General features: G+C 64.6%; 42 protein-coding genes and 1 riboswitch. Of the genes, 18 read left to right on the top strand and 24 right to left on the bottom strand.

Features of this window, described 5'->3' with window-relative positions; all coding sequences use genetic code 11:
• Nucleotides 1–120: 120 nt before the first annotated feature.
• From ACTHJ1_RS11065 to ACTHJ1_RS11025, 9 genes are all read right to left on the bottom strand, one after another.
• Complete coding sequence (locus ACTHJ1_RS11065; RefSeq protein WP_440192042.1) at nt 121–894, bottom strand: helix-turn-helix domain-containing protein; 774 nt, start codon at nt 892–894, stop codon at nt 121–123.
• Nucleotides 895–921: 27 nt separating this feature from the next.
• Nucleotides 922–2,211 (bottom strand): FAD-dependent oxidoreductase, encoded by a 1,290-nt coding sequence (locus ACTHJ1_RS11060; protein ID WP_440192039.1) that lies wholly within the window; start codon nt 2,209–2,211, stop codon nt 922–924.
• Nucleotides 2,211–2,498, bottom strand: coding sequence for a 2Fe-2S iron-sulfur cluster-binding protein (locus ACTHJ1_RS11055; protein WP_440192037.1), 288 nt, complete (start codon nt 2,496–2,498; stop codon nt 2,211–2,213). Before ACTHJ1_RS11055 ends, ACTHJ1_RS11060 begins: the two co-directional genes overlap by 1 nt.
• Nucleotides 2,491–3,654, bottom strand: a complete 1,164-nt coding sequence (locus ACTHJ1_RS11050) for an NAD(P)/FAD-dependent oxidoreductase (protein WP_440192034.1) — start codon at nt 3,652–3,654, stop codon at nt 2,491–2,493. The genes ACTHJ1_RS11055 and ACTHJ1_RS11050 overlap by 8 nt, the downstream gene beginning before the upstream one ends.
• Entirely contained in the window at nt 3,651–4,604 is a 954-nt protein-coding gene (locus ACTHJ1_RS11045) for a 4-hydroxyproline epimerase (RefSeq protein WP_440192031.1), read from the bottom strand. The genes ACTHJ1_RS11050 and ACTHJ1_RS11045 overlap by 4 nt, the downstream gene beginning before the upstream one ends.
• A gap of 120 nt (nt 4,605–4,724) precedes the next feature.
• Nucleotides 4,725–5,402 carry a GntR family transcriptional regulator gene (locus tag ACTHJ1_RS11040; protein ID WP_440192028.1) on the bottom strand — a complete coding sequence of 226 codons (678 nt, stop codon included), beginning with the start codon at nt 5,400–5,402 and terminating at the stop codon, nt 4,725–4,727.
• Between the two features lie 180 nt (nt 5,403–5,582).
• Nucleotides 5,583–6,524: a dihydrodipicolinate synthase family protein gene (locus tag ACTHJ1_RS11035; protein ID WP_440192025.1), complete on the bottom strand. Its 942-nt coding sequence runs from the start codon at nt 6,522–6,524 to the stop codon at nt 5,583–5,585.
• A 195-nt stretch (nt 6,525–6,719) separates the two neighbouring features.
• On the bottom strand, nt 6,720–7,856 hold the full coding sequence (locus ACTHJ1_RS11030) for an anhydro-N-acetylmuramic acid kinase (protein ID WP_440192023.1): 1,137 nt from the start codon (nt 7,854–7,856) through the stop codon (nt 6,720–6,722).
• Between the two features lie 115 nt (nt 7,857–7,971).
• Nucleotides 7,972–8,898, bottom strand: coding sequence for a LysR family transcriptional regulator (locus ACTHJ1_RS11025; protein ID WP_440192020.1), 927 nt, complete (start codon nt 8,896–8,898; stop codon nt 7,972–7,974).
• A gap of 142 nt (nt 8,899–9,040) precedes the next feature.
• Here ACTHJ1_RS11025 and ACTHJ1_RS11020 point away from each other — a divergent pair, with 142 nt between their 5' ends.
• Nucleotides 9,041–9,382 (top strand): CzcE family metal-binding protein, encoded by a 342-nt coding sequence (locus ACTHJ1_RS11020; RefSeq protein WP_440192017.1) that lies wholly within the window; start codon nt 9,041–9,043, stop codon nt 9,380–9,382.
• A gap of 198 nt (nt 9,383–9,580) precedes the next feature.
• Here ACTHJ1_RS11020 and ACTHJ1_RS11015 read toward each other — a convergent pair whose 3' ends face one another.
• A complete protein-coding gene (locus ACTHJ1_RS11015; RefSeq protein ID WP_440192014.1) occupies nt 9,581–10,957 on the bottom strand; it encodes a peptidoglycan DD-metalloendopeptidase family protein in 1,377 nt (458 codons plus the stop codon).
• Between the two features lie 237 nt (nt 10,958–11,194).
• Between ACTHJ1_RS11015 and tyrS the strand changes: the two genes are divergently transcribed.
• The 4 genes from tyrS to nrdR all read left to right on the top strand — a co-directional run bounded on the left by tyrS (nt 11,195) and on the right by nrdR (nt 15,334).
• The gene (gene tyrS, locus ACTHJ1_RS11010; RefSeq protein WP_440192011.1) at nt 11,195–12,448 is read left to right on the top strand and encodes a tyrosine--tRNA ligase; all 1,254 of its coding nucleotides are present in this window, start codon (nt 11,195–11,197) and stop codon (nt 12,446–12,448) included.
• A 115-nt stretch (nt 12,449–12,563) separates the two neighbouring features.
• Complete coding sequence (locus ACTHJ1_RS11005) at nt 12,564–13,220, top strand: YbhB/YbcL family Raf kinase inhibitor-like protein (RefSeq protein WP_440192008.1); 657 nt, start codon at nt 12,564–12,566, stop codon at nt 13,218–13,220.
• 75 nt (nt 13,221–13,295) lie between these two features.
• A riboswitch (ZMP/ZTP riboswitch) is annotated at nt 13,296–13,420 on the top strand.
• Between the two features lie 64 nt (nt 13,421–13,484).
• The gene (glyA, locus tag ACTHJ1_RS11000; RefSeq protein WP_440192005.1) at nt 13,485–14,732 is read left to right on the top strand and encodes a serine hydroxymethyltransferase; all 1,248 of its coding nucleotides are present in this window, start codon (nt 13,485–13,487) and stop codon (nt 14,730–14,732) included.
• A 122-nt stretch (nt 14,733–14,854) separates the two neighbouring features.
• A complete protein-coding gene (gene nrdR, locus ACTHJ1_RS10995; RefSeq protein WP_440192002.1) occupies nt 14,855–15,334 on the top strand; it encodes a transcriptional regulator NrdR in 480 nt (159 codons plus the stop codon).
• An 11-nt stretch (nt 15,335–15,345) separates the two neighbouring features.
• Here the strand turns inward: nrdR and ACTHJ1_RS10990 are convergent, their stop codons facing one another.
• From ACTHJ1_RS10990 to ACTHJ1_RS10980, 3 genes are read right to left on the bottom strand one after another with little or no spacing between them, the layout of a single operon-like run.
• Nucleotides 15,346–16,305, bottom strand: coding sequence for a GlxA family transcriptional regulator (locus tag ACTHJ1_RS10990; protein WP_440191999.1), 960 nt, complete (start codon nt 16,303–16,305; stop codon nt 15,346–15,348).
• Nucleotides 16,306–16,349: 44 nt separating this feature from the next.
• Complete coding sequence (locus tag ACTHJ1_RS10985) at nt 16,350–16,916, bottom strand: cysteine hydrolase family protein (RefSeq protein WP_440191996.1); 567 nt, start codon at nt 16,914–16,916, stop codon at nt 16,350–16,352.
• On the bottom strand, nt 16,913–17,188 hold the full coding sequence (locus ACTHJ1_RS10980; protein ID WP_440191993.1) for a DUF1272 domain-containing protein: 276 nt from the start codon (nt 17,186–17,188) through the stop codon (nt 16,913–16,915). Before ACTHJ1_RS10980 ends, ACTHJ1_RS10985 begins: the two co-directional genes overlap by 4 nt.
• A 97-nt stretch (nt 17,189–17,285) precedes the next feature.
• On the opposite strand from ACTHJ1_RS10980, the gene ACTHJ1_RS10975 reads away from it, so the two are divergent.
• From ACTHJ1_RS10975 to ACTHJ1_RS10960, 4 genes are read left to right on the top strand one after another with little or no spacing between them, the layout of a single operon-like run.
• On the top strand, nt 17,286–19,028 hold the full coding sequence (locus ACTHJ1_RS10975; protein WP_440192045.1) for a peptidase M14: 1,743 nt from the start codon (nt 17,286–17,288) through the stop codon (nt 19,026–19,028).
• Nucleotides 19,029–19,072: 44 nt separating this feature from the next.
• On the top strand, nt 19,073–20,224 hold the full coding sequence (gene ribD / locus ACTHJ1_RS10970; protein WP_440191990.1) for a bifunctional diaminohydroxyphosphoribosylaminopyrimidine deaminase/5-amino-6-(5-phosphoribosylamino)uracil reductase RibD: 1,152 nt from the start codon (nt 19,073–19,075) through the stop codon (nt 20,222–20,224).
• Between the two features lie 49 nt (nt 20,225–20,273).
• On the top strand, nt 20,274–20,891 hold the full coding sequence (locus ACTHJ1_RS10965) for a riboflavin synthase (RefSeq protein ID WP_440191987.1): 618 nt from the start codon (nt 20,274–20,276) through the stop codon (nt 20,889–20,891).
• Between the two features lie 52 nt (nt 20,892–20,943).
• The gene (locus tag ACTHJ1_RS10960; RefSeq protein WP_440191984.1) at nt 20,944–21,510 is read left to right on the top strand and encodes a carboxymuconolactone decarboxylase family protein; all 567 of its coding nucleotides are present in this window, start codon (nt 20,944–20,946) and stop codon (nt 21,508–21,510) included.
• Nucleotides 21,511–21,527: 17 nt separating this feature from the next.
• Here the strand turns inward: ACTHJ1_RS10960 and ACTHJ1_RS10955 are convergent, their stop codons facing one another.
• Nucleotides 21,528–21,719, bottom strand: coding sequence for a hypothetical protein (locus tag ACTHJ1_RS10955; protein WP_440191981.1), 192 nt, complete (start codon nt 21,717–21,719; stop codon nt 21,528–21,530).
• Between the two features lie 24 nt (nt 21,720–21,743).
• Nucleotides 21,744–22,631: an NmrA family NAD(P)-binding protein gene (locus ACTHJ1_RS10950; protein WP_440191978.1), complete on the bottom strand. Its 888-nt coding sequence runs from the start codon at nt 22,629–22,631 to the stop codon at nt 21,744–21,746.
• 174 nt (nt 22,632–22,805) lie between these two features.
• Here ACTHJ1_RS10950 and ACTHJ1_RS10945 point away from each other — a divergent pair, with 174 nt between their 5' ends.
• Nucleotides 22,806–23,672: a helix-turn-helix domain-containing protein gene (locus ACTHJ1_RS10945; protein WP_440191975.1), complete on the top strand. Its 867-nt coding sequence runs from the start codon at nt 22,806–22,808 to the stop codon at nt 23,670–23,672.
• Between the two features lie 10 nt (nt 23,673–23,682).
• Here the strand turns inward: ACTHJ1_RS10945 and bluB are convergent, their stop codons facing one another.
• Nucleotides 23,683–24,324: a 5,6-dimethylbenzimidazole synthase gene (gene bluB / locus ACTHJ1_RS10940; protein WP_440191972.1), complete on the bottom strand. Its 642-nt coding sequence runs from the start codon at nt 24,322–24,324 to the stop codon at nt 23,683–23,685.
• 118 nt (nt 24,325–24,442) lie between these two features.
• The gene (locus ACTHJ1_RS10935) at nt 24,443–25,162 is read right to left on the bottom strand and encodes a FadR/GntR family transcriptional regulator (protein ID WP_440191969.1); all 720 of its coding nucleotides are present in this window, start codon (nt 25,160–25,162) and stop codon (nt 24,443–24,445) included.
• A 156-nt stretch (nt 25,163–25,318) separates the two neighbouring features.
• Between ACTHJ1_RS10935 and ACTHJ1_RS10930 the strand changes: the two genes are divergently transcribed.
• From ACTHJ1_RS10930 to ACTHJ1_RS10920, 3 genes are all read left to right on the top strand, one after another.
• Nucleotides 25,319–26,197 carry a fumarylacetoacetate hydrolase family protein gene (locus ACTHJ1_RS10930; protein ID WP_440191966.1) on the top strand — a complete coding sequence of 293 codons (879 nt, stop codon included), beginning with the start codon at nt 25,319–25,321 and terminating at the stop codon, nt 26,195–26,197.
• Between the two features lie 65 nt (nt 26,198–26,262).
• Nucleotides 26,263–27,237, top strand: a complete 975-nt coding sequence (locus ACTHJ1_RS10925; RefSeq protein ID WP_440191963.1) for a Bug family tripartite tricarboxylate transporter substrate binding protein — start codon at nt 26,263–26,265, stop codon at nt 27,235–27,237.
• Between the two features lie 30 nt (nt 27,238–27,267).
• Nucleotides 27,268–27,969, top strand: coding sequence for a molybdate ABC transporter substrate-binding protein (locus ACTHJ1_RS10920; protein ID WP_440191960.1), 702 nt, complete (start codon nt 27,268–27,270; stop codon nt 27,967–27,969).
• A gap of 36 nt (nt 27,970–28,005) precedes the next feature.
• Here the strand turns inward: ACTHJ1_RS10920 and ACTHJ1_RS10915 are convergent, their stop codons facing one another.
• The 4 genes from ACTHJ1_RS10915 to ACTHJ1_RS10900 all read right to left on the bottom strand — a co-directional run bounded on the left by ACTHJ1_RS10915 (nt 28,006) and on the right by ACTHJ1_RS10900 (nt 32,444).
• Complete coding sequence (locus tag ACTHJ1_RS10915; protein ID WP_440191957.1) at nt 28,006–29,334, bottom strand: MFS transporter; 1,329 nt, start codon at nt 29,332–29,334, stop codon at nt 28,006–28,008.
• Nucleotides 29,335–29,425: 91 nt separating this feature from the next.
• On the bottom strand, nt 29,426–30,073 hold the full coding sequence (leuD, locus tag ACTHJ1_RS10910; protein ID WP_440191954.1) for a 3-isopropylmalate dehydratase small subunit: 648 nt from the start codon (nt 30,071–30,073) through the stop codon (nt 29,426–29,428).
• Entirely contained in the window at nt 30,066–31,484 is a 1,419-nt protein-coding gene (gene leuC, locus ACTHJ1_RS10905) for a 3-isopropylmalate dehydratase large subunit (protein WP_440191951.1), read from the bottom strand. Before leuC ends, leuD begins: the two co-directional genes overlap by 8 nt.
• A gap of 81 nt (nt 31,485–31,565) precedes the next feature.
• The gene (locus ACTHJ1_RS10900; protein ID WP_440191948.1) at nt 31,566–32,444 is read right to left on the bottom strand and encodes an alpha/beta fold hydrolase; all 879 of its coding nucleotides are present in this window, start codon (nt 32,442–32,444) and stop codon (nt 31,566–31,568) included.
• Nucleotides 32,445–32,555: 111 nt separating this feature from the next.
• Between ACTHJ1_RS10900 and ACTHJ1_RS10895 the strand changes: the two genes are divergently transcribed.
• The 5 genes from ACTHJ1_RS10895 to ACTHJ1_RS10875 all read left to right on the top strand — a co-directional run bounded on the left by ACTHJ1_RS10895 (nt 32,556) and on the right by ACTHJ1_RS10875 (nt 39,393).
• Complete coding sequence (locus tag ACTHJ1_RS10895; protein ID WP_440191945.1) at nt 32,556–33,440, top strand: LysR family transcriptional regulator; 885 nt, start codon at nt 32,556–32,558, stop codon at nt 33,438–33,440.
• 355 nt (nt 33,441–33,795) lie between these two features.
• Nucleotides 33,796–35,721 carry a PrkA family serine protein kinase gene (locus tag ACTHJ1_RS10890; RefSeq protein ID WP_440191942.1) on the top strand — a complete coding sequence of 642 codons (1,926 nt, stop codon included), beginning with the start codon at nt 33,796–33,798 and terminating at the stop codon, nt 35,719–35,721.
• 15 nt (nt 35,722–35,736) lie between these two features.
• A complete protein-coding gene (locus ACTHJ1_RS10885) occupies nt 35,737–37,002 on the top strand; it encodes a YeaH/YhbH family protein (RefSeq protein WP_440191939.1) in 1,266 nt (421 codons plus the stop codon).
• Nucleotides 36,999–38,546, top strand: coding sequence for a SpoVR family protein (locus tag ACTHJ1_RS10880; protein WP_440191936.1), 1,548 nt, complete (start codon nt 36,999–37,001; stop codon nt 38,544–38,546). The genes ACTHJ1_RS10885 and ACTHJ1_RS10880 overlap by 4 nt, the downstream gene beginning before the upstream one ends.
• A 31-nt stretch (nt 38,547–38,577) precedes the next feature.
• Nucleotides 38,578–39,393 carry a ferritin-like domain-containing protein gene (locus tag ACTHJ1_RS10875; protein ID WP_440191933.1) on the top strand — a complete coding sequence of 272 codons (816 nt, stop codon included), beginning with the start codon at nt 38,578–38,580 and terminating at the stop codon, nt 39,391–39,393.
• Nucleotides 39,394–39,414: 21 nt separating this feature from the next.
• Here ACTHJ1_RS10875 and ACTHJ1_RS10870 read toward each other — a convergent pair whose 3' ends face one another.
• From ACTHJ1_RS10870 to ACTHJ1_RS10860, 3 genes are all read right to left on the bottom strand, one after another.
• Nucleotides 39,415–40,524: an NAD(P)H-dependent flavin oxidoreductase gene (locus ACTHJ1_RS10870; protein WP_440191930.1), complete on the bottom strand. Its 1,110-nt coding sequence runs from the start codon at nt 40,522–40,524 to the stop codon at nt 39,415–39,417.
• 1 nt (nt 40,525) lies between these two features.
• The gene (locus ACTHJ1_RS10865) at nt 40,526–41,494 is read right to left on the bottom strand and encodes a tripartite tricarboxylate transporter substrate binding protein (protein WP_440191927.1); all 969 of its coding nucleotides are present in this window, start codon (nt 41,492–41,494) and stop codon (nt 40,526–40,528) included.
• Nucleotides 41,495–41,531: 37 nt separating this feature from the next.
• Nucleotides 41,532–42,370: acyl-CoA dehydrogenase family protein (locus ACTHJ1_RS10860; RefSeq protein WP_440191924.1), on the bottom strand; the 839-nt coding region annotated here is incomplete at its 5' end.

The following is a 42,370-nucleotide window of genomic DNA, read 5'->3' as shown; positions in this document are numbered from 1 at the left end:
GGCGGGCGCGTCGCCGGGGCTCTCGCTCCCCGCCCGCCCGCCCCCCCACCCCGCCCCCCCCTGCCCCCCCCCCCCCCCCCCCCCCGGGCCGCAGGACGGATCAAGAACCAAACATACGTACTAAGAACCCGGCGAAGACTGCAGCAGCATCCGGTACTGGCTAGGCGTCATCCCCACCGTCGCCTTGAATTGCCGCGTAAAGGCGCTGTGATCGTTATAGCCGCACAACGTGGCGATATCGGTGATGCTGGCATCTCCCGCCAGCAACCCCGACGCCGCGTCCAGCCGCGCCTTGATCAGCATCTGCCGCGGCGTCAAATGAAAGATCTTGTGGAAATACCGCTCGATCTGCGCCACCGACATATGCGCCTGCCTGGCCAGCAGCGGCAACTGCAGCGGCCCGGCGTAATTTTCCTGGATATGGCGCGCCACCACCGCCAGACGCTGATACGCGGGATGGCTGCCCTCGGGTGCCTGCAGATCGCGCGAAATGCCGGCCACGCCCACCACCACGCCATGCGTATCACGCAGCGGCAGCTTGGTCGTCATGCACCAGCCGGGCTGACGTCCCGGGTAGAGATGCAGTTCAAGCTGTTCGATCAGCTTGTTGCCGCTCGCGATAATGGCCTTGTCCTGCGCCGTATAAATGCGGCCGAAACGGGTCGGAAAAACCTGCTCCGCCGTCTTGCCCAATAGGCCGCGCGAATCTTTGAATCCGCAGCGCGCGGCCAGCGTGCGGTTGGCCAGCACATAGCGCGCTTCGTTGTCCTTTACGAAGAACACCACGTCGAGCATGGTGTCGAACACCGGTTCGAGCAAGGTGAAATGCGCAACCATGCGAGCCAGATCGCTCGCGGGAACGGCGGCCAGCGAAGCGGAATCGGTTGAGTTCATGCCGCGCTCATCCGCCTGGGGCCCGCTTTAGGCCGCGTCCGTGCCGGCCAGATCGGCCAGTGTGCCGATCCGCGTCGGAGACAGGGGCGGGCGTGTGTTCACGGGCTGCCAGCCGAAGCAGAACGCCGCTGCGCCGCCGCAGATGCGGCCTTGGCAAGGGCCCATGCCGCAGCGCGTGTGCAGCTTGGCCATGCGCCACGAGTCGTGCGCGGCGATCTGTCCGTGAGTCACATCTTCGCAGCGGCAGAAGAGGGTGTCGTCTTTGGGCAGCGTGCGCAGCGACGGGTTCAGCGCGAAGGCCGCATGCAAGCGCCTGGAAAAATTGCGATATCGTTCGCGCTCGGCGAAGAGCTGGCGCGCGGCGTCCTGCTGCCCCAGCGCGGCGTGCGCGGCGATGCGGCCCTCGAGCGCCGACAGCTCCATGCCGCCCACGCCCGTGCATTCTCCAGCGGCATAGACGTCGGGCTGCGACGTGCGCTGCCAGACATCGACCTGAACTGCCGTGGCGTCGGCATAAGGGGCCGACGCGCAGTCCAGCGCCGCCGCGAGTTCGACGTTCGGCAGCAGACCGTAAGCGCAGGCCAGCCGATCGCAACTTAGGTCGATGCTACCTCCGGGGCGTTGAACGGTTACGCCGCGCAGCAGGTCGTCGCCATGGGCTGCGACGACCTGCGCGTCGCACCAATAGGGCGTGTGGCGCAAATCCAGTCGCAGACGGATGGCCTGCACAAGCTTGGCCGGGGTGAAAGCCAGCGAGCGCGCGAAGCGCGCAACGGATTGGTGCGAAGCCTGTTCGACGATCGCTATGATCTGCGCGCCTTGCTCTTGCGCCGTTTTGGCGCTGGCCCACAGCAGCGGGCCGCTGCCGGCCAGCACGATGCGTTGGCCCGCGACCGGCGTGCCGCCCTTGATGAGCGCCTGCAGGCCGCCCGCGCCGGTCACGCCGGGCAGGGTCCAGCCGGGATAGGGCAGAAAGCGTTCGCGCGCGCCGGTGGCGAGGATCAGGCGGTCGTAGCCCAGCACATGGCCTTGCTCGGCGTCTTCCACTTGCAGGCGCTTGCGCTCCAGAGGCTGCGTCACACGTGTGCCGGGCAGGCGCGTGAGGTTCGGATGGCGCGACAGCGCGTCCAGCAGCTCGCGCGCCGCGCCCTTGGGCGGATGAGAAGGTCCTTGCCGCCAGATCTGGCCGCCAGGCAGAATGTTGTCGTCGACCAGGCCGACGCGTGCGCCGGACTGCACGGCGACTTGCGCTGCCGACAAGCCAGCCGGGCCGGCGCCAATGACCAGGATATCGAATTGCATGGTGTGCGTGTTCATCACATGCGCGCTCCGCCGTCTGCCGCGGCCGTCTCGACCCGCATGCCCGCTGCGCAGAGCGTCTGGCAGGCCAGTCGGTGTGCGTTGCCGTCGATGGTCACGCGGCATTCCTGGCACACGCCCATGCCGCACAGCGGTCCGCGCAAGGCGCCCGAGACAGAGCGCCGCGTGATCACGCCGCTGCCTTCGGTGTCGACCACGGCGCACGCGATCGCGGCGGCTACCGTGCTGCCGGCCGGCACCGCGATGCAGCGGCCGTCGATGTCGAGTTCGATGCGTTCAGCCATGAGCAGCGCTTCCTTTGTTAAGCCGTGCCGGCAGGTAGGGCGTGACGTCGATGGGAGAGGTCTGCTCGAGCATTTGCGCCGCGATCAGTTTCGCGGTGCCCAGGGCCGTGGTGACGCCCAGGCCTTCGTGCCCCACGGCCAACCAGGTGTTCGGATGCGCCGAGCTTTCGGGCAAGGCAGGGCCGATCAGCGGCAGGCCGTCCAGGGTCGAGGGCCGAAAACCCGTCCAGGCGCGCAGCGCGTTCAAGGCGGGCAAGCCGGGCATGAACTCGGCGGCGCGGCGCAGCATGCGCGCCAGCACGGCCGGCTCGACGGCCGGATCGGTCGTATCGAACTGGCGCGAGGAGCCGATCAGCAACTGGCCTGTGGGACGGGGCTGAACATTGAAGGCGACCGATGTGCCGCTGGTCTGGTGCGCGCTCTTGATGTAGCCGAGTTCAAGAATCTGGTGCCGCACGACGCCGGGATAGCGATCGGTGATCAGCAGGTGGCCTTTCTTGGGAACCAGCGGCAGGCCCGGCATCAAGGCCGGCGCTGCCAGGCCGTTGGCCAGCAGAACCGCGCCGGCGGCCACGATTGCGCCGTCGGCGAGCCGCACGCCGTTGCGTTCGATGGCGACCACATCGGCGTCGCCGCGCACGTCGATGCGCCCGGCCAGCGGTTGTTCGAGCAGCCAGGCAGAGGCGGTCGGCGCATAGACCACGGCGTCATCGGGCACGATCATGCCGCCCGCCAGGCCTTCGCGCAGCGCCGGCTCGGCTTCGCGCAATTGCGCCGCGTCCAGCATCGAGCAGGCGATGCCCCGAGCTTGCAACACCTGCTGACGGGCGCGGGCTGCCGCCATTTCTTCTTCGTCGGCCGCCGCCCAGACCGTGCCGCAGCGCACGAAGGCCTGCCTGGCCTCGAGTCTGGGCGCGAGCGCCAGCCATAAGTCGCGCGACCAGGCGCTCAGGGCGAATTCGGCGGGCGGGTCGTCCATGACGACCAGATGACCCATGCCGGCCGCTGTCGTGCCGGTGCCGATGCCGGCGCGATCCAGCACAAGCACCCACAAGCCCTGTGCGGCCAGTTCGTGCGCGCAGGCCGCGCCGACGATGCCTGCGCCGACGATGACGACGTCAGGTCGGGCCGCGCCGGACAGCGGGCCTTGCGTCATAGCGCCTGTAGACCGTAGGCAAACGGGTCGTCCGCGCCGAACAGCAGCGTGCCTTGCCCGCTCACATGGGCATGGCCGCGTATGCTGGGCACCACTTGGTCGGTGGGCAGGCTGGCGTCGCGCTCGTAGCTGGCTTCGAACACGCTGCCGACAATGCTTTCCTGGCGCCAGACGTTGCCGGGTTCCAGCTCGCCGGCCGCGGCCAGGCAGGCCACCTTGGCGCTGGTGCCGGTGCCGCAGGGCGAACGGTCATAGGCCTTGCCGGGGCACAGCACGAAGTTGCGGCTGTCGATGCCGGGCTTGGGCGATTCGGCGAAGAGTTCGATGTGATCGATTTCGGCGCCGTCTTTGCCCGTGATGCCTTGTTCGCCGAGCGCACGGCGCATGGCCCAGGTGAATTCGGTCAGCGCGTCCACGCGCGAGAAATCGAGCTGCTGGCCGTGATCGGCCACCAGGAAGAACCAGTTGCCGCCCCAGCCGATGTCGCCGTGTACGCGGCCGTGGCCGGGAACGTCGAGCGCCACGGCGTGCTTGTAGCGATAGGCCGGGACGTTGCGCACGGTGACGCTGCCGTCGTCGTGCAGTTGGGCTTCGACCACGCCGACCGGGGTTTCGATGCGGTGCCTGCCCGGCTCGATGCGTCCCATGTGCGCGAGCGAAGCGACCAGGCCGATAGTGCCGTGGCCGCACATGCCCAGAAAGCCGACGTTGTTGAAGAAGATCACGCCGGCCGAACAGGTCGGGTCCGATGGTTCGCATAGCAGCGCGCCCACCAGCACGTCGGAGCCGCGCGGCTCGTTGACGATGCCGGCGCGCAGGCCGTCGTGCTCGTGCTTGAAGCGGGCCAGGCGTTCGCTCAGCGAACCTTTGCCCAGGTCCGGGCCGCCGTCGATCACCAGGCGGGTCGGTTCGCCGCCGGTGTGGGAGTCGATGATGTGTACGGTTTTCATGAGAATAATCGTATGTCGGCCGCGGCCATGGCGTCTTGCGCAACTGGCGCGGGTTGCATGACGATTTTTGCATAATGCCCGCAGGCCGGTCGCGCCGGATCGCATGCCCGCGGCATGCCGTCATGCCCGCCGGCGTGACAGGAGAAATTCGCGCAATTCGTCGCTGACGTGTCCGATGTGGCGCTTCAGAAGCGCGGCCGCCTCCTGGGCCTGGCCTTTGCGGCACAGGTTCACCAGCTCGGCGTGCTCGGTCTCGGCCTGCGCCGCGCTTTGCCGCGACAGCGAAAGCTGCAGGCGCGTGTAGCGGTCCGTCTGCTGCAGCAGCGAGTTGACGATGCTCGCGGTTTTGGGTTGGTCGGCCCGCGACATCAGGCGCTGATGCAACTGCGTGTTCAGCTCGCCCCAGCGCGCCGGGGAATTCGCATGCAGCTCCTCGCTGTATTCCGCCAGGATGCGGTCGAGCTCGGCGAAGTCGGATTCGGTCAGACGCGGCGCCGATTTGCTCAGCAGCATGGGTTCGAGCAGGGCGCGCAGTTCGAAAAGTTCCTCGATCTCGGCGACGGAAAGTTCGGAGACGATCGCGCCTTTATGCGGCAGGATTTGGATCAGTCCCTCGCTTTCCAATTGCACGAAGGCTTCGCGCAAGGGGATGCGGCTGATGCCGAATTCGGCCGCCAGGGCGTCCTGCCGCAACTGGAAACCCTCGGCCAGCTCGCCTTCGATGATTCTGCGCCGCAGTTCATCGGCGGCCGCCTGCGCCCGGGTGGCGTGGCCCAATGCGGAGCGCGTCGTGTTCATGTTGTCGCTCGAAAATGGATTTGTCTTGGGCGGGCCCAGCGGCAAGACCTCCGCGCTGCGCCTCTGGCTTGCGGCCCTTGAGGGGGGGTTATCTTGGTGCGGTCCGACGGCAAAAAACAAGCGGCCAGTTTTTCGACGGCCGCTTGTTCGACTCCGGATCGATGTCCCGATCGGCAGATTTTACTTCTTGTTGTCCTTGGACCAGTTGGCATACCAGCTGCGGAACAGGGCGTACTGCGTCTCGGCGTAACGGCGCTGCGAGTCGCTCAAAGCATCCGTTTCGTTGAAGTGCAGCGTGTATTCCTTGTCGCCGTTGAGCACCATCAGGTACTTGTAGTAGAGGACCAGGTCGGTGCCTTCGTCGAAGGACGACAGCACGGCCAGAGCGCCTTCGAGCTCCTGCGCCTGGCGGCGGGCGACGGCGTCGCCCTGATAGGCTTTTTTGCACAGATCGACCAGCTGCAGCACTTCGCGCGGCAGGGCGTTGCCGATGCCGGTGATGGCGCCGGTCGCGCCGCAGTTCACGAAACCGTGGAACACCTGGGTGTCGACGCCGGCCATCAGGGTCACGGTGTCGTCTTTGGACGTGATGTGCTCGGCGGCATAGCGCATGTCGGCGGCGCCGCCGAATTCCTTGAAGCCGATCAGATTCGAATACTTGGCGCGCAGTTCGAAGAACAGATCGGCGCGCGTGGCGAAACCGTAGTAGGGGCTGTTGTAGATGACGGCGGGCAGCTTGGGCGCCGCTTCGAGGATGGCTGCAAAGTGCGCCTTCTGCGCGGCGGCGGACGAGCCGCGCGACAGCACGCGCGGGATGACCATCAAGCCCTGGGCGCCAACCTTGGCGGCGTGGGCGGCATGCGACACCGCTTCCCTGGTGTTCACGGCGCCGGTGCCGACGATGGTGGGGATGCCGGCAGCGACCAGCCGGGCCACGCCTTCCTGGCGCTGGGCTTCGGTCAGCAGAGGCCAATCGCCCATCGAGCCGCAGTAGACGACCGCGCTCATGCCGATCTCGACCAGCTCGCGGCCCTTGCGCACGAGGGCGTCGAAATCGGGCTGGCGGTCGGCGGTGCAGGGCGTCATCAGGGCGGGGATGGTGCCGGTGAAGATATTGCTCATGGTCGTTCCTCGAAACAGGCTGGGGTGGGTTTGGAGCTTTAGCCAGCTCGGTGCCGGCCACGCGCAAGACGAAGCATATCCCGATTTGAATATTTTATACAATATCCAAAATGTAAAAATAGATCGTACGCGGGGCGGTTATGCGCCACCCGGCAAGGGCGATAAAAAAGCGCCCGCTTAGGGCGCCGTTGGGGGTTACGCCGGGTACAGGGCCCCTAGCACTCGGGGGCCGCGCGCGCCGGTCACCTCGGGCACGCCGGCCGCGAGGCCGTCCACGTGCATCTGCGCCAGCCAGGCGAAGGCCAGCGCCTCCATCCATTGCGCGGCCACGCCGGCCTCGTCCGTCGCGTGCACCGGACGCTGGAGGGCGTCGGCCAGGTCGCGCATCAGCCCGGCATTGCGCACGCCGCCGCCGCAAACCAGCAGCTCGGCGGCCTGGGGCAGAGCGGCGTTCAGCGCGTCGGCCACCGTTTGCGCCGTGAAGCGCTGCAAGGTGGCCTGCACGTCGGCCGGCGTCTTGTGCTGCCAGCCCGCCAGCCGAGCATCCAGCCAGGCCGCGTTGAACAGATCGCGGCCCGTGGATTTGGGCGGGGGCAATTGCAACCAGGGCTCGCTGGCGATCAGAGCCTGCAAAAGTGCGGCATCGACGCAGCCGCTTGCCGCCCAGCGGCCGTCCGCGTCATAGGTTTGCCCGGTATGGCGCTGGCACCAGACATCGAGCAGCACGTTTGCCGGGCCGGTGTCGAAGCCGCGCGGCGCCTGACCGGGAGCCAGCAGCGTCAGGTTGGCGATCCCGCCCAGATTGAGCACGGCGCGAGGCGCATTGCCGCCGAACACGGCGGCATGAAAGGGCGGCACCAGCGGCGCGCCTTGTCCGCCTGCGGCCACATCGCGGCTGCGGAAATCGGCCACCACGTCGATGCCGGTGAGTTCTGCCAGCAGCGCGGGCGCATTGAGCTGAATGGTGTAGCCCTTTTCGGGACGATGCCGCACGGTCTGCCCGTGTGCGCCGATGGCGGTCACGTCCGCGGCGGACAGGCTCGTATCGGCCAGCAGGCGCTCCACAGCCTGCGCGTAGAGCTTCGCCAGCGCATTGGCCGCGCCTGCCGCGCGTTCCAGTTCGTCGTGCCCCGCGGCGTTGAGCGCCAGCAGTTCGGCGCGCAGAGCTTGCGGCATGGCCAAGGCCACGCCGGACAGGGTTTGCGGGCGGCCGTCGGCGGTCAGACGCATCAGCACGCCGTCCACGCCGTCCAGGCTGGTGCCCGACATCAGGCCGATGAAAAGACGGTCGGCATCCCGGGGAGCATGTCGATGAGGGGTTGGTGCCGGCATTCGAGGGCTCGCTTGGCTGCGGACAGCTCATTGGATGGAAAGACCGTCCATCGTAGCAAGAGATCCGCCGTGCCTTGTCTGCCTGTCGGGGCCGGCACGTCGCAGATGTCTGCTTTCAAGCGGCCGGCGTTTCCGTCGTCTGCTCGGTCAGCACGCTTGCGATCTGCTCGCGTATCCAGCGATGCAGCGGGCTTTGATGGGTTCGCTCGTGCCAGGCCATGGCGATTTCTATGGTCGGGGCGGATAGCGGCAGCGGCAAGGACTTGAGCACATGCGACCGTGCGTGTGCCAGCGTTGCCGGGAAGACCGCGATGAGATCGCTATCGCACAGGATCTGCTCGGCCGCCAAAAAGCTGGGCACCGACACCGTGCCGCGGCGCGATAGATTCAGCTTGTGCAGCACGCCGTCGGTGACGCCGGAAAAATCTCCGCCCATCGGCGACACGATCAGGTGCTTCATGGAGGCAAACTCTTCCGGGCTTAGCATGTCGCCGCGAAACGGATGATCGCGTCGCATGACGCACACCAGATGTTCCCGAAAGAGCGGGCGCATGTGCAGGCGGTCGTGGTGGATCAGCGTGCTGCACCCGACGAGCAGGTCCACTTGACCCGACGCCATATGGCTGTCCAGGGCCGGAATCATGGCGCGTGTGCCCGGCACGAATCCCAGCTGTATGCCCGGCGCGGCATCGGCCATGGACGCGAACCATTTCCCGATGCGGCATTGGACGGCATCGCTGGCGCTGATCATGATTACGGCTTGGGCGGTGCTCAGGTCGAAGTCTTCGCGCTGCACGATGGCGCGAAAGCCGTCGACCAGCTCCGACAGGCGCGGAGCGATGCCCAGCGCCCGCGGCGTGGGTGTCATGGCGCGTGCACCCGGGATCAGCAAAGGGTCGTCGAACATGCGGCGCAGGCGCGCAAGCTGCGCAGAAACCGCCGGCTGGCTGCTGCGCAGCTTGGCTGCGGCGCGTGTCACGCTGCGTTCGGCCAGCAGCGTCTCCAGGGTCAGGAGCAAATTGAGGTCAAGACGATTTTCCATAATTAAAATCTTATATTAAGAATATATGAAATCTATTTGAATTATAGAACGACCGGGCGCACTATTCGTTCAAGCAAGGATTAAGCGTTAACCCTTAATCGTTAACCCTTGTTTAACACCTTATTCGTCTAGGAGCATCACCATGAAAAAGACCCAAATTCTCTCCGCCCTTACCATTTCGGCTGCCCTGGGCCTGGCCGGCATTTCCACCGGCGCCGTGGCCGCCACGTCCGGCAATCTGCTGGGCAGTGTCGTCGCCTCGGCCCCGGCCGATCGCACGGTCTCGCTGGCCGGCAACACCAGCAAGGTCTTCGTCAATTGGGGTGAAACGGTGAACTTCGTGGCCGCCAACGGCCAGAAATTCGCGGTCAAGTTCGACGGCGCGCGCAACGCCTTCAACCTGCAGGATCTGGTCCCGGCCGGCGCGCTGAGCCACCCGGTCAATGTCTACGTACAGAGCGATTTCACGAACCTCGGCTCGTGATACCCCGGTGTGACTTCTCCCTGCGGCGCTCGTCGCCGGCGTCAGGGAGAAAGCCGCCTGGCGGCGTACGCGACATGCGATTTTCGAGCCTGCGGCGGGGTAGTCCGCCCGGGGTCGATGACAGACGCAGACCAGCCCCGCGAAGCGATGTGCCGAGCGGGGATTTTTTTATATCTTCGTCAAAGTGCGCGCGTCCTGCTAGAGCGAGGCGACGCTGTCGTTTCCGGACACGTCCTGCTCTGGCATCCTGGCCAGCATGCGGATCTCGTCGCGGTAGGGCGCCAGCGTCTTGGCGAAAGCCGCCCGCTCGCCGGGCTCGAGCGAGCGCGCCACCGGCAGGTCGACCGACAGCGGATCCACGGGCCGGTTGTCGACGCGGAACTCATAATGCAGGTGCGGACCGGTGGCCCAGCCCGTGGCGCCCACATAGCCGATGACCTGGCCCTGAGATACGGTGTCGCCCTTGCTCAGGCCGTCGGCGATATGGCTTTGATGCGCGTAAACGGTGGAGTATTTGCCGTAGTGCTTGAGGATGACCACATTGCCGTAGCCGTTCTGCCAGCCGGCGTACTCGACCACGCCGTCGGCCGTGGCATGGATGGGCGTGCCCGACGGGGCGGCGTAGTCCACGCCCATGTGGCCCGTCCAGGTCTTGTGCAGCGGATGCAGGCGCATGCCGAAGGTCGAGCTGATACGGGTGAATTTGAGGGCGGTGCGAAGAAAAGCGCCGCGCAGGCTGTTGCCGTCGAAATCGTAATAGGCTCCGGAGGCGGCATCGGGATCGAACCACACGGCGCTGTATGACTTGCCGTCGTTGACGAACTCAACGGCCAGCACCCTGCCTGCGCCGACATAGCGACCGTCATGCGTGCGGGTCTCGTACACCACGCGGAAGCGATCGCCCTGACGCAGATCGTGCAGAAAATCGATCTTGGCGCCCAGAATGTCGGCGATCTGCAGTGTGACCGCGTCGGGAATGCCGGCCTCGTCCGTGGCCGCAAAGAGCGACGAGCGGATCACGCCCTCGGCCAGATTGGTTTGCGTCGAGGTGCTCTCGGCGCGCTCCCGGGCGGTGTAGCCGCCCTGTCCGTCCGCCTCGACGACCAGCACGCGGGCCGTGTCGGCCTGTTCCGGGTTCTCGTCTTTTGCGTTGGGTGTATGCACATAGCGCAGCCAGGCCAGATTGCCCTGATCATCGGTGGCGGCGCGCACGGTGCGGCCCGGATAGAGTTTGTAGATGCTGCGCGCGCCGCTGTCCTGAGTGAGAAAGGCCAGCAGCCCGGGATCGTAGGCGTCCAGCCGCTGCAGCACAGCGGCGAGCGTGTCGCCGCGACGGATGCGCGTTTCGCTGACGAAGGGCGCGGATCCGGCTTCCCCGACTTGAATGTCGCCCGGCTTGAGCGGCAGGGGGCGGGTGATGAGATGCTGAACAGGGGGCGCCGGTTCGTTCCTGGGAACCATGCCCAGGGCGGCTGCCGCAGCGAAAAAACCGACGGCGCAGGCAATCAGGGTTCGGCGAAACAACGTGGCGCTGCGGCTGCTCGTCTTCGGGGCGATAAAAAAGCGTCGAATCACGGGGAAATGGATCTATGGGGATGTTTTGATTTGTTGTGAAAATGCTACAATTTTGCGAGCAGCGTGGCCGGGGGCGGGTCTTCGCTATTGCATGGCGCAAGCGCTGCATGCTAATCGAATTGCCGCGAAATTTCGACCGCCGATACGCTCGAATATCACTGCGCCGGCCCTGACGGGCGGTGTGTTTACAATTTTTATTGCATCCTTCTCATTTATCTCTCGGTTTCTTCGCACTTCATGTCCCACTTCCAAGCCCAAGAATCGACCGGCGCAGCCGCTCTCGCCATGACTCACGAAGTCGAAGCCGACATGCGCATAGCCAAGCGCGGCTGCGACGAACTGCTGGTCGAAAGCGAATTCGCCCGCAAACTGGCGCGCAGCCGCGCCACGGGCGTGCCGCTGCGCATCAAGCTCGGACTGGATCCCACCGCGCCCGACATCCACCTGGGCCACACGGTGGTGCTCAACAAGATGCGCCAGCTGCAGGATCTGGGCCACACCGTCATTTTTCTTATTGGCGACTTCACCTCGATGATCGGCGATCCCAGCGGCCGCAACTCCACGCGCCCGCCGCTCACGCGCGAGCAGATCGAAGCCAACGCCAAGACCTACTATGCCCAGGCCAGCCTGGTGCTCGATCCCGAGCGCACCGAGATCCGCTATAACTCCGAGTGGTCCGACCCGCTGGGCGCGCGCGGCATGATCCAGCTCGCCTCGCGCTACACCGTGGCTCGCATGATGGAGCGCGACGACTTCACCAAGCGATTCAAGGGCGGCGTGCCCATTTCGGTGCACGAATTTCTCTATCCGCTGATGCAGGGCTACGACTCGGTGGCGCTCAAATCCGACCTGGAGCTGGGCGGCACCGACCAGAAGTTCAATCTGCTGGTGGGCCGCGAACTGCAGAAGGAATACGGTCAGGAGCCGCAGTGCATCCTGACCATGCCGTTGCTCGAAGGCCTGGACGGCGTCGAGAAGATGTCCAAGTCCAAAAACAACTACATCGGCATTTCCGACGCGCCCGAATCGATGTTCGGCAAGATCATGTCGATCTCCGACACGCTCATGTGGCGCTACTACGAGCTGCTGTCCTTCCGCTCGCTTGACGAAATCGCCGCGCTGCGCACCGAGATCGAGGCCGGACGCAATCCGCGCGACGCCAAGGTGCAGCTGGGCCTGGAGATCGTCGGTCGATTTCACTCCAAGGCCGCGGCAGACGGCGCGCTGGCGGCTTTCGAAGCGCGTTTTCGCGATGGCGCCATGCCGGAAGATATGCCCGACGTCTCGGTGGCCGGCGCGCCCATCGGTATCCTCAAGTTGCTGCGCGAAGCCGGCTTGGTTGCCTCGGGCGCCGAAGCGCAGCGCAATATCGAGCAGGGCGGCGTGCGCATCGATGGCGCGCGCGTCGAAGACAAATCGTTGCAATTGTCTGCCGGCTCCTATGTGCTGCAGGTGGGCAAACGCAAATTCGCTCGTGTTACTTTGAGTTAACCGGCCTGGCGCGAGCCTCAGGGTGCCGCGCGGGTTCCCGCGTTGCGGGAACCGGGCCAGGGTCGGCCCGCACTGGGCTGCGCCGACCCGATACCCGCCAGTAGGAGATGTCATCATGAAGCTATCGAGTCTTTCTTTTGCCGACCAGGAGCGGATCCCGGAACGCTACGCCTTTTGCAAGATCGATCCGCAGTCGCATGTCGTGCTGGCCGACAACTTCAACCCCCAGTTCTCCTGGCACGACGTTCCGGCCGGCGTGCGCTCGTTCGTGCTGATCTGCCACGATCCCGACGTGCCCTCCAAGCCCGACGACGTCAACCAGGAGGGCCGTATCGTGCCGGCCGACCTGCCGCGTATCGATTTCTTCCACTGGCTGCTGGTGGATCTGCCGGCCGACCTGCGCGAGATCGACGAAGGCGCCTTTTCCAACGGCATCACGCCGCGCGGCAAGGGCGGGCCGCTGGCGCCGATGAATGCGCGCCAGGGTGTAAACGACTACACGGCCTGGTTCGCCAGCGACCGCGACATGAGCGGCGACTACTTTGGCTACGACGGTCCCTGCCCGCCCTGGAACGACGCCCTCATGCACCATTACGTCTTCACGCTTTATGCGCTGGATATCGAAGAGCTGCCGGTCCAGGGCAGTTTCAAGGGCGCCGACGTTCTGAGCGCCATGCAGGGACACGTGCTGGACCAGGCCTCGGTCACGGGCATCTACACCCTCAATCCCGAGCTTGCGCCCACGCGCATCGGCGCCGCTGCCAGCAGCTGAAGCGGCGGCACTGCCGTCGCTCGCGGCCCGCCATGCTGGCGGGCTTTTTCATGGGTTAAAATCCTTTCGATTGCCTTCACCCTGCGTAACTGGCGAATCCGTGGGTCACCACAAGGAAGCGCAGGGGTCTTCAGCGCCGGGGGCGGCGTACGTGTATTTGCGCTGCGCCTGGTCGCCTGCCGTTCGCCTGGGCTGATAGTTGGGCATTTCGTAGCAGTAGCAACGATCCCCATCAACCATCCAGAACGACAAGGACCTCACGCTATGTTCGATCGCAACCTCACCGTCGACAAGGTCGACCCCGAAGTCTGGGCCGCCATCCAGCAGGAAAACACCCGGCAGGAACAGCACATCGAGCTGATCGCCTCCGAAAATTACGCCAGTCCCGCCGTCATGCAGGCGCAGGGCACGCAGCTCACCAACAAATACGCCGAAGGCTATCCGGGCAAGCGCTATTACGGCGGCTGCGAATTCGTCGACATTGTCGAAGCGCTGGCTATCGAGCGCCTGAAAAAGCTCTTTGGCGCCGAAGCCGCCAACGTGCAGCCCAACTCGGGCTCGCAGGCCAATCAGGGTGTCTACAACGCCGTGCTAAAGCCCGGCGACACCGTGCTGGGCATGAGCCTGGCCGAAGGCGGCCACCTCACGCACGGCGCGTCGGTCAACCAGTCGGGCAAGCTGTACAACTTCATCCAGTACGGCCTGGACGCCAACGAAGTGCTCGACTATGCCAAGGTCGAAGCCCTGGCCCGCGAGCACAAGCCCAAGATGATCGTGGGCGGCGCTTCGGCCTATTCGCTGCACATCGACTTCGAACGCCTGGCCCGCATTGCGCACGACAACGGCGCGTTGTTCATGGTCGACATCGCCCACTACGCGGGTCTGGTGGCCGGCGGCGTCTATCCCAACCCCGTGCCGCATGCCGACTTTGTCACTTCCACTACGCACAAATCCCTGCGCGGCCCGCGCGGCGGCGTCATCATGATGAAGGCCGAGTTCGAAAAGGCCGTCAATTCCGCGATCTTCCCCGGCATCCAGGGCGGCCCGCTGATGCACGTCATCGCCGCCAAGGCCGTAGCCTTCCAGGAGGCCCTCTCGCCCGATTTCAAGGTCTACGCGCAGCAAGTGGCCAAGAACGCCAAGTTGCTGGCCGACACGTTGGTCAAGCGCGGCCTGCGCATCGTCTCGGGCAAGACCGAAAGCCACCTCATGCTGGTCGATCTGCGCGCCAAGGGCATTACGGGCAAAGAGGCCGAAGCGGTGCTGGGTCAGGCCCACATCACGGTCAACAAGAACGCCATTCCCAACGATCCGGAAAAGCCCTTCGTCACCAGCGGCATTCGCGTGGGCACTCCGGCCATGACCACGCGCGGCTTCAAGGAAGCCGAAGCCGAACTCACCGGCAACCTCATCGCCGACGTGCTCGACAACCCGCGCGACGAAGCCAACATCGCCGCCGTGCGTGCCCGCGTGAACGAGCTCACCGCGCGTCTGCCGGTCTACCGAGGCTAAAACGGCTGCTTTGCGCCACACACGGCTGCTTTCGGGCAGCCGTTGTCGCATGCGCGCTGTCCAAGCGATCCCGTCCCCATTACAATCGCCGTAATAACCGGGTCATCCTCGAGGGTATGCGCATGAAGTGTCCTTTCTGCGACAACGGCGATACGCAGGTCGTGGATAGCCGCGTCTCCGAAGAAGGCGACACGATTCGCCGCCGCCGCCGCTGCCTGGCTTGCGACAAGCGTTTCACCACTTACGAGCGCGTCGAACTCGTCATGCCGTCGGTGGTCAAGCGCAACGGCATCCGCGTCGAATACGACGCGGCCAAATTGCGGGCCAGCCTTGCTCTGGCGTTGCGCAAACGCGCCATCAGCACTGCCGACGTCGATGCCGCCGTCGCGCGCATCGAAGAAAAGCTTCTGGCCAGCGGCATGCGCGAGGTGCCCAGCGAACGCATCGGCGAATTGGTCATGGGCGAATTGAAGAAGCTCGACAAGGTGGCCTACGTGCGTTTTGCCTCGGTTTACAAGAGCTTCGAAGATATCGGCGAATTCATCGATGCCATCCGCGAAATGCAAGGCCCGCCTGCGCCGGGCAAGCTGCGCAAAGAATAAATCGGTTGACGCTAATGTGCGCCGGCGCGCAGCGCGCCGGGCGTGTTTGGCGCATGACGCCGCCAAACCCTCCTCAGATGATGCGCCGAGCCGAAGCCCGCGCGCTCGGCCACCTGCTCCAGGCTAAGCCGCGTTTCGCGTATCAGCTCGCCCGCCAGGGTGAGTCGTATGCGATAGAGATAGTCCATGGGCGTGCAGCCGGCGTGTTCGGTGAACAGCCGGTTGAGGTGGCGCGCACTGGTGTGCGCCATGTCCGCCAGGTTGGCGGCCGACCAGTCCGCCGCAGGCTCGCGCAGAATGGCGTCCTGCACCCGATGCACCGCTGGGTGCACATGGTTGCGGCCTTCCAACCAGGGCGAGAGTGCCGGATCCTGGCCGGCACGGCGCAGGTACACCACCATATGCCGCGCCGTTGCGCTGGCGATCTGCGGTCCGCAGACGCGCGCCACGAGATGCAGAGCCAGATCGATGCCGGCCGTGATGCCCGCGCTGGTGTAGAGATTGCCGTCTTCCACGAAGATGCGATTGTCCAGGACGCGGACAGTGGGGTCGAGCTCGGCCAACTTGGCCAGACAGGTGTGATGGCTGGTGCATTCGCGCCCGTACAGCAGGCCTGCCCTGGCCGCCAGCAGCGCGCCGGCGCATACCGAGATGAGCGTGCAGCCCTCGGGCAGGCCACGTGCGAGCCAGTCCACCACGGCGCAGATCTGCGGATCCTGCCAATCCGGGCCCGAGCCGATCTGGCCCGCCAGGACCACCAGCGCGTTCGCGGGCAGTCGGGCGGGCAGGGGCTCCAGCCGACTCAGATACAGGCCGGCAAAGCCGGTTTCCAGTTCGTCGGCCGGTCCGCAGTAGTGCTGCGCGAAGGTCCCCGGCGCAAACAGGTTGGCCGAGCGGAACACCTCGCTCGGTCCGGCCAGATCCAGCAGGACGATATCGCGCGTGACGATGAAATAAACCGGGATGGTCATGTGGTCCGCTCGCTGCTGGCTGCGCGCTTGCTCGTCCCGGGCGATCAGTCGGCCAAGGCCTGCGCGGCCGGCAGGATTTTGGCGAAGCGGTTCACCAGTACCAGCTCGGTGTGGTCCTTGATCTCTTGCGGCGTATAGACGCGGCCCGAAGGACTGGTCATCGCGAAGGTCAGCGTGGCGTCCATGGCGTATTTCACTTTGAAGCCGTCGTCCGAGGCATGGCGTGCCGTGGTTTCGCAGCATTGTTCCGTGCGGATGCCGCAGACGATCACTTCTTCGATGCCGTGTTCGCGCAGCCAGGTCTGCAGGCTGGTGCCTTCGTCGTCGAGCCCGTAGAAAGACGAATGCACCTTCTTGTAGAACACGTCGGTCGTGCGCGGCATTTTCAACTCGGCCAGCGTCTTTACATAGCCCGAGTCGCGGCTGAAGACGCTCGCGGGCTTTTCGGGCCCGTGAATATGGAACACCTGCAGGATGGGAACGCCGCGCGCCGCGGCGGTGTCGAGCAGGTCTTGCGTGGCCTGGATGAAGGCGGGCAGGTCCGCGTCGCTCCAGAAGGGCAACTGGCGGAAGGATTCCTGGATGTCGATGGCGATGACGGCTTGTTTCATGATGACCTGTGAGTGACGGAAACAGACATGGAAGAGGAGGCGCAATCGGGATTGTGCACCCTGCGGGTGGAAGCCGGGTTGGCGGCAAGCTCGCCGGAAGGTCGCCGGGGCCGGGGCACGAATTCGCCGCCGCAGTTAGGGCAGCGCCCGCCCAGCACCGTTTCCACGCAATCTTGGCAGAAAGTGCATTCGAACGAGCAGATGCGCGCGCTCGGGTCGTTCGGCGGCAGGTCCCGGTCGCAGCATTCGCAGCTAGGTCGCAGTTCCAGCATAAGGCTCTCCTGGTGGGGAATGTTGGTATTCTGTCCGCAAAGACGGCCCCGCGCGAGATAGGCGGCGGACTTTCACCAGACCAAAACGGACATGACGATGAGCGTGCTGCTGGAACAAAATTTCGAACGCACCCTGGACGCCTGGGTACGCGAGTTTTCCGACCCGTCATACGAGGGCGCCCAAATCGAAGCCTGGCTCTTCGAAGACGAGGCCGCTCGCCGAGACGCCGAGCGCCGACTGGCCGATGCCGGCGTGACCGCGAAGTTTCGCAGCGCCTACAAGCCGCTGGTGCACTATTTTCTGGAAGACGCGGACCGTGACGGATTGCAGGCCGTGTCCATCCGCTATCCGGTGCACGAGGCCGCGCTGGCCACGCGTTTTACGCTGGAGGCGTATCCGCTGGCCGGCATGCTGGAAGGCGTCGAACTGTCGTTCGCGGCCGGCGACGACGCGCTGTATTACGGGGTCGAGCTGCGCTATGAGGATGGCCGCACCAAGCGCGCATGGGTCTACGCGCCCAACCGTCTGGGCAAAGACTACGCCGGGCAGGATGCCTTGTCTCCCACCGGCTGGGTGCGCGCCGTCGATGCCGGCGGCGTGCGACTGGACGAGGCGCGCGACACCGAGTTGTCGCTGGTCTACGAAGCCGCCATGGATGCTGTGAGCGGGCATCCCTGGGGCGATAGCGAACCCTATTTCGAACGCCTGGAAATCCGCATCGACATACCCGCCATCGAACGAGCCCTGGGCTATGGCGACGAGGTGATGAGCACCGTCGAGGCGCTGCACGAAGACATCTACTTCGGTCTGCTGGAAGTGTTCCAGCGGCATTCGGGACGGCCGCTGGGCAGCCGCGGCCTGCAGCCGGGGCAGATCATTCCCGACGTGCGCCGCGCCGCGCAGGGCGGCGGCGCATCGGTGCGCGTTTCGACCGAGGCATACGACGCTGTGACGGACGTCGCGCCCGACGCGCCCGGGCTGCCGCTGGAGCAGATCGACGCGCCGCTGACGCCCGCGCGCATTGCCCACGAAATGCGGCAGATCGGCGGCGAACCCTACGCCGTTCGCACGCGCCAGGGTCGACCCGTGCTGTGCACCTACGTCCAAGGCAGCGGCCCGGCCGTACTGATTTCCGGCGGTCAGCACGCCAATGAGGCCTCGGGCGTCGTGGGCGCGCTGCGTGCCGCGCATACGCTAAAAAAGCGCCCCGGCGCGCATTTTGCGTTGATCGCCTCCGAGAACCCGGACGGCTACGCCATGTATGCGCGTCTGCGCGAGCACAACCCGCGGCACATGCTGCACGCCGCGCGCTACTCGGCCCTGGGCGACGACCTGGCCTATCGCGAGCGCGAGCCCGCCTACGAGTCGGCCGCACGCCGCCAGGCCTTGGACGTCAGCGGAGCGCAGCTGCACGTCAATCTGCACGGCTACCCTGCGCATGAATGGACGCGCCCTTTGGCCGGCTATCTGCCGCGCGGCTTCGAATCGTGGACCCTGCCCAAGGGCTTCTTTTTGCTGCTCAGGCATCACCCCGGCTGGGGCGACAAGGCGCGTGCCCTGATGGCCGAAGCGACCCGCCGACTGGCCGAGCGCATGCCCGAGCTGGCCGCCTTCAATGCGCGCCAGCTCGCGGTTTTCCGAGCCCATGCCCTGGAGCAGGGTTTCGAAACGATGCACGGCATTCCCGTGCTGGTTGCCCAGAGCGAGGCCGAGGCCGCGCCGCTGGCGCTCATCGCCGAGTTCCCGGACGAGACCCTCTACGGCGAGGCTTTTCGCTTCGCGCAGTCGGTGCAGACCGAAACGGTGCTGGCGGCGGTGCAGGCCTATCTGGCGCTGTGAGGCCAGGGGACTGCCGACAGGCCCTGGACATACAATCGATCGCTATGGCCGACTCCTCGCCGCAAGACCTTGCCCTTATGCGCCGCGCCCTCGATTTGGCGCAGAGTGTGCTCTACACCACCTCGCCCAATCCGCGCGTCGGCTGCGTGATCATGCGAGGCGGTCAGGTGCTGGGCGAAGGCGCCACCCAGCCTCCCGGCGGCCCGCATGCCGAGATCGGTGCCTTGCGCGATGCCCAGGCCCGCGGTCATTCGGTCGAGGGTTCCACGTTTTATGTCACGCTGGAGCCGTGCAGCCATTACGGCCGTACGCCGCCCTGTGTCGACGCGCTCGTGGCCGCCATGCCCGCCCTCTTCGTGGTCGCCATGGGCGATCCCAATCCCCAGGTCAACGGCCGCGGCCTGGCCAAACTGCGCGCGGCCGGCATTGCGGTCGATGTGGGCCTGTGTCTGGACGAAGCCCTGGCGCTCAATCCGGGGTTCGTGGCGCGCATGCGGCGCGGCACGCCCTGGACCTGGCTCAAACTGGCAGCATCGCTCGACGGCCGCAGCGCGCTGCGCAACGGCGTGTCGCAATGGATCACCGGCCGCGAGGCCCGCGCCGACGGCCATCACTGGCGCGCCCGCAGCTGCGTGGTGCTCACCGGCATGGGCACGGTGCTGGCCGACGATCCCCGACTCAATGTGCGCGACGTCGATACGCCGCGCCAGCCGCGCAAGGCCGTGGTCGACGGCCGCTTCGTCATTCCCGAAGACGCGCGCCTGTTCGACGGAACCGAAGTGCTGGTATTTACGGCCAGGTCCGATCCGGCCAAGGCCGAGCGCCTGGCGCTCAGAAACGTAAAGACCATACTCATGCCTGGCGCAGACCCTTTGCGGGTCGATTTGCCTGGCATGATGCGCTGGCTGGGCGAGCACGATGTCAACGAAGTGCATGTCGAAAGCGGCGCGAACCTGTCAGGCGCGCTGCTGTCGGCCGGCTGTGTCGACGAACTGCTGGCCTATCTGGCGCCCATGCTGCTTGGCGACGCACAGGGCATGGTGCACTTGCCCGCGCTCGACAGCCTGGACGCGGCGCAGCGCTTCGAATTCATCGAGACGCTGCGTCTGGGTGCCGATGTGCGGCTGCGCGCGCGCCTGGCGCAGCACTGGCAGGCGTTGCGGTCGGGGCTGGATGCCGCGCCGCCGTCGGCTTGAGTGTTTTTTCAATACACTTATTAAATATCCGTTTGAAGGACATCCCGTCATGTTTACCGGTCTCGTCGCGGCAGTGGGCCGCATCGTCGACGTCCAGCCGCTTCCTGGCGGCCAAGAGGCGGGCGTGCGGCTGAAGATAGATGCGGACGGCCTGGACCTGGGCAATGTGGGCCTGGGCGATTCGATCGCGATACAGGGTGCCTGCATGACGGTGATATCTCTGCCCTCCGCCGGGCAATTCGAGGTCGACGTGTCGCAGGAAAGCCTGCGCCGCACCGTGGGGCTCAACCGAGAGGGCGAGGTAAATCTGGAGAAATCGCTATGCGTGGGCGACCAGATCGGCGGCCACCTGGTGTCGGGCCATGTGGACGGCTTGGGCGAAATCGTGAGTTTCGACACCGTGGGCGAATCGCGCGAGCTCGTCATCCGCATACCAAAGTCATTGGCGCGCTATCTGGCCTACAAGGGTTCGGTCACCGTCAACGGCATCAGCCTCACGGTCAACCGGGTGCGCGACGACGAAAACGGCTGCGAGATCAGCATCAACATCATCCCGCACACGCAGCAGGTGACTACGCTGCGCAACGTGGGCGCGGGCGACAAGGTCAATATCGAGATCGACACCATTGCGCGGTATGTGGAGCGCATGTTGTCCACACAGTCCTAGGGCTGTGCGTTTCGATAGAGCATTTATTGGCAATATTTCGCGAGATTGCGATATGAGCGGCAGACTCCCCGCGTTTCATCCCGATTCCGCCACGAACGAACAGCAAAGCGTGCTGCGCGAGATCCTGAACGGGCCGCGCGGCAATCTGAACGGGCCTTTTCTCGGGTGGATCCACAGCCCGGAGCTGGCCCAGCACGCGCAACGCCTCGGGGCGTTCTGCCGCTATCAGACGGGATTGCCGCTGCGCCTGTCCGAATTGGCCATCCTGGTGACGGCGGCGCAATGGAAGTCGCAGGCGGAGTGGCACATCCATCATCCGATCGCGCTCGAGGCAGGGGTGCCCGCTGCAACGGCGGAATCGATACGCGTCGGCGAGCCGCCTGTATTCGAACACCCGGACGATGAATTGATCTTCAGCTTCGCCACTGAGCTTTATGCGGCCAAGCGGGTTTCCGACGAGACCTATGACCAGGCGGTCGCACGATTCGGACATACCGTCGTCGTCAACCTGGTCGGCTTGCTCGGCTACTACGCGCTCGTGGCCATGACGCTCAACACCTTCGACATGCGCGCGCAAGGCCAGTCCACGCTGCCGTTCGAAGAGCCGGCCGACCGGTAGCCAGCACCGCGGCGATTTCAGTAGTGCACGAAATCTTCGTTGCTATCGGGGATCGCGCTCAGCAGCGGGTCCAGTCCGAAGCAATCCAGGCGTCGCGCAGCGCTGACCAGGGTCGCATATAGCTTTTGCGCCAGGCTGCGATGCCGGGCGCCGCCGCGGCGCAATTCCCGGTGTTGCCGCACAGCGAAGCGCATGGGGCAGCATTGCATGAAAGACTCCTCTGAATCCGCGCCCTACCAGCGCGCGCCGGCCGATGCGACCAACCCGGCCAGCACGTCGCGCAGCCCGGTCGGGCCGAAGCGCCTCTCGGTGCCTGCTGCCGCGTCGACCCACCCGTTATTCTGCGCATCGCTCGTTTCGATGACGAGATCGGCCATGTTCGGATTCATCCCCGCCTGCTCAAGCACAGTGGACCATTTCTCGCGCGGCAGGGCATACGCGCCGACGTCGCGGTCGCACACCTCGGCGAGCGCGTGCGCGGCATCCTCGGCACTGTATCGCTGTGCCGCCTCCACGCTCACGATGCGTACGCCGCTGGCGGCCGGCTCGTCGAGCAGCAGCTGTGCGGCAACGACGCCGACGTCGTGCGCCGACACGGTCGGAAACCGCTTGTCGATCGGATGGTACAGCGTGGCAAGAACCCCGTTGGACATCGCGTGCGGCAATACGCGTATCCAATTCTGCATATGTGGGGCGGAGCGCAGCAGGGTAAGCCGCGGCGCAATCTCCTTGAATTTCGCTTCCATCTCGCCGTACAGCATCGGTATCCCTATCCCGTCGGCCACTTCAGCGCCATAGTCCGACAAGGCGAGCACGTGCAGGTGCGGATGGTCGCCCAGGACGCGCGCGGTCGTGGCGATCGTATGGCGCATCTCGGCGGCAGGGTCCGCTGCCCCATACGGCACGGGGCACAGCATCTGCACAGCCTGCGCGCCTTCGAGCGCGCGCCGCACGGACACCTCGTCGCCCAGATCGGCGATCGCGACTTCACATCCCAGCCGCCACAGCGCTTCGCCCTGAGCCGGATTGCGCACGATGGCGCGCACCTCGCGTCCCTCTCTCCTGAGTGCCGCCACAGTCGAGCGTCCAACCTTGCCTGATGCGCCAAAAATTACGTACATGATGCGTCTCCCGATTCGACCAGCGCCGAGCTTACGCAGCCTCGAACGTGAAAGCGCGCGGAAACGGAGGAATCGCAGCAGATTCGGATGACGATCTGCGCCGCGGCCGCCGCGCCAAGGCTGGAAATGAAGCAGAATAGGGCGTTCGGCCAGTCGGCCGGGAAGGATCGGACGATGAATCTCGCTCATATCGCGCTGGAGCCGCATTCGGGCCAACGCGTCAGCCTGTTGTCCAGCGCCTCGCTGGGCTGGTCCGGTTTCGGCGCGGACATGTTCGGAATCTCCGCGGGGCGGCATCGCATTCCCGGGTTCAAGCATCATCGCGTCGGTGTGCATGTCGGCGCGCCTGTCAACGCAGTTTGCCGTTGCGACACTTCACGCTCGACGCGGATCCAGGCGCATGGCGACGTCGACGTCATTCCCGCCGGCCTCGATGGCGAATGGTCCGACGATGCCGACTGTACCGTCCTCGGCATCTGGTTCTCGGACGAGCTTGTGCGCAAGACCTGCGATCAGCTCGGCCTGAAGGCGGCCGATGCGCAAATCCATCACCGGCTCCAGTGGCGCGATGCGCGCTTCCAGCATATGGCATGGGCGCTGCGCGCCGAGCTCGAAGCCAAGGATACCTGCGATCCGCTTTTCGCCGAAAGCCTGTGCACGGGCATGATCGTGCGCCTGGCAGGCGCCCAGGTGCAGCGCGACCGCAGACGGCGTGTCTTGTCGCCCAGGGCGGCGGCGCGCGTTCTCGACTATATCGAGGCGCATCTCGATGCACCCCTCACGCTCGGCGAGCTGGCCGCGCTGGTCGAGTTGAGCGTGCCGCATTTCAAGGTGCTGTTTCGCGAAACCGTGGGCGTCCCCGTGCACAGGCATGTCGTGCTGCGTCGGCTCGATCGGGCCAAGTCCTTGCTGATGCAAGGCAAGATGAGCGTGGGGCAGGTGGCGCTGGAAGCAGGTTTCGCGCACCAAAGCCATATGGCCGCGTGGATGAAACGCGAGTTCGGCATGACGCCGCGCGACGTCCTGCGCAGTTCCCTCTAGAGATGACAGGCTAAGCCGGCCAATAATTCTCGAAGACGCAATCTCGCAGCGGTTTGCGCTCGGCCCATCCTTCGATTTCCAGCATGGGCGCGTCATAAAACTGTTCGACGTGTCCGAGGCACAGGATCGCGACCGGCTTGGCGCCGGCGGGCATGCGCAGAATCTCGCGCACCGCGTCCGGATCGAAAATCGACACCCAGCCCAGGCCCAGGCCCTCGGCGCGGGCGGCCAGCCACATGTTCTGAATGGCGCAGGCGACTGAGGCCAGATCCATTTCCGGCAGGGTGCGCCGCCCGAAGACATGGCCTTCGCGGCCGTCCATCAGGCCCACCACCAGTATTTCGGCGCATTGGCGCATGCCTTCCACCTTCAGGCGCATGAACTCGTCGCGGCGCTTGCCCAAGGCATCGGCGGTTTTCAACCGTTCGCGTTCCACCTCGGCGTGCAGCGTCTCGCGCAATGCCGGATCGGTGATGCGCAGGATACGCCAGGGCTGCATGTAGCCGACGCTGGGCGCATGGTGCGCGGCATCGATCAGGCGGCTCAGGGTAGCGGCGTCGACCGGGGACGATGCGAAGTGGCGCATGTCGCGCCGCTCGTGGATGGCGCGGTAGACCGCCGCCCGTTCGGATTCGCTGAAAGAATGCCCCATGCAAGAACGCCTTCTAGGCGGATAGTCGGTTGAAAGGTTGCGCAGAAGACTGTACCCCAGGCCAGGCGCAGACCTTGTTCCGACAGCTACCAGGTTGTGCGCATTGCCCGCGCACGGATCATTCGCCGAACAGATTGCGTTGCACTTGTTCCAGATGCTGTGACAGCAGCGCGCCGGCGCGGACGGCATCGCGGTCGCGCAGCGCCGCCACGATAGCCCGGTGCTGGCGTTCGTATTCCTGGCGTCGCTGCGGCGTGAGCGAATTGCGCTTGAGCCTGCCCCACTCGCCTTGTTCGCGCGCGCGGTTGGTCAGCGCCAGGTTCTGCACGAAGAGGGCATTGTGCGTGGCCACCGCGAAGGCCTTGTGCAGTTCGCCGTCCCAGCGCTCGAAATCCTCGATGGTCTGGGCGGCTTCCGAGCGGTCCAGGCAGGACTGCATGGCGGCGAAATCGGCAGCCGTGGCGTGCCGCGCGATCAGGATGGGCATCAGCGGCTCGATCAGCCTGCGCGCCTCCATGAGCTCGGCCGGACTGACGTGCATGTCCAGCCAGCCAGCCTGATTGGAACTCGCAAGCCCGTCGGCGCCATGCAGCACGAAGGTGCCGCTGCCGGCGGCCTGCGCGATCAGGCCGCGTTCGCGGAACTGCGCCAGCACGCGCCGCACGGTGCCGCGCGAGGTGTTGAAACGCTGGCTCAGCTCGCGTTCGGGAGGCAGCCTCACACCGGCGCGCAATTGCCCTGCGCACATGGCGTCATTCAAATATGCCGAGAGCGCCTTGGCGCCTGTGGATCTCAAGGCCGTGCGGCCGTCATGCGTGTGTGCGTCGGATTCTTCCACGATGGACTCCTGCTTTGTGGAATAGTATATACGGTACCAATTGGTTAATTAAATGCCCAAATTTGATTGAAATATTGTCCAATTGGTTCTATAAAATGAGCCGATTCTATAAAAGCTGAACCAAATGGATCTGTTCATTCACAATAGGCTGGTGTCATGAAATTCGCAAATCTCTCTCTCGATGGCAAGCAAACCATTGCCGTGGTCGACCCCGACGGCGGCCGCTTCTGGCCCGTATCGGATCTGGTGCCGGGCTTTGCCGGCGATCTCGTCGACCTGATCGCCAGCCATGGCCGGCTGGCGGCCGCGTTGCAGCCGTCCGGTCCAGGCAGGCCGTTATCCGCGGCGGCGCCGCTGGCGCCAATAGACCGTCCTCGCCGCAACATCCTGTGCGTGGGCAAGAACTATCACGATCACGCCGCCGAATTCAGCAAATCGGGCTTCGACAGCAGCGCCAAGGCCGGCGAACTCGCGCCCGAGGCGCCCGTGGTCTTCACCAAGGCCTACACCTCCGTCATCGGGCCCGGCGCATTCATTCCCTCGCATGAAGCGGTGACTTCCCAATTGGACTACGAGGCCGAGCTGGCGGTGGTTATCGGCAAGCCCGGCCTGGGCATCAAAAAATCGGAAGCTTTCGATCATGTGTTCGGCTACACGATCATCAACGACTTTACGGCCAGGGATCTGCAGAAGCTGCATCGCCAATGGTTTCTGGGCAAGTCGCTCGACGGCTTCTGCCCCATGGGCCCTTACGTGACGACGTTCGATGAGGTCGACGCGCGCAGCCTGGATGTGAAGTGCTGGGTCAACGGCGAACTGCGCCAGAACGCCAACACGTCGCAATTGATTTTCGACATTCCCACGCTGATCGAGACGATCTCGGCAGGCATGACCCTGCTGCCCGGCGACATCATCGCCACGGGCACACCGGCCGGCGTGGGCATCGGCTTTACGCCGCCGCGCTTCGTGCGCTCCGGCGACGTCATTCGTATCGAAATCCAGGGCCTGGGTACGCTGGAGAACACGGTAGCCTGATTCGCGGCGCCCGGGTTTAAGGGCGCCGACCGACAACGACAACACGAAGAACGAGGAGACAAGCAATGCGAGGAACTTTTTTTGCAAGCCTGGCCTGCCTGGCCGCAGCGGCGTTTCTGCCGACGCAGGCTTCGGCCCGCGAGAGCTATCCCGATCATGCCGTCACGATCGTCGTGCCTTTCGCCGCAGGCGGATCGGCGGACGTCTATGCGCGGGTCCTGGCCCAGGAGCTGGGCAAAGCGACCGGCCAGTCTTTCATTGTCGAGGACAAGCCGGGCGCCGGCGCGGTGATCGGCACGCAATACGTCGCCAAAGCCGCGCCGGACGGCTATACCTTGCTGGTGATCTCGAACACGCAGACGGTCAACGAGTCCTTGCTCAAGCGGCGGCCTTACGAGCTGATGCGCGACTTCGTTCCCATCACACCGATCAACGAGGCGCCGCTGGTGCTGGCGGTGCGGGCCACGCTGCCGGCGCATAGCCTGGCCGACCTGATCCGCGAGGCCAAGGCCCAACCCGGCAAGCTGAACTATGCGTCGTCGGGCACGGGCACGCCCTACAACATGGCGGGCGAACTGTTCAAGCACATGGCCGGGGTGAACATCGTGCACATTCCCTATAAGGGCAGCAATGAGGCGCGCACCGACTTGCTGAGCGGACAGGTGGACATGATGTTCGACGCGGTCAGCACCATGGCCCCGCTGATCGCCGGCGGCAGGGTACGCGCGCTGGGCGTGACCAGCAAGACGCGTTCGGCGGTGCTGCCCGACGTGCCCACGATGGCGCAGGCCGGGTTGCCTGGCTACACCGCAACGCTGTGGCTGGGCCTGCTTGCGCCCAAGGGCACGCCCAAGGCCGTTGTGGACAAGCTCAATCATGAAATCGGCAAGATCACGCAGCGCCAGGACATACGCGAGTCCTGGGCCAAGAGCGGCGTGACGCCCCTGCAGATGTCACCCGGGGAATTCACCCAATTCCTCAAGCAGGACATCGTCAAATGGCATGAGATCGTCGATGCGGCGCATATTTCCGTGAACTGACCCGAGTTCACCGATCACAATGGAGCGGTAATGGAATTGGTACTTTTCAGCGGCGGCGCCGCGAAGGCCGTGGCGAGCGGCCTGCAGGGCGACTTCGAGGCAGGGCAGGGCTGCGTCCTGTCCGCCACGTTCGGCGCCGTGGGGCTGATGCGCGACAAGCTGCTGTCCGGCGAGCCCTGCGATGTTCTGATCCTGTCGGCCTCGCTGATCGAGGCGTTGGAACGGCAGGGGCACGTCGTCGCGGGCAGCGCCAGGGATCTAGGCGGCGTGGCGACCGGCGTGGCCGTGCGATCCGCCGACCCGGACGTGGCCATCGGCGACGCAGAGGCCTTGCGCGCCGCGCTGTCTGCCGCGCAGGGACTTTATGTCCCGCATCTGAGCAAGTCCAGCGCGGGCATTCATGTGGCGAGCGTGCTGGAGCGCCTGGGACTCACTCAGACCCTGCACGGACGCATACACGAGCATCCGAACGGCGCGACGGCCATGCGCGAGATGGCTGCCGCGGCGGGCGACGGTCTGGTGGGATGCACCCAGGTTACGGAGATCCTCTACACGCCGGGTGTGAAGCTGGTGGGCGAGCTGCCGCCAGGCTACGGTCTGGACACGGTGTATACCGCTGCCGTATGTGCCCGGGCGCGGCAGCCTGAGCTCGCCGCGCGCTTTGTGCAGGCGCTGGCTGGCGAAGCATCACGCCAACTGCGCCAGACTGCAGGCTTCAAACTCGAAGCATAAATATCCGGCAGGACCGCCGCCGCGCTGAATGCGACGCTACTGCCGACCGGCGGCGGCTAAAACCCGGCTTTCGCGCCGGCTGCGCCAGCCGAAGAGATACGCCAAGATCGCCGAAACCAGCAGGGTCGCGCTGACGAAGTACAGGCCCAGCGAGTAATCGCCGCTGACATCGCGCAGCTTGCCGATCACTATCGGGCCGATGGTGCCGCCGATCAGGCCGCCCATCGCGTTGACTAGCGCGATGCCGGTGGCCGCTGCGGAGCCGGACAGGAACTGCGTGGGCATGCTCCAGAGCGGCGGCTTGGCCGCGTTGATGCCGAAGTTGGCGATGGACAGGCCGGCGACCATGACGATTGCGCCGGTCGCGTGGCCTGATAGCAGCATCCCGACGCAGGCCGCCAGGCAGGCGACGGCCACGTGCAGGCGCCGTTCGCCGGTGCGATCCGAACGGCGCGCCCACAGCACCATGGTAACGACCGCGACCAGGTTCGGGATCGCGTTCACCAAGCCCAGCTGGAAGTAGCTGAAGCCGAACTGGTGAATGATCATTGGTGCCCAGATGCCGATGGCGTACAGGCCGGTCGAGGTGCCCGCGTAGACCAGCGAAAGCAGCAGCACGCGTGGATCCTTGAAGGCATCCCAGACGCTGGATTTGCTCTGCGCGGCTTTCAGATCGCGTTCACGCCGCATTTCTTCGCTCAGCCATTGGCGCTCCGCAGGTGCGAGCCACCTAGCGTCTTCCGGCCGGTCGGTCAGGAAGAACCAGGAGACGATGCCCAGCAGCACGGTCGGCGCGCCTTCGGCCAAGAACAGCCATTGCCAGCCATGCAGGTTTGCGACGCCTTCCAGGTTCATCAGCGCGCCCGAGATGGGCGAACCGATCATGTTCGACAGCGGCGCGGCCGCCATGAACAGCGCCGTGACGAGCGCGCGGCGGCGCGCCGGAAACCAGAAGCTCAGGTAGAGAATCACGCCGGGGAAAAACCCCGCCTCGGCCAGGCCGAGCAGCAAGCGCAGCGCATAGAAGCTATACGGTCCCACCACGAACGCGGTGGCCGCCGACAGCAGCCCCCAAAGCACCATGAGCAGCGCAATCCATCGGCGCGCCCCCACGCGCTGCAATGCCAGGTTGGACGGCATGCCGGCCAGGATGTAGCCGATGAAGAAGACCCCGGCGCCGACGCCGAACATGGCCTTGGTCAGGCCGATGTCGTGGTTCATCGTCAGACCGGCGAAGCCGACGTTGACGCGATTGAGGAAACTGAGGAAATAAAGAACGATGATGAAAGGCGTGATGCGTCGGGATATCCTGCGAACGACGCGGGTTTCCATCACCTCGTCGGGACTTTCGATTATCGTAGGCATAAGTGTCTCCTGCCGTTGCGTGCGCCGCACGAACGGTTTGTGTTGTGTGTGGAAAATCCGGCCCGCGCGGCGCGCTGGGTTTTGCCGCTGTTTACCGCGGTTTATCTATGCATACCGCCGTGCTCAGATCGATGCGGCACCAGGGCATGGCCGCCCGGTGGCATGCCTCGAAGGTATCGATGGCGTCTTCCTGGCGCAGCGTCATGCCTACCATGTCCAAACCCACCACCAGCATCTGTTTCTGGCGCGCCGGCAAGGCGAAGGCATGACGCCGACCCGAAGGCCCGATTACGACTTCGTTTCCGACGTCGATGGTCAGCCGCTTGTCGCGGCTGTCTTCGATCTCGGCGGCGATGGCTTCGATCTGTTCCGCGGGAAGCGAGACCAGCAGCAGCCGGTTGTTCGACGCATTGAAGTAAAAAATCTCGCCATAGCTCGGCGCGATCACCGCGTCGAAGCCGGCCTGCTGCAGGCCCCACACGGCGTGCTCGCGGCTGGAGCCGCAGCCGAAGTTGGCGCCGCCCAGAAGAATTTTCGCGCCGCGGTATTCGGGGCGATTCAGCACGAACCGATCGCGGGCTTGGCCGTCCGCGTCGAAGCGCAGGTCGTGCAGCAGACCGCGGGCCAGTCCCGACTTATCGATGCCCAGCAGAAACTGCTTGGGCATGATCTGGTCGGTATCGAGGTTGTTGATCGGCAGCGGCGCGGCGATGCCGGCGATCACGAGCGGTTCAGTCATGGTCGAACTCCTTGCGTATGTCTACGATGCGGCCCGCGATCGCGGCAGCGGCGGCCATCGCAGGGCTCATCAGATGGGTCTTGCTGTCGCGACCTTGGCGCCCTTCGAAATTGCGGTTGGTCGTCGAGGCGCAGCGTTCGCCCGGCGCCAGCACGTCGTCGTTCATCGCCAGGCACATCGAGCAGCCCGGCTGGCGCCACTCGAATCCCGCGTCGATGAGGATCTGCGCGGTGCCCTCGCGCTCGGCCTCGTCGCGCACCATTCCCGAGCCGGGGACAACCATCGCCCGCACCGTCGGGGCCACCTTGCGGCCGCGCACCACGTCGGCGGCCGCGCGCAGGTCTTCGATGCGGGCGTTGGTGCACGAACCGATGAACACGCGGTCGATGGGCGTGCCCTCGATGGCTGCGCCTGCCGTCAGTCCGATGTAATCGAGCGCCTTGCGCAGAGTGGCGATGTCCAGGCCCGAGCCGTTTTCTGCCTCGGGTATGCGGCCGTCGATCGGCACAGCCTGATCCGGGCTGGTGCCCCAAGTGACATACGGTGCGACGCCTTGGGCGTCGAACCTGTGCTCTGCATCGAAATGCGCGTCGTCGTCCGAGCGCAGCCGAGACCAGGCCTCGCACGCGGCTTCAAGCGTTGCGGCGTCCAGATCGCGCACCTTGCCGCGGACATAGTCCAGCGTCGTGCGGTCCGGAGCGATCAGCGCGGCTCGGGCGCCGGCTTCCACGGTCATATTGCACAGGGTCATGCGGGCCTCGGCGGACAGCGCGGCGATCGCCTCGCCCATGTATTCGACCGCGTAGCCGCGCGCGCCCTGGGCGCCGATACGGGCAATGATGTGCAGCACCAGATCCTTGGACGTGGCGCCGCGCGCCAGCAAGCCGTCCACGACAATGCGCATGTTTTGCGCGACGCGGTAGACCAGCGTCTGCGTCGCCAGTACGTGCTCGACCTCCGAGGTGCCGATGCCGAATCCCAATGCGCCGAGCGCGCCGTAGGTGGTCGTATGGCTGTCGCCGCACAGCACCACCATGCCGGGGCGGATCAGGCCGAGCTCGGGCGCGACGACGTGCTCGATGCCTTGGATGGGGTCGTGCACGTCGAACAGATGTATGCCGTGCCGGGTGCAGTTGCGGGCGAAATTGGCGGCCTGCTTGGCGGCATCCATGATCTCGATGACGCGCGAGCTCGCCGGCACGGGTTTGGTGGGGATCACGTGGTCGACCACGCCCATTTGCTGGTGCGGGCGCCTCACGCGCAGCCCCTTCTCATGCAGCCCCGCGAAGGCCTGAGGGCTGGTGTATTCGTTCATGATGTGCAGGTCGGCGTAGAGCAGCACGTGCTCGGCGTCGACGATCGATACCGTGTGCGTATCGACCAGTTTTTGGTAAAGCGTGCGCGAAGACATGGCGAAATCCGATTTGAAATGGACGAGCGGATAGAGAGGCGCCCGCGAGGGCAGCCTCAAGCAAGACTTCGTAGGGGTAAATCAGCGCTGCAGGAAGGGCAGCACGCGCTCTAGCAACAGCTCAGGCGCTTCTTCCGGTATGTAGTGGCCGCAGGGCAGGGCATGGCCCTCGACGTCCGCGCTCCACTTGCGCCACTCGGTCAAGGGGTCGAAGCATTTGCCGATCACGCCGTCAGCGCCCCATAGCGCCAGGAAAGGGCAGGTTATCTTCCTGCCCGCGGCCAGATCGGCGCGGTCGTGTTCGAGGTCGATGGTGATCGAGGCGCGATAGTCTTCGCAGATGCCGTGCGCCGTGGCCGGATCCGACAGGCAGCGCAGATAGGCGGCGTAGGCCTCGGACGTGAACGGTTTGAGTCCCGCGCTGCGCGCGCCGATGGTTTGCTTGAGATACAGATCGGGATCGGCGCGGATCAGCGTTTCGGGAAAGGGCGCGGGCCGCACCAGAAAGAACCAGTGCCAGTAGGCGCGCGCGAAATCGAAAGAAGTTTGTTCGTACATCGCGACGGTCGGGGCAACGTCCAGCGTCACCAGCCGCGTCACACTATCGGGGTAATCGATCGCCATGCGCGCGGCGACGCGTCCGCCCCGATCGTGGCCGATGAGCGCGAACGCGTCATGACCTTGTCGGCGCATGAGTTCGACCTGATCCAGCGCCATGCGGCGCTTGGAATAGTTGGCGTGATCATCGGTGCCCGGCGGCTTGCCGCTGTCGCCATAGCCGCGCAGGTCGGCGGCGATCACCGTGTAGTGTCGAGCGAGCACGGGGGCAACTTTGTGCCAGATCGCGTGCGTCTGCGGATGGCCATGCAGCAGCAGCAGCGCGGGGCCACGACCGCCTTTGACGGCGTGGATGCGCACGCCGTCGATTGTTGCCGATGCATCGGTGTAGCCCTCGAACATGATCGTCTCCTTCTCGTTGCATCCAGTCTAATTGATGCCGATAAAGATATGTTTTACCGAAAAGAAATTCAGTAGTAACTTAAAAGAACTAATAAGTTCGAGCGCGGTGCAATGGATGGTTTTTCCGATTTGAACCTATTCGCGCTGGTGGCGCGCCACCGCAATCTGGCCGCCGCTGCGCGCGAACTGGGCGTCACGCCGCCGGCCGTCAGCAAGCGACTCGCGCAGCTGGAGCGCCGACTGGGCGTGCGCCTGGTGAACCGCACCACGCGCAGGCTTTCGCTTACGCCGGAAGGCGAGCTTTATCTGGCCAACGGCTCACGCATACTCGATGAGCTGTCGGAGCTCGAGCAGCTCGTCACGCGCAGCCGCGGCGAGCCGGCGGGGCTGTTGCGCGTGAACGCGTCATTCGGTTTCGGCCGCGCCTATATTGCGCCGGCGATATCTGAATTCGTCGAGCGCTTTCCGTCCATGCAGATCCAGCTGCAATTGACGGAGCGACCCCTGAGCCTGCAGGAAGAAGGCTACGACCTGGGCATCCGTTTCGGCGAGGTGCCCGACGCGCGCATCAACGCGCGGCTGCTGCGCAAGAACCGCCGCATCGTGTGTGCGTCGCCGGCTTATCTAAAACAGCACGGCAAGCCGTCGGTGCCGCACGATCTGGCCCGCCATGCCTGCATCGTGCTGCGCGAAAACGACTCGGCCTACGGCACCTGGCACTTTTCGCGCGGCAAGCGCGCGGAAACGGTCAAGGTCGGCGGCGCGCTGTCTAGCAACGACGGCAGCGCCGTGCTGCGCTGGGCGCTGGACGGGCGCGGCATAGCGGTGCGCTCGGAATGGGAAGTCGCCGGCCATATTGCGCGCGCAGAGCTGACGCCGCTGCTCTCCGAGTGGTCGCTACCCAACGCCGATATCCACGCGATCTATCTGGAACGCAATCGACTGTCGGCAAAACTGCGCGCTTTCGTGGATTTTTTGGGGGATTTTCTGAAATGAATAAAGCATCGCCGCCTATCGCCCTCGTCACCGGCTCGGTAGCCCGTGCGCAGGCGATCGAGGCGCGATCTGGTGCATGGCATGCACCAGAAAAGCGCTTCGATGCATTTCAAGTAATACATTAACCACAATGAATATGGCCCTGTATTTTTCTGCATTGATGGAACTGTTTTCAAAGAATGGGGCCTAACTCAATATAAGGTTTCATATCCTTTCTCTTGTGTGTGCTTTCACCAACAGGCCTATATCCTGTGGTGAATAAATTCAAGGAATCTCTGGCATAGCGCTTGCTTGAAGCACACAATGACAGAAGCGTTTCTGTATTTAGAACGCATGAAATCGCAGGAGGTCGGCCATGAGCAACATCCTCGAAGGTTTCAAATCGCAATACGCCCGCGATCAGGAAGCCGAGTTCTCGCTCGAAGAGTTTCTGAATCTGGCCAGGCAAGATCCAATGGTCTACGCCAGCCCGGCGGAGCGCATGCTCGCCGCCATCGGCGAGCCGGAGCTGATCGACACGCGCAACGATCCGCGTCTCTCGCGCCTGTTCTCCAATCGGCTCATGAGACGCTATCCGGCGTTTCGCGAGTTCTACGGCATGGAAGAGGTCATCGATCAGATCGTGGCGTTCTTCAAGCACGCCTCGCAAGGCCTGGAAGAGCGCAAGCAGATTCTCTACCTGCTGGGCCCCGTCGGTGGCGGCAAATCGTCCATCGCCGAACGACTGAAGGCGCTGATGGAGCGCTATCCCATCTATGCGCTCAAGGGTTCGCCCGTCAACGAATCGCCGCTGGGCCTGTTCAATCCCGACGTGTTCGGCCCGCAGCTGCAGACCGAATACGGCATTCCCACGCGCTGCCTGAGCGGCATCATGTCGCCCTGGGCCGTCAAGCGCCTGAGGGAATTCGAAGGCGATGTCTCCAGGTTCCGCGTGGTCAAGCTGATGCCTTCGGTGCTGCGCCAGGTGGCCATCGCCAAGACCGAGCCGGGAGACGAAAACAACCAGGACATCTCTTCGCTGGTGGGCAAGGTCGACATCCGCATGCTCGATCGCTACTCGCAAGACGATCCCGATGCCTACAGCTATTCGGGCGGACTGTGCCTGGCCAATCAAGGCCTGCTCGAGTTCGTCGAAATGTTCAAGGCGCCCATCAAGATGCTGCATCCGCTGCTGACCGCGACCCAGGAGGGCAACTTCAAGGGCACCGAAGGTTTCTCGGCCATTCCCTTCAACGGCATGATCCTCGCGCACTCGAACGAGGCCGAATGGCAGACTTTCCGCAACAACAAGCACAACGAGGCCTTCCTCGACCGCATCTACATCGTCAAGGTGCCGTACTGCCTGCAGGTGACCGAAGAGGTGCACATCTACGAGAAACTGTTGCGCAACAGTTCGCTGTCCAACGCGCCTTGCGCGCCAGGAACGCTCGATATGATGGCGCAGTTCTCGGTGTTGACGCGGCTCAAGGAGCCTGAAAATTCCAGCATCTATTCCAAGATGCGGGTTTACGACGGCGAAACGCTCAAAGACGTCGACCCCAAGGCCAAGGCGCTGCAGGAATACAAGGAGTACGCCGGGATCGACGAAGGCATGACGGGCGTGTCCACGCGCTTTGCCTACAAGATCCTCTCCTCGGTCTTCAACTACGACCAGACCGAGGTGGCCGCCAATCCCGTGCACCTGATGTACGTGCTGGAACAGCGTATCGTGCGCGACGACCTGCAGGAAGAAGTCCGCCGCCGCTATCTCGAATTCATCAAGGGCTATCTGGCGGTGCGCTATGCCGAGTTCATCGGCAAGGAAATCCAGACAGCCTATCTCGAGTCGTATTCCGAATACGGGCAGAACATTTTCGACCGCTACGTCACGTTCGCCGATTGCTGGATCCAGGACGAGGAGTTCCGCGATCCGGAGACCGGCGAGAGCTTCGATCGCGGCGCGCTCAACGACGAGCTGGAAAAGATCGAGAAGCCCGCCGGCATCGCCAACCCCAAGGATTTCCGCAACGAGATCGTCAACTTCGTGCTGCGAGCCCGCGCCAACAACGCCGGCCGCAACCCGGCCTGGACCAGCTACGAGAAGCTGCGCGAGGTGATCGAGAAGAAAATGTTCTCCAACACCGAAGACCTGCTGCCCGTGATCTCGTTCAACGCCAAGGCATCGGCCGACGACAAGAACAAGCACCAGAGTTTCGTGGATCGCATGGTCAGCAAGGGCTATACCGAGAAGCAGGTCCGGCTGCTGTGCGAATGGTATTTGCGTGTGAGGAAGTCCTCCTGATGAGCGGGGTGCGCCATGAATTCGCTCATAGACAGACGCCTGAACGGCCGCAATAAGAGCGCGGCCAATCGCGAACGGTTCCTGCGCCGCTACAAGGAGCAGATCCGCAAGGCGGTCGGCGACATGATCCGCGACCGCTCCATCGAAGACATGGAGCAGGGCGGCGAGGTCAAGCTGCCCGTGCGCGACATCTCCGAACCGCATTTTCGGGTCGGTCAGGGCGGCGACCGCGAAACCGTGCTCCCCGGCAACAAGGAATTCGCCAAGGGCGATCAGCTCGATCGTCCTCAAGGCGGCGGGGAGGGCGACGGCTCGGAGGCGGGCGAGGGCGAGTCGGTGGATCAGTTCACCTTCAGTCTGTCGCGTGCCGAGTTTCTCAGCCTGTTCTTCGATGACCTGGAGCTGCCGCATCTGGCGCGCACCCAATTGGGCGACGTGTCCGAAACCAAATGGCAGCGCGCGGGCTACACCACTACGGGTTCACCCAGCCAGTTGAGCGTGAGCCGCACGCTCAAGGCCTCGCTGTCGCGCCGCGTGGCGCTGGGGCTGAACGCGCGCAGCGGGCTGGAACACGCCCAAGCCCGCCTGGAAGAAGCCGCCGCCCGAGGGGCGCCCGAAGAAGAACTTGCCGCGCTGCGCGCCGACGTCGAGGAATGGGCAGGCCGCGTGGCGAAGGTGCCGTTCCTGGACGATCTCGACCTGCGATACCGCCACCGCGTGCCGGTCGTCGTCCCTGTGGCGCGCGCCGTCATGTTCTGCCTGATGGACGTGTCTGGCTCCATGGACGAGAGCAAGAAAGACCTGGCCAAGCGTTTCTTTACCCTGCTGTACATGTTTCTGTCGCGCAAGTACGAGCACGTCGACGTGGTCTTCATCCGCCATACCGACAACGCCGAGGAAGTCGACGAGCACACGTTCTTCTACGACACCAAGAGCGGCGGCACCATCGTGCTGTCGGCGCTTGAACTCATGAACCAGATCATGCTCGACCGCTATCCGCCTGCGGACTGGAACATCTACGCCGCGCAGGCCAGCGACGGCGACTCCTTCGGCGCCGACGCCGGCAAGAGCGCGCGATTTCTCGCGGAGAATCTGCTGCCGGCCACGCGCTACTTCGCCTATATCGAAGTGCCCGATTCTTCCGAAGCGCGCAAGAGCAGCCTGTGGGCCGAATACGAGCAGCAAGCCAAGCCCAATTTCGCCATGCGCCGCATTCATGAGCGCAGCGAAATATTCCCTGTGTTTCACGAGCTTTTCAGGAAGGAGGCCGATCAGTCATGAAAACCTTCCTCAACGCCGCCACTGACGAGATCCAGACCCTGGAGCGGCCCAGTCATCCCATATCCACCGGTTCGGAATGGACTTTCGAACTGATTCAGCGCTATGACGAAGTCATCGCGAGGACGGCTCGCGCCTACGGGCTGGACACCTATCCCAACCAGATCGAGATCATCACCTCCGAACAGATGCTCGACGCCTATGCTTCGGGCGGACTGCCCATCGGCTATCCGCACTGGTCGTTCGGCAAAGAATTCATCCGCAACGAGCAGTACTACCGCCGCGGCATGCAGGGGCTGGCCTACGAGATCGTCATCAATTCCAATCCCTGCATCGCGTATCTCATGGAAGAGAACTCCATGGCGATGCAGGCCCTGGTCATCGCTCACGCCTGCTACGGGCACAATTCCTTTTTCAAGGGCAATTATCTGTTCCGCCAGTGGACGGATGCCGACGGCATTCTCGACTACCTGGTGTTTGCGCGTAAATACGTCATGGATTGCGAAGACCGCTACGGCTTCGAGGCCGTCGAAGCCATACTCGATTCGTGTCATGCGCTCAGCCTGCAGGGGGTAGACCGCTACAAGCGGCCCACGCCCGTTTCCTACCGCGAGGAAGCCCGGCGCCAGGCGGAGCGCGAAGAGCATGCCCGGATGCAGTACAACGACTTGTGGCGTACGGTACCGGTCTTCAGTGCGAGCGACGTGCCGCAAGATAAACAGCCGGTGTTCCCGCCCGAGCCCGAAGAGAACCTGCTCTACTTCATCGAAAAGCACGCACCCAAACTCGAACCCTGGCAGCGCGAGCTAGTGCGCATCGTGCGCAAGATCGCCCAGTACTTTTATCCGCAATCGCAGACCAAGGTCATGAATGAAGGCTGGGCCACCTTCTGGCATTACACCTTGCTCAACCGCCTGCACCGCGACGGCCAGGTCACCGACGGCTTCATGATGGAGTTCCTGCAAAGCCATACCAGCGTGGTCAGCCAGCGCAGCTTCGACGAGCGCGGCTACGGCGGCCTGAACCCCTACGCCTTGGGCTATGCCATGATGGCCGACATACGGCGCATCTGCGAGACGCCCAGCGCCGAAGACAGAAAGTGGTTTCCGGATATTGCCGGCGGCGACTGGCTCGCTACCCTGGACTTCGCCATGCGCAACTTCAAGGACGAGTCCTTCATCGCGCAATATCTCTCGCCCAAACTCATTCGCGAGTTCCGCTTCTTCGCCATCTCCGACAGGCAGGCCAACGCCAAGCTCGACGTCGCGGCCATACACGACGACGAGGGCTATCGTGACATCCGGCGTCTTCTGGCGTCACAATACGACCGCGACAACCAGCTGCCGGACATTCAGGTCGCTCGCTATTACCGCGACTCGGATCGTTCCCTGCTCCTGCGCTATCAGCAGGTCCGCGGCAGGCCGCTGGCTGAAGAAGAGGCCGACCAGGTCATGAAACACCTGGGGCGGCTGTGGGGTTTCCGGGTGCGCATGGAAGAGGTCCTGCCCGACGGAACGGTGATGTCGTATCGGCAGGTCGACCCGTGAACGTGTGTCCCGTCGGCAATGGAGCAATGCCATGCGGTGGCGTGTCGAGAATATCGACTTCTCTCGTATCGACGTTCAGCGCGCAGCAGCCAACGAAGACTTGATGCTGCTGCTGTGCGCGGCATCGTTCGTCGAAAGCGGTTCGGATCTGTACTCGCATACGCTGATCGATTTCTTCGACGGCGACGACGATTTCTGCGCCTGGCTGCGCGACGATTGGGAAGCCGAGGAATTGCAGCACGGCAGGGCGCTCAAGGCTTATGTGGGCGCCGTTTGGCCCGATTTCGACTGGGATGCGTCGTTTGCCGGATTCTTCGCCGAATATTCCCGTACCTGCTCGCGCGAGCAGCTCGAGAAGACGCGGGCGCGGGAACTGGTGGCGCGCTGCGTGATCGAAACCGGCACGTCCAGCCTGTACCGCACCATAGGCCAGTGCGCGGACGAGCCTGTCCTGGCGCAGATCGCCGAGCGCATTCATGCGGACGAAGTACACCATTACAAGATCTTCTATCAGGCCTTCAAGCGCTACAACCAGAGCGAGCGGCTGGGCCGCTATGCAGTGTTCCGGGCGCTATTGCGCCGGTCGCTCGAGATCCGCAACGAAGACGAAGAAATCGCCATGCGCCACGTGCTGGCCGCGCGCTATCCCGGGCGCGTCGGCGATCCGCAATTCAGCGCGCGCAGAATCGAACGGGTCAGCCGGATGGTGATGGACAGTCTGCCCATCGATATGAGCGTGAAAATGATGATCAAGCCCCTCGACCTGCCGGCCCGAGTGCAGCGCGGCCTGCTGGCGGCGACGGGCTGGGCCGTCAGGCCCCTGTCGCGGTTCCTGTTTTCGCGCTGACGGGCTGGAGCACGGAAAGACTCAGGGCCGTGCGCAACGGCGCAGCCTATCCCAGGCGTCTTCCATCTCGTCCACCAGCTTGCGCATCTGATCGGCCACGCAGGTGGGCGCGTCGATCCCGAATACGCTCTGCCCCGCAGCCTCGTAGATGAGGCGAGGGTCGTCGTTCTCGTGGATCGAGGCGAAGACCTCGCCGGTCAATACCTGCTGCAAGGGCATGTCCAGCGGCGCAGGCGCGCCGGCCTGCGCCCAGGCGTCTATCCAGTCGCTGCGCACGACGCGGCAGGGCTTGCCGCTGTGCGCGCGCGAGATCACCGTGTCCTCGCTGCCGCTGGCGATCAGGCGCTGCAGCAGCGCCCGCGGCGTATGGCTTTCTTTCGCGCCCATCCACAGGGTGCCCAGCCAGGCGCCTTGTGCGCCCATGCCCAGGCAGCCCAGCACTTGCGCGCCGGTAGCAATGCCGCCGGCGGCCAGCACCGGCTTGCCATCCGCCGCGCCGATCACTTGCGGCACCAGCGACAGGGTGCCGATGGGGCCGGTGTGGCCGCCTGCGTCATAGCCTTGTGCGACGAGCACATCCACGCCGAGCGCCAGCGCTTTTTGCGCGTGGCGAACCGAGCCGACCAGGGAAAACGTCACCTTGCCCAGGCTGCGCGCACGGTCGATGAGCTCGGGTCGCAGGCCGATGGCCGTGGCGATCCCCAGCGCACTGGAGCCCAGCACGGCTTCGATCTGCGCCTGGAACAGCGCTTCGGAACGGGCCTGCGAGGTGAAAAAGCTGGGTCTGGAAGGCGGTTTGATGTCGAAGCGCTGGCGCAGCGCCTGCACGAACTCGACGTGTTCGCGCGGCAGATTCCGCCGCAGGCTGTCCAGGTCCGCCTGCTGCGGCACCCTGGACGGCAGCATCAGGTCTATGCCGTAGGGCAGGCCCGCCAGGCGCCGTTCGACATCGGCCACGATGGCGGGGATGTGCTCGGGCGCATCGCGTGCCAGACCCAGGATCGGAAACCCACCCGCCTGGGCGATGGCCACGACCACGTCGGGTTCGTGCGAGAACCCGAAGATGGGATGACGTATGCCCAGCCGATCGCACAGCGCCGTGCGCAGGCGGGAAGTGCCGCCGCGCGTCATGTCAGTGCATTTGCCAGTGGGCCTGCTTGGAGACCTTGGTCCATTTGTCGAACTCCTTGGCCACGAAGGCATCGAACTGGGCCGGCGACTGCCAATTCATCTCCATGCCCAGATGCGTGAACTTGGCCCGCACATCGGGCATGTCGACGATGCTGTGCACTTCGGCGGCCAATTGATCGCGGATGGCCTGCGGCGTGGCAGCGGGCGCCACCAATCCGAACCAGGTGCCGACTTCATAGCCCGGCAACGGGGCGGATTCGGCGACGGTGGGCAGATCGGGCATGGCGCTGGCGCGCTGAGCGGTGGTCACAGCCAGCGCGCGCAGCTTGCCGGCCTTGACGTTGGGCATGGCCAGCGCAGCGGTCAGCGGCATCATGGCCACGCGGCCGGCCAGCAGATCGGTGAGCGCGTCGGTCTGGCCTTTATAGGGCACCATGACGAGCTTGATCTTGGCGTCCTGCGCCAGCAATTCGCCCGAAAGATGGTTGGAGGTTCCGATGCCCGCGGTGGCGTAGGTCAGCGGCGGATTGCTTTTCCTGGCCAGCGCGATGAACTCGGCCATGTTGTGGGCAGGCACTGAGGGATTCACCACGATCACATTGGGCACGATGCCTATGCCCGAAATCGCCTTGAAGTCCCGTACCGGATTCCAATGGGCGTTCTTTTCCAGGATCGGAGCGACGGCATGGCTCGGGCTTACCAGCAGCAGCGTGTATCCGTCCGCCGGCGCGCGCGAGGCGTATTCCGTGCCGACCACGCCGCCCGCGCCCGTGCGGTTCTCTACGATCACGGGTTGGCCGTATTTCTCCGAGAGCTTCTGGCCCACGATGCGGGCGACCGAGTCGACAATGCCGCCGGCCGAGAAGGGAACAATGATGTGGATGGGTTTGTCGGGGTAGCTGTTGGCCGCGCGGGCGGCGAACGGGCTGACGGCGATGGCGCAGGCCATCAGCAAAGAAGCGAGTTTCATGGTTGTCTCCTGGGTTTGATTATTCGTGCCGACCCGTTCAGATCGACATGCTCGCCATCGTCCGCCTGGCGATATTGCCGATATGGATCTGGCTGGTTCCTTCGTAGAGGCGGAACAACCTCACATCGCGATAGAAGCGTTCCGCCACGTTGTCGGCGATGTAGCCGCTGCCGCCGAAAATCTGCACTGCTCTGTCCGCAACCCTGCCGCTGACTTCCGACGCGAACAGCTTGCACATGGAGGCCTCCATGGTCACGTCCATGCCGTCGTCGCGTTTGCGCGCGGTCTCCAGCACCAGCGCCCGCGCCGCATGCGTTTCGGTATTGCTTTCGGCGATCATCTGCTGCACCAGTTGAAATTCGCCGATGGGCTGACCGAATTGCCTGCGCGACTGCGCGTGTCGCACCATTTCACGCACCAGGCGCACCGAGGGTCCGACGCACAGGCCGGCCAAGTTGATGCGCTGCTTGTTCAGCGCCTTCATCGCGGTGCGAAACCCCTTGCCTTCCAGGCCGCCCACGATGGCGCTCTCATGCACCCGCACACGATCCAGAATCACCTCGCCCACAGGCGAACCATGCTGTCCCATCTTGCGATAGGCGGGCGGGGTGGAAAGCCCGGCCGCGCCGCGCTCGACGAGAAACGCCGAGATGCCGGCGGCGCCCGTGGTGCCGGGCTCGCTGCGAGCGAAAACGGTGAACAGGTCGGCGATGGGCGCGTTGGTGATGAAGCACTTGCGGCCGGTGATCTCGAAGTGCTCGCCGCTGCGCACGGCAACGGTTTTCTGTGCGGTTGCGTCGGAACCGGCCTGCGGTTCGGTCAGGGCGAAACAGCCCGTGGCCTCGCCGCTCGCCAGCAGGGGCAGATAGCGGCGCT

It is taken from the genome of Bordetella sp. (assembly GCF_051960075.1).
Lineage (GTDB): Bacteria > Pseudomonadota > Gammaproteobacteria > Burkholderiales > Burkholderiaceae_B > Bordetella.
This window is presented reverse-complemented; position numbering and strand designations above follow the sequence as displayed.

Coding starts and splice junctions, on each gene's coding strand:
- ACTHJ1_RS10880 (WP_440191936.1), top strand. CDS start 36,999: ATGAAAACCTTCCTCAACGCCGCCACTGACGAGATCCAGACCCTGGAG.
- ACTHJ1_RS10925 (WP_440191963.1), top strand. CDS start 26,263: ATGCGAGGAACTTTTTTTGCAAGCCTGGCCTGCCTGGCCGCAGCGGCG.
- ACTHJ1_RS10950 (WP_440191978.1), bottom strand. CDS start 22,631: ATGTACGTAATTTTTGGCGCATCAGGCAAGGTTGGACGCTCGACTGTG.
- ACTHJ1_RS10920 (WP_440191960.1), top strand. CDS start 27,268: ATGGAATTGGTACTTTTCAGCGGCGGCGCCGCGAAGGCCGTGGCGAGC.
- ACTHJ1_RS10915 (WP_440191957.1), bottom strand. CDS start 29,334: ATGCCTACGATAATCGAAAGTCCCGACGAGGTGATGGAAACCCGCGTC.
- ACTHJ1_RS10930 (WP_440191966.1), top strand. CDS start 25,319: ATGAAATTCGCAAATCTCTCTCTCGATGGCAAGCAAACCATTGCCGTG.
- ACTHJ1_RS10955 (WP_440191981.1), bottom strand. CDS start 21,719: ATGCAATGCTGCCCCATGCGCTTCGCTGTGCGGCAACACCGGGAATTG.
- ACTHJ1_RS11020 (WP_440192017.1), top strand. CDS start 9,041: ATGAAAAAGACCCAAATTCTCTCCGCCCTTACCATTTCGGCTGCCCTG.
- nrdR (WP_440192002.1), top strand. CDS start 14,855: ATGAAGTGTCCTTTCTGCGACAACGGCGATACGCAGGTCGTGGATAGC.
- ACTHJ1_RS11045 (WP_440192031.1), bottom strand. CDS start 4,604: ATGAAAACCGTACACATCATCGACTCCCACACCGGCGGCGAACCGACC.
- ribD (WP_440191990.1), top strand. CDS start 19,073: ATGGCCGACTCCTCGCCGCAAGACCTTGCCCTTATGCGCCGCGCCCTC.
- ACTHJ1_RS10865 (WP_440191927.1), bottom strand. CDS start 41,494: ATGAAACTCGCTTCTTTGCTGATGGCCTGCGCCATCGCCGTCAGCCCG.
- ACTHJ1_RS10890 (WP_440191942.1), top strand. CDS start 33,796: ATGAGCAACATCCTCGAAGGTTTCAAATCGCAATACGCCCGCGATCAG.
- leuD (WP_440191954.1), bottom strand. CDS start 30,073: ATGACTGAACCGCTCGTGATCGCCGGCATCGCCGCGCCGCTGCCGATC.
- ACTHJ1_RS10980 (WP_440191993.1), bottom strand. CDS start 17,188: ATGCTGGAACTGCGACCTAGCTGCGAATGCTGCGACCGGGACCTGCCG.
- ACTHJ1_RS10885 (WP_440191939.1), top strand. CDS start 35,737: ATGAATTCGCTCATAGACAGACGCCTGAACGGCCGCAATAAGAGCGCG.
- ACTHJ1_RS10960 (WP_440191984.1), top strand. CDS start 20,944: ATGAGCGGCAGACTCCCCGCGTTTCATCCCGATTCCGCCACGAACGAA.
- ACTHJ1_RS11025 (WP_440192020.1), bottom strand. CDS start 8,898: ATGGAAAATCGTCTTGACCTCAATTTGCTCCTGACCCTGGAGACGCTG.
- ACTHJ1_RS11055 (WP_440192037.1), bottom strand. CDS start 2,498: ATGGCTGAACGCATCGAACTCGACATCGACGGCCGCTGCATCGCGGTG.
- ACTHJ1_RS11065 (WP_440192042.1), bottom strand. CDS start 894: ATGAACTCAACCGATTCCGCTTCGCTGGCCGCCGTTCCCGCGAGCGAT.
- ACTHJ1_RS10985 (WP_440191996.1), bottom strand. CDS start 16,916: ATGAAACAAGCCGTCATCGCCATCGACATCCAGGAATCCTTCCGCCAG.
- ACTHJ1_RS11035 (WP_440192025.1), bottom strand. CDS start 6,524: ATGAGCAATATCTTCACCGGCACCATCCCCGCCCTGATGACGCCCTGC.
- ACTHJ1_RS10990 (WP_440191999.1), bottom strand. CDS start 16,305: ATGACCATCCCGGTTTATTTCATCGTCACGCGCGATATCGTCCTGCTG.
- ACTHJ1_RS11050 (WP_440192034.1), bottom strand. CDS start 3,654: ATGACGCAAGGCCCGCTGTCCGGCGCGGCCCGACCTGACGTCGTCATC.
- leuC (WP_440191951.1), bottom strand. CDS start 31,484: ATGTCTTCGCGCACGCTTTACCAAAAACTGGTCGATACGCACACGGTA.
- ACTHJ1_RS11060 (WP_440192039.1), bottom strand. CDS start 2,211: ATGAACACGCACACCATGCAATTCGATATCCTGGTCATTGGCGCCGGC.
- ACTHJ1_RS10895 (WP_440191945.1), top strand. CDS start 32,556: ATGGATGGTTTTTCCGATTTGAACCTATTCGCGCTGGTGGCGCGCCAC.
- ACTHJ1_RS11040 (WP_440192028.1), bottom strand. CDS start 5,402: ATGAACACGACGCGCTCCGCATTGGGCCACGCCACCCGGGCGCAGGCG.
- bluB (WP_440191972.1), bottom strand. CDS start 24,324: ATGGGGCATTCTTTCAGCGAATCCGAACGGGCGGCGGTCTACCGCGCC.
- ACTHJ1_RS10900 (WP_440191948.1), bottom strand. CDS start 32,444: ATGTTCGAGGGCTACACCGATGCATCGGCAACAATCGACGGCGTGCGC.
- ACTHJ1_RS10965 (WP_440191987.1), top strand. CDS start 20,274: ATGTTTACCGGTCTCGTCGCGGCAGTGGGCCGCATCGTCGACGTCCAG.
- ACTHJ1_RS10875 (WP_440191933.1), top strand. CDS start 38,578: ATGCGGTGGCGTGTCGAGAATATCGACTTCTCTCGTATCGACGTTCAG.
- ACTHJ1_RS10975 (WP_440192045.1), top strand. CDS start 17,286: ATGAGCGTGCTGCTGGAACAAAATTTCGAACGCACCCTGGACGCCTGG.
- glyA (WP_440192005.1), top strand. CDS start 13,485: ATGTTCGATCGCAACCTCACCGTCGACAAGGTCGACCCCGAAGTCTGG.
- ACTHJ1_RS10870 (WP_440191930.1), bottom strand. CDS start 40,524: ATGACGCGCGGCGGCACTTCCCGCCTGCGCACGGCGCTGTGCGATCGG.
- tyrS (WP_440192011.1), top strand. CDS start 11,195: ATGTCCCACTTCCAAGCCCAAGAATCGACCGGCGCAGCCGCTCTCGCC.
- ACTHJ1_RS11005 (WP_440192008.1), top strand. CDS start 12,564: ATGAAGCTATCGAGTCTTTCTTTTGCCGACCAGGAGCGGATCCCGGAA.
- ACTHJ1_RS10945 (WP_440191975.1), top strand. CDS start 22,806: ATGAATCTCGCTCATATCGCGCTGGAGCCGCATTCGGGCCAACGCGTC.
- ACTHJ1_RS11030 (WP_440192023.1), bottom strand. CDS start 7,856: ATGCCGGCACCAACCCCTCATCGACATGCTCCCCGGGATGCCGACCGT.